At 58.8% G+C, this 53,660-nt stretch carries 54 protein-coding genes and 2 pseudogenes; 31 read left to right on the top strand and 25 right to left on the bottom strand.

Going from position 1 to position 53,660, the window contains the following annotated elements; translation table 11 throughout:
• Positions 1-260: 260 nt before the first annotated feature.
• The 4 genes and pseudogenes from JZX87_RS31565 to JZX87_RS27420 all read left to right on the top strand — a co-directional run.
• Positions 261-344: pseudogene (locus tag JZX87_RS31565) on the top strand (arsenical resistance protein ArsH); the annotation flags it as partial.
• Between the two features lie 709 nt (positions 345-1,053).
• Positions 1,054-1,530 carry a universal stress protein gene (locus tag JZX87_RS31905; protein WP_353654272.1) on the top strand — a complete coding sequence of 159 codons (477 nt, stop codon included), beginning with the start codon at positions 1,054-1,056 and terminating at the stop codon, positions 1,528-1,530.
• A 34-nt stretch (positions 1,531-1,564) separates the two neighbouring features.
• Positions 1,565-3,187 (top strand): MBL fold metallo-hydrolase, encoded by a 1,623-nt coding sequence (locus JZX87_RS27415; protein ID WP_206829014.1) that lies wholly within the window; start codon positions 1,565-1,567, stop codon positions 3,185-3,187.
• A 42-nt stretch (positions 3,188-3,229) separates the two neighbouring features.
• Positions 3,230-5,086: a heavy metal translocating P-type ATPase gene (locus JZX87_RS27420; RefSeq protein ID WP_206829015.1), complete on the top strand. Its 1,857-nt coding sequence runs from the start codon at positions 3,230-3,232 to the stop codon at positions 5,084-5,086.
• Between the two features lie 182 nt (positions 5,087-5,268).
• Here the strand turns inward: JZX87_RS27420 and cysG are convergent, their stop codons facing one another.
• From cysG to JZX87_RS27465, 9 genes are all read right to left on the bottom strand, one after another.
• Positions 5,269-6,753, bottom strand: coding sequence for a siroheme synthase CysG (gene cysG, locus JZX87_RS27425; protein WP_206829016.1), 1,485 nt, complete (start codon positions 6,751-6,753; stop codon positions 5,269-5,271).
• Positions 6,725-9,424: a nitrate reductase gene (locus JZX87_RS27430; protein WP_206829017.1), complete on the bottom strand. Its 2,700-nt coding sequence runs from the start codon at positions 9,422-9,424 to the stop codon at positions 6,725-6,727. Before JZX87_RS27430 ends, cysG begins: the two co-directional genes overlap by 29 nt.
• Before the next feature lie 6 nt (positions 9,425-9,430).
• Entirely contained in the window at positions 9,431-9,769 is a 339-nt protein-coding gene (gene nirD, locus JZX87_RS27435) for a nitrite reductase small subunit NirD (protein WP_206829018.1), read from the bottom strand.
• 5 nt (positions 9,770-9,774) lie between these two features.
• The gene (gene nirB / locus JZX87_RS27440; RefSeq protein WP_206829019.1) at positions 9,775-12,237 is read right to left on the bottom strand and encodes a nitrite reductase large subunit NirB; all 2,463 of its coding nucleotides are present in this window, start codon (positions 12,235-12,237) and stop codon (positions 9,775-9,777) included.
• Positions 12,238-12,241: 4 nt separating this feature from the next.
• The gene (locus tag JZX87_RS27445; protein WP_148144176.1) at positions 12,242-13,039 is read right to left on the bottom strand and encodes an ABC transporter ATP-binding protein; all 798 of its coding nucleotides are present in this window, start codon (positions 13,037-13,039) and stop codon (positions 12,242-12,244) included.
• Between the two features lie 10 nt (positions 13,040-13,049).
• Complete coding sequence (ntrB, locus tag JZX87_RS27450; protein ID WP_148144175.1) at positions 13,050-13,967, bottom strand: nitrate ABC transporter permease; 918 nt, start codon at positions 13,965-13,967, stop codon at positions 13,050-13,052.
• 76 nt (positions 13,968-14,043) lie between these two features.
• Positions 14,044-15,342 (bottom strand): CmpA/NrtA family ABC transporter substrate-binding protein, encoded by a 1,299-nt coding sequence (locus tag JZX87_RS27455; protein ID WP_206829020.1) that lies wholly within the window; start codon positions 15,340-15,342, stop codon positions 14,044-14,046.
• Positions 15,343-15,715: 373 nt separating this feature from the next.
• Positions 15,716-16,960, bottom strand: coding sequence for a CmpA/NrtA family ABC transporter substrate-binding protein (locus JZX87_RS27460; protein ID WP_206829021.1), 1,245 nt, complete (start codon positions 16,958-16,960; stop codon positions 15,716-15,718).
• 30 nt (positions 16,961-16,990) lie between these two features.
• On the bottom strand, positions 16,991-17,578 hold the full coding sequence (locus JZX87_RS27465) for an ANTAR domain-containing response regulator (RefSeq protein WP_148144172.1): 588 nt from the start codon (positions 17,576-17,578) through the stop codon (positions 16,991-16,993).
• Between the two features lie 15 nt (positions 17,579-17,593).
• On the opposite strand from JZX87_RS27465, the gene JZX87_RS27470 reads away from it, so the two are divergent.
• Entirely contained in the window at positions 17,594-17,815 is a 222-nt protein-coding gene (locus JZX87_RS27470; RefSeq protein WP_206829022.1) for a hypothetical protein, read from the top strand.
• Positions 17,816-17,916: 101 nt separating this feature from the next.
• On the opposite strand, the gene JZX87_RS27475 is transcribed toward JZX87_RS27470, so the two are convergent.
• The 3 genes from JZX87_RS27475 to JZX87_RS27485 form a co-directional block, all read right to left on the bottom strand.
• Positions 17,917-18,621, bottom strand: a complete 705-nt coding sequence (locus tag JZX87_RS27475; protein ID WP_206829023.1) for a GntR family transcriptional regulator — start codon at positions 18,619-18,621, stop codon at positions 17,917-17,919.
• 2 nt (positions 18,622-18,623) lie between these two features.
• Positions 18,624-19,298, bottom strand: a complete 675-nt coding sequence (locus tag JZX87_RS27480) for a GntR family transcriptional regulator (RefSeq protein WP_183829897.1) — start codon at positions 19,296-19,298, stop codon at positions 18,624-18,626.
• Between the two features lie 94 nt (positions 19,299-19,392).
• The gene (locus JZX87_RS27485) at positions 19,393-21,282 is read right to left on the bottom strand and encodes a bifunctional sugar phosphate isomerase/epimerase/4-hydroxyphenylpyruvate dioxygenase family protein (protein WP_206829024.1); all 1,890 of its coding nucleotides are present in this window, start codon (positions 21,280-21,282) and stop codon (positions 19,393-19,395) included.
• Positions 21,283-21,481: 199 nt separating this feature from the next.
• Here JZX87_RS27485 and JZX87_RS27490 point away from each other — a divergent pair, with 199 nt between their 5' ends.
• The 8 genes from JZX87_RS27490 (at position 21,482) to JZX87_RS27525 (ending at position 26,921) form a co-directional block, all read left to right on the top strand.
• Positions 21,482-22,312 (top strand): transporter substrate-binding domain-containing protein, encoded by an 831-nt coding sequence (locus JZX87_RS27490; protein WP_183686524.1) that lies wholly within the window; start codon positions 21,482-21,484, stop codon positions 22,310-22,312.
• A gap of 106 nt (positions 22,313-22,418) precedes the next feature.
• Positions 22,419-22,862 carry a type II 3-dehydroquinate dehydratase gene (locus tag JZX87_RS27495; protein ID WP_183686522.1) on the top strand — a complete coding sequence of 148 codons (444 nt, stop codon included), beginning with the start codon at positions 22,419-22,421 and terminating at the stop codon, positions 22,860-22,862.
• A 21-nt stretch (positions 22,863-22,883) separates the two neighbouring features.
• A complete protein-coding gene (locus JZX87_RS27500) occupies positions 22,884-23,552 on the top strand; it encodes an amino acid ABC transporter permease (protein WP_112502128.1) in 669 nt (222 codons plus the stop codon).
• Between the two features lie 12 nt (positions 23,553-23,564).
• The gene (locus JZX87_RS27505; RefSeq protein ID WP_206829025.1) at positions 23,565-24,206 is read left to right on the top strand and encodes an amino acid ABC transporter permease; all 642 of its coding nucleotides are present in this window, start codon (positions 23,565-23,567) and stop codon (positions 24,204-24,206) included.
• Between the two features lie 72 nt (positions 24,207-24,278).
• The gene (locus tag JZX87_RS27510) at positions 24,279-25,010 is read left to right on the top strand and encodes an amino acid ABC transporter ATP-binding protein (protein ID WP_148144279.1); all 732 of its coding nucleotides are present in this window, start codon (positions 24,279-24,281) and stop codon (positions 25,008-25,010) included.
• Between the two features lie 34 nt (positions 25,011-25,044).
• Positions 25,045-25,872, top strand: a complete 828-nt coding sequence (locus JZX87_RS27515; RefSeq protein WP_206829039.1) for a shikimate dehydrogenase family protein — start codon at positions 25,045-25,047, stop codon at positions 25,870-25,872.
• A 40-nt stretch (positions 25,873-25,912) separates the two neighbouring features.
• Positions 25,913-26,131 carry a Gfo/Idh/MocA family oxidoreductase gene (locus JZX87_RS31910; protein WP_353654274.1) on the top strand — a complete coding sequence of 73 codons (219 nt, stop codon included), beginning with the start codon at positions 25,913-25,915 and terminating at the stop codon, positions 26,129-26,131.
• Positions 26,082-26,921 (top strand): Gfo/Idh/MocA family protein, encoded by an 840-nt coding sequence (locus JZX87_RS27525; RefSeq protein WP_206829027.1) that lies wholly within the window; start codon positions 26,082-26,084, stop codon positions 26,919-26,921. The genes JZX87_RS31910 and JZX87_RS27525 overlap by 50 nt, the downstream gene beginning before the upstream one ends.
• 40 nt (positions 26,922-26,961) lie before the next feature.
• On the opposite strand, the gene JZX87_RS27530 is transcribed toward JZX87_RS27525, so the two are convergent.
• Genes JZX87_RS27530 through pcaD form a run of 5 tightly spaced genes read right to left on the bottom strand, consistent with a single transcriptional unit; the run spans position 26,962 to position 30,650 of the window.
• Positions 26,962-28,026: a 3-carboxy-cis,cis-muconate cycloisomerase gene (locus JZX87_RS27530; protein WP_148144162.1), complete on the bottom strand. Its 1,065-nt coding sequence runs from the start codon at positions 28,024-28,026 to the stop codon at positions 26,962-26,964.
• Positions 28,027-28,066: 40 nt separating this feature from the next.
• On the bottom strand, positions 28,067-28,678 hold the full coding sequence (gene pcaG, locus JZX87_RS27535; RefSeq protein WP_206829040.1) for a protocatechuate 3,4-dioxygenase subunit alpha: 612 nt from the start codon (positions 28,676-28,678) through the stop codon (positions 28,067-28,069).
• A gap of 2 nt (positions 28,679-28,680) precedes the next feature.
• Entirely contained in the window at positions 28,681-29,430 is a 750-nt protein-coding gene (gene pcaH, locus JZX87_RS27540; RefSeq protein ID WP_148144161.1) for a protocatechuate 3,4-dioxygenase subunit beta, read from the bottom strand.
• A gap of 24 nt (positions 29,431-29,454) precedes the next feature.
• Entirely contained in the window at positions 29,455-29,844 is a 390-nt protein-coding gene (pcaC, locus tag JZX87_RS27545; RefSeq protein WP_148144160.1) for a 4-carboxymuconolactone decarboxylase, read from the bottom strand.
• Complete coding sequence (pcaD, locus tag JZX87_RS27550) at positions 29,841-30,650, bottom strand: 3-oxoadipate enol-lactonase (protein ID WP_206829028.1); 810 nt, start codon at positions 30,648-30,650, stop codon at positions 29,841-29,843. The genes pcaC and pcaD overlap by 4 nt, the downstream gene beginning before the upstream one ends.
• 93 nt (positions 30,651-30,743) lie before the next feature.
• Here pcaD and pcaQ point away from each other — a divergent pair, with 93 nt between their 5' ends.
• Positions 30,744-31,658 (top strand): pca operon transcription factor PcaQ, encoded by a 915-nt coding sequence (pcaQ, locus tag JZX87_RS27555; protein ID WP_148144158.1) that lies wholly within the window; start codon positions 30,744-30,746, stop codon positions 31,656-31,658.
• A 30-nt stretch (positions 31,659-31,688) separates the two neighbouring features.
• Here the strand turns inward: pcaQ and JZX87_RS27560 are convergent, their stop codons facing one another.
• Entirely contained in the window at positions 31,689-32,450 is a 762-nt protein-coding gene (locus tag JZX87_RS27560; RefSeq protein ID WP_206829029.1) for an IclR family transcriptional regulator domain-containing protein, read from the bottom strand.
• 137 nt (positions 32,451-32,587) lie between these two features.
• On the opposite strand from JZX87_RS27560, the gene JZX87_RS27565 reads away from it, so the two are divergent.
• The 3 genes from JZX87_RS27565 to pcaF are packed head-to-tail and all read left to right on the top strand — an operon-like array spanning position 32,588 to position 35,197.
• The gene (locus JZX87_RS27565; protein ID WP_148144156.1) at positions 32,588-33,295 is read left to right on the top strand and encodes a 3-oxoacid CoA-transferase subunit A; all 708 of its coding nucleotides are present in this window, start codon (positions 32,588-32,590) and stop codon (positions 33,293-33,295) included.
• Positions 33,292-33,981, top strand: a complete 690-nt coding sequence (locus JZX87_RS27570; RefSeq protein WP_206829030.1) for a CoA transferase subunit B — start codon at positions 33,292-33,294, stop codon at positions 33,979-33,981. The genes JZX87_RS27565 and JZX87_RS27570 overlap by 4 nt, the downstream gene beginning before the upstream one ends.
• 10 nt (positions 33,982-33,991) lie before the next feature.
• Positions 33,992-35,197: a 3-oxoadipyl-CoA thiolase gene (gene pcaF / locus JZX87_RS27575; RefSeq protein WP_206829031.1), complete on the top strand. Its 1,206-nt coding sequence runs from the start codon at positions 33,992-33,994 to the stop codon at positions 35,195-35,197.
• Between the two features lie 39 nt (positions 35,198-35,236).
• Here the strand turns inward: pcaF and JZX87_RS27580 are convergent, their stop codons facing one another.
• The 6 genes from JZX87_RS27580 to pobA all read right to left on the bottom strand — a co-directional run bounded on the left by JZX87_RS27580 (position 35,237) and on the right by pobA (position 41,084).
• Positions 35,237-35,953, bottom strand: coding sequence for an ABC transporter ATP-binding protein (locus tag JZX87_RS27580; RefSeq protein ID WP_148144153.1), 717 nt, complete (start codon positions 35,951-35,953; stop codon positions 35,237-35,239).
• Positions 35,934-36,698 carry an ABC transporter ATP-binding protein gene (locus JZX87_RS27585; RefSeq protein ID WP_148144152.1) on the bottom strand — a complete coding sequence of 255 codons (765 nt, stop codon included), beginning with the start codon at positions 36,696-36,698 and terminating at the stop codon, positions 35,934-35,936. The genes JZX87_RS27580 and JZX87_RS27585 overlap by 20 nt, the downstream gene beginning before the upstream one ends.
• Positions 36,695-37,729, bottom strand: a complete 1,035-nt coding sequence (locus tag JZX87_RS27590; RefSeq protein ID WP_148144151.1) for a branched-chain amino acid ABC transporter permease — start codon at positions 37,727-37,729, stop codon at positions 36,695-36,697. The genes JZX87_RS27585 and JZX87_RS27590 overlap by 4 nt, the downstream gene beginning before the upstream one ends.
• Entirely contained in the window at positions 37,726-38,589 is an 864-nt protein-coding gene (locus tag JZX87_RS27595; RefSeq protein WP_148144150.1) for a branched-chain amino acid ABC transporter permease, read from the bottom strand. Before JZX87_RS27595 ends, JZX87_RS27590 begins: the two co-directional genes overlap by 4 nt.
• Before the next feature lie 64 nt (positions 38,590-38,653).
• On the bottom strand, positions 38,654-39,826 hold the full coding sequence (locus JZX87_RS27600) for an ABC transporter substrate-binding protein (protein WP_206829032.1): 1,173 nt from the start codon (positions 39,824-39,826) through the stop codon (positions 38,654-38,656).
• 85 nt (positions 39,827-39,911) lie between these two features.
• Positions 39,912-41,084 (bottom strand): 4-hydroxybenzoate 3-monooxygenase, encoded by a 1,173-nt coding sequence (pobA, locus tag JZX87_RS27605; RefSeq protein ID WP_206829033.1) that lies wholly within the window; start codon positions 41,082-41,084, stop codon positions 39,912-39,914.
• A 112-nt stretch (positions 41,085-41,196) separates the two neighbouring features.
• Between pobA and JZX87_RS27610 the strand changes: the two genes are divergently transcribed.
• The 8 genes from JZX87_RS27610 (at position 41,197) to JZX87_RS27645 (ending at position 48,389) form a co-directional block, all read left to right on the top strand.
• Positions 41,197-42,075: a helix-turn-helix domain-containing protein gene (locus JZX87_RS27610; protein WP_206829034.1), complete on the top strand. Its 879-nt coding sequence runs from the start codon at positions 41,197-41,199 to the stop codon at positions 42,073-42,075.
• A gap of 369 nt (positions 42,076-42,444) precedes the next feature.
• The gene (locus tag JZX87_RS27615; RefSeq protein WP_148144146.1) at positions 42,445-42,879 is read left to right on the top strand and encodes an acetyl-CoA carboxylase biotin carboxyl carrier protein; all 435 of its coding nucleotides are present in this window, start codon (positions 42,445-42,447) and stop codon (positions 42,877-42,879) included.
• Positions 42,879-44,246, top strand: a complete 1,368-nt coding sequence (gene accC / locus JZX87_RS27620) for an acetyl-CoA carboxylase biotin carboxylase subunit (RefSeq protein WP_206829035.1) — start codon at positions 42,879-42,881, stop codon at positions 44,244-44,246. Before JZX87_RS27615 ends, accC begins: the two co-directional genes overlap by 1 nt.
• A complete protein-coding gene (locus JZX87_RS27625; RefSeq protein ID WP_206829036.1) occupies positions 44,243-44,656 on the top strand; it encodes an acetyl-CoA carboxylase in 414 nt (137 codons plus the stop codon). The genes accC and JZX87_RS27625 overlap by 4 nt, the downstream gene beginning before the upstream one ends.
• Positions 44,653-45,360, top strand: a complete 708-nt coding sequence (pxpB, locus tag JZX87_RS27630) for a 5-oxoprolinase subunit PxpB (protein ID WP_148144143.1) — start codon at positions 44,653-44,655, stop codon at positions 45,358-45,360. Before JZX87_RS27625 ends, pxpB begins: the two co-directional genes overlap by 4 nt.
• A complete protein-coding gene (locus JZX87_RS27635) occupies positions 45,357-46,352 on the top strand; it encodes a 5-oxoprolinase subunit C family protein (RefSeq protein ID WP_206829037.1) in 996 nt (331 codons plus the stop codon). Before pxpB ends, JZX87_RS27635 begins: the two co-directional genes overlap by 4 nt.
• Before the next feature lie 11 nt (positions 46,353-46,363).
• A complete protein-coding gene (locus JZX87_RS27640) occupies positions 46,364-47,131 on the top strand; it encodes a LamB/YcsF family protein (RefSeq protein WP_148144141.1) in 768 nt (255 codons plus the stop codon).
• A gap of 55 nt (positions 47,132-47,186) precedes the next feature.
• Positions 47,187-48,389, top strand: coding sequence for a pyridoxal phosphate-dependent aminotransferase (locus JZX87_RS27645; protein WP_148144140.1), 1,203 nt, complete (start codon positions 47,187-47,189; stop codon positions 48,387-48,389).
• Positions 48,390-48,413: 24 nt separating this feature from the next.
• Here the strand turns inward: JZX87_RS27645 and nac are convergent, their stop codons facing one another.
• Positions 48,414-49,319, bottom strand: a complete 906-nt coding sequence (gene nac, locus JZX87_RS27650; RefSeq protein WP_148144139.1) for a nitrogen assimilation transcriptional regulator NAC — start codon at positions 49,317-49,319, stop codon at positions 48,414-48,416.
• Between the two features lie 230 nt (positions 49,320-49,549).
• On the opposite strand from nac, the gene JZX87_RS27655 reads away from it, so the two are divergent.
• The 6 genes and pseudogenes from JZX87_RS27655 to JZX87_RS27680 form a co-directional block, all read left to right on the top strand.
• Positions 49,550-50,323, top strand: coding sequence for an SDR family oxidoreductase (locus JZX87_RS27655; RefSeq protein ID WP_148144138.1), 774 nt, complete (start codon positions 49,550-49,552; stop codon positions 50,321-50,323).
• Positions 50,320-51,027 (top strand): amino acid ABC transporter permease, encoded by a 708-nt coding sequence (locus JZX87_RS27660; RefSeq protein WP_148144137.1) that lies wholly within the window; start codon positions 50,320-50,322, stop codon positions 51,025-51,027. Before JZX87_RS27655 ends, JZX87_RS27660 begins: the two co-directional genes overlap by 4 nt.
• The gene (locus JZX87_RS27665; RefSeq protein WP_148144136.1) at positions 51,024-51,782 is read left to right on the top strand and encodes an amino acid ABC transporter permease; all 759 of its coding nucleotides are present in this window, start codon (positions 51,024-51,026) and stop codon (positions 51,780-51,782) included. Before JZX87_RS27660 ends, JZX87_RS27665 begins: the two co-directional genes overlap by 4 nt.
• A complete protein-coding gene (locus JZX87_RS27670) occupies positions 51,779-52,546 on the top strand; it encodes an amino acid ABC transporter ATP-binding protein (RefSeq protein WP_206829038.1) in 768 nt (255 codons plus the stop codon). The genes JZX87_RS27665 and JZX87_RS27670 overlap by 4 nt, the downstream gene beginning before the upstream one ends.
• 36 nt (positions 52,547-52,582) lie before the next feature.
• Positions 52,583-53,419, top strand: a complete 837-nt coding sequence (locus JZX87_RS27675; protein WP_148144134.1) for an ABC transporter substrate-binding protein — start codon at positions 52,583-52,585, stop codon at positions 53,417-53,419.
• A gap of 107 nt (positions 53,420-53,526) precedes the next feature.
• A pseudogene (locus JZX87_RS27680) lies at positions 53,527-53,660 on the top strand (4-carboxy-4-hydroxy-2-oxoadipate aldolase/oxaloacetate decarboxylase); the annotation flags it as partial.

A 53,660-nucleotide genomic window follows, 5' to 3' on the forward strand; every position in this document is an offset into this window, starting at 1 on the left:
TTGAGACAATCGCTACGATGAGCGATGATCCACTCATCAGCCTGCCAGCAGCAAGCTGACACTCATCCGGCCCTCTGCGATGAGCCGTGGCCGTCTAAGCTACACCACTCCCTGGGACACGATCCATTAATTTGGATTTACTGAAGGTTCCGCCGCAATAACGGCGCTTGCCGCTTTGGCTCAAAACAACTCGCACCGCACGACGACCATCTTCAGCCAATCGAGCCAAAATCCCTGCGGCCTGTGTTCTCAACCCGTCGGACGAAGCACCTGTTAGTCACCCCAAGGTGCATCAACTCCGAGAGCTTTCCCAATGGTTGGAAGGTCAGGTCTGGATCAGACCTATGCAGGCGATCTTTCGAACATCAGCGGGTTTAGCAGTTTGAAACAAAGCACTCGATCTTGAGCGCTCTGCTGGTGAGGTGCAGTAAAGCGAGGATGTCAGAAAAATTGCCGTCAATGCTCTCATCTCTCAGCCCGTCAAAAACTCGAGGTTGACGCGCAACCAATAGGCCCCAACTAGCCGCTGCTGCTGCAAACGAAGCGGGTAACAGCGTCAAGTGCTCTGGATGTCTGCATTCAAAATTCGGATCAGAACCCATGCATAAATGGGGCTCCGACAACGTGATCTGCGTCATTTCGCAATTCTAATTTAGTCCTACAATGTTCGTGGCATGGACAAAAGAAAGCACGGGAGGGCTTGAGATGTCGAACACATGCATATTGAGCGTTGTTGGCGTGGATCACGGCGACAAAGATCTGGCCGCGGCAGTAAGGATGACGTGTGACGCCGGAGGGGAACTTCAGGCTATTCTCGTATCCTGTGTCCCGTATCCTCTGATCGGAGGCCCCGGATACGGAGGCGATAGCCCGTTTGCCTTGATCTGGGAGGAGCATCGACGCCTCGAAACGCAGGCGAATGAACTGACATCTGTGCTCACGGCTGGCGGGTTACGCGGCATGGTGACCCCCGTCTTTTGTTCTTCGGGGCAGGTATCCAGCCATGTCGCCCGTCATGCCAATTCCGCGGACATCACCGTGATCGGAGGAACCATGGCAAATGACCTCCATCTCGCCAGGCGGGTGGTCGACGGCGTTTTGTTCCACTCTTCATGTCCCCTATTGATCCTTCCAAAGCGGAGGGTCGCAACTCTTCGACCAAAACAGATCGTGGTCGCCTGGAACGGCCGGCGCGAAGCTTGGATTGCGGTGCGGTCATCTATAACTCTCCTTCAGAACGCCAATCGCGTTCACGTTGCTCTCGTCGACGTCGATAGTGAGGCTTCAGGAGAGGCGAATGGTGCCGATCTTGCGGGCTTTCTGTTGCGTCATGGAGTTGAGGTGGTGATTGATCACCTTCACGGAAGTGACGATCCGGCCATTGTCCTGCAGCGGCATGCCGAAAGCCTTGATGCTGATCTCATCGTCATGGGTGCCTACGGTCATTCGCGGCTTGGCGAGCGTATTCTGGGCGGTACGACCGAAACGATGCTTCAGCATCCTGCGATCCCGGTTTTGATGGCGCGCTAAATGCGTATCGCCTTATGGTGAGGGAGCTTTGTATATGACATCAGCAAAAGCTGGACGAAAGGATCTGCGCGATCCGGTTCTTCGCTTTTTCGGCGCAGCGAGAGGCGTTACGGGGTCGTGTTTTGCGATCGAGACCTCAGATACATTTGTGCTGATCGATTGCGGGCTTTTCCAGGGTTCCAAAACGGAAAAGCAACTTAATTATCGGGAATTTCCCTTCGATGTTGCTTCAGTTGATGCGGTCATTCTCACTCATGCTCACATCGATCATTCAGGCTTGCTGCCAAAACTTACAAAACGCGGCTTTGCCGGCCCTATCTATGCCACGCCAGCCACGGTAGATCTCTGTAGTGTCATGCTTCCCGATGCTGGCCACATCCAGGAAGTCGAAGTCGATCAGAGGAACAGGCGCTATCGTCAGCGAGGCGAGGAGGAGGTCGAACCGATCTACACTGCCGATGACGCCTATCAGATGTTACACCGCTTTCACGCGGTCGAATGTGAGCGCTGGCAGTCAGTTGTACCGGGCGTTCGGTTTCGCTTCTGGAATGCCGGTCATCTGCTCGGATCGGCTTCAATCGAAATGGAAGTCGGCCCGGATAATCCTATCCGCATCCTGTTTTCCGGAGACATCGGACCGGACAACAAGCTTTTTCAGGCTGGGCCAGTCGCGCCAAAACATTGGGACTATGTGGTCTGCGAAAGCACCTATGCGGACAAGGATCGCGTTGATGCCACGATTGAAGGTCGGCGTCAGCTCCTCGGTCGGGAGGTTCGCGCCGCCTCGCGCCATGAGAATGGCGCACTGATCATTCCTTCCTTCGCGGTGGAGCGGACTCAGGAGTTGATGACTGACCTGATCCTGTTGATGCAGCAATCGGAGATCAAGACTGTCCCGATTTACATCGATTCTCCACTTGCGACACGGGCGAGCGAGATTTTCCAAAAGCATAGGCATGACTTCAATCTGGGTGTCGCCCTTGATCGCGCCATGCATGCCAAGAACGTCCACTTTACCGAAAGCGTCGAACAGTCAAAGGCTCTCGATCGGGTCCGCGGTTTTCACATCGTGATCGCCGCAAGCGGTATGTGCGAAGCTGGCCGTATCCGGCATCGCTTGAAGAACTGGCTATGGAGAGAAGAGGCAACCGTGCTGTTTGTCGGCTATCAGGCGGCCGGCACACTTGGAAGACTACTCGCCGGTGGAACGACGCCCGTAAAGATCCAGGGCGAGGAGATCACGGTCAGAGCGCAAATCCGCCAGATCGATGCCTATAGTGGTCATGCCGACGGTCCCGAACTGGAGCGCTGGTTGCGAAGCCGCTTGCCAATCTCGCACGGGATCTTCCTCGTGCATGGGGAGGAAGCCGCCTTGACCGCGATGAGTCACCGCGCTGCCGACTGCACACCCGCGACCCCGGTATTCGTGCCGTTCATCGATAGCGCATTCACCCTTAACGATGGTGGCCCAACCGATATCTCCGTGTCCATGCCATCGCCGAGAATCGATCCCCTGACCATCGGGCACAGAGACTGGAATAATGACTATCAGGTGCTCTTGCAGGACATCAACGAGACGGTTCGCGCCGCGGCCGACGATCGCTCCAGAGCCATCCTTTTGCGCAAATTCCGGCGAGTCTTGCAGGACGAACGGTAAGCGTTGGCCACGGCTGTTTTTGCGCGACGGAGGTCGGATCAAATGAGTGCACTGTCCAATGTCAAACTAGAAAGATACCGCGTCGCTATCCTGGTGACGGTGGCGGCTGTGGGCCTGATCACCGGGCTGCTGGCTCAGCACTATCAGCTTTATTATGTTGCGCAAATCGCATGGTCGTCGGCGAGCTGCGTGGTCATCGCCGTGCTTGCGATTCAAGTGGTTCAGGCGCTGCGCGGCGGCGATTTCGGCCTTGATATCGTTGCTCTGATCTCCATGTCCGCTGCTCTTGTCTTTGGCGAGCATCTGGCGGCAAACGTTGTTGCCCTAATGTATGCTGGCGGGCAGTGGTTGGAAGACCTTGCTCGCCAAAGGGCCGGACGCGAAATGAGCGCGTTGTTGGGACGGGTAACGCGGACCGCCATGCGATATCGTGGTAATGCACTGGAAGAGGTGGCGCTCGGTACAGTCCGGCCGGCGGACAGACTGCTGATCCGAGAGGGTGAGGTGCTACCGGTCGACGGCCGTGTCGCAAGTGAATACGCCACTCTTGATCTGTCCACCCTTACGGGCGAATCCTTGCCCAGGACTTTTAGCAGGGGTGAGGAAGTGTTTAGTGGTTCGAGTTGTGTCGGGCCAGTCTTCGATCTGAGCGTAAGCCGGCCGGCATCCGAGAGTGCTTATGCCAATATTCTGCGCCTGGTAAAGGCGGCACAGGACAGCAAGGCTCCTCTGTCGCGCATGGCCGATAGATATGCGGCCGGCTTCCTATTGCTTACGCTCGCAATGGCCCTGGCGACGTGGGGGTATAGCGAGGATACCATGCGGGTCGTTGCCGTGCTTGTGGTTGCGACACCGTGTCCCCTTATCCTCGCAGTCCCGATCGCATTGATCGCAGGCATGTCGCGCGCTTCGCGCATCGGTGTGCTGATTAAAGGAAGCGAAGCGCTGGAGACGTTAGCAAACATTCGCACGGCAGTGCTGGACAAGACCGGCACCATAACGTCTGGACAGGCGAAACTCGTGGAGACAAGGGTGCTGGCACCCTACACAGACCAGGATCTGCTCACATATGCGGCGAGCCTAGATCAGGCTTCGGCCCATGTGACCGCGACAGCGCTGATCCGCGAAGCGGCCGAACGGAGCCTGACGCTCATTCCTCCAACGAATATCGACGAGACACCCGGCTCTGGGCTGGAGGGTGTGGTCGCCGGCCGGAAAGTTATCGTTGGTGGCATCGCGTTTGTCCGTGAACGCTGTACCGCCTCGGAGCGTGACAGTGTGACCGAGATCGGCGCATCCGACGGTCTTCCAAATGCTATGACCGTGGGCGTTGGCCTGGACGGCCGATTTGCCGGCATCCTTACATTCGCGGATCAGATGCGGCCAGATGCAACCACTGTCATAGAGAATTTGCGAGATTCAGGGATAGACAGGATCATATTGGCATCCGGCGACCGAGCTGCAATTGCGGAAAGCATGGGCAGGGCGGTGGGAGTTGACCTCGCACTCGGTGATCTGTCGCCCGAAGCCAAGGTGCGGATCATTCAGGACGAGCGGCATCGCGGCCCGGTCATGATGGTAGGCGATGGCGTCAATGATGCCCCGGCACTCGCTGCCGCAGATGTCGGTGTGGCCATGGGAGCCAGAGGCAGCGCGTCTTCCTCTCAGGTGGCAAGCATCGTCCTCATGGTCGACGAACTCAAGGCACTTGCAGCGGCAATGACAATTGCTCACGGTAGCAAAAAAATCGCAATGGAGAGCGCAATTGTAGGGCTTGGCCTCTCCGTTTCGGCCATGATCGCGGCGGCGTTCGGATATCTTTCTCCTGTTGAGGGCGCGGTAATACAGGAAGGCATCGACCTTGTGGTCATCCTGAATGCACTGCGAGCACTGCGCTAAAGATTATCGCGCGGCCCCTTGAAATCTGTTCAATAGGCATTGCCGAATCCCTTCCTGATTGATCCAGTTGATGGTCACGACGTGCTTAAACTATGGGGTGATTCATCCAAGTATGCCATTCCGGTCACCGTGCCTTTTTGTTCTAACGGGCTGGGTGCTATCGATACATGTCTGCGGTAGGCTCACGCGCGCGCTGTTATCAAACTTCCATGGCGACCCCTAACGTGCAAGGGATCCTGAAATACGGTGCCGATCCCGACAAGCACAGGCTGCTCGTATCCGAAATGTTCCATTGCTGCCGGGAGTGAACTCAAGCTGCCAGACCATCGCTTCTCGTTCCGCCGTGTGATGGATTGCATGATAGTTGCGGGTGTATCCTGGGAAAGCCCCGCAGCGATCAGCCTGCCCGAGAGTTCGCTGGCCGTGCGGCCCGCCATATAGTAGATCGTCGTGGTGTGCGGATCCGTGAGGCTCGTCCAGTCCAAGTTGTCAGGCAATGCACCCTTGCGGGAATGTCCGGTGACAAAACGAACGGATTGCGCGCAGTCGCGATGAGTCAGCGATATGCCGAGTTGCGAGGCCATGGCGCTGGCAGCCGTGATGCCCGGCACGACATCGACGGAAATGCCGGCCTGCTGCAGGCAGGCGATCTCCTCGCCGGCCCGCCCAAAGATCATTGGATCTCCGGATTTGAGGCGCACCACCCGTTTGCCGGCATTCGCAAGTGCCAGCATCATATCGTTGATGTCTTCCTGACGGCAGCTTTCCCGACCGCCGCGCTTGCCGACAAGCATGCGCTTTGCCTCGCGGCGTGACAGTTCGAGCACTTCGTCGGAAACCAGGTCGTCGAAGAGTATGACATCCGCCGCCTGCAGCGCTCGGACAGCTTTCAACGTCAGAAGCGCCGCATCGCCCGGACCGGCGCCGACGAGGGTGACATGGCCTTTGCCGGGCGGCAGATCGCCTGCCAGCCGGTCGGCATCGCGGATAAACTGACTTTCGGCTTGCGGCGAGGGCTCGTTCCTGAAGGCACGGTCGACGAAACGCTCCCAGAAGAGGCGACGTTGTGCACCGGGTTGAAGCCTCTCGTTCACCCGATCCCTCAGCCTCTGTGCCATCTCGGCCCAAGCTTTGAGTGACGCGGGAAGGAGCGTTTCTATCCGCCGGCGAATGGCCTGCGCGAGAATGGGCGCCGCACCATCTGTCGATATCGATACGACGACTGGCGAGCGGTTGACGATCGAACCGAACTGGAATTGGCAAAATGCCGGCTTGTCGATCACGTTGACCGGCACGCCGGCCTGCCGTGCTGCCTCGAAGAATGCGCGGGCTTCGTAATCTTCGTCACAATCGCCAATCGCAAGTGCTGCGTCCTCGAAGGCGGCTGCATGCCAGGCATGGTCATGGTGCGCGAAGCTGCCCAGCGGATGGTGGGAGCCTCTGGCAATCAGGGTCTCGAATGTGTCCGAGAGCCGTTCAGCATAGACATGCACGTCTGCGCCGCAGGCGGCGAGAAGCTCGGCCTTCCATGCCGCGGCCTCGCTTCCTCCTGCGACAATCACCCGTTTGCCCTCCAGGGCCCAGAAGACCGGCAACTTGGCAAGCAGCGTCATACGGGCGCCGCGTTCCGTCTCTTTCTCATTCCGCTGCTGTTGCAAGACAACCATCGATGATCCCCCTGATTTCGGCGCGGCATGAACCGCAATTTGTCCCGGCATTGGTCATGTGGCTCACTGCCTCAACGCTTGAGGCACCGCCGCGAATGGCAGCAATGATGTGGTTGATCCCGACCGAAAGGCAGGTGCAGACGGTGGCGCCCGGATCTGGCTGGTCTGCTCCGGGCCGACCGGCGATCACCGCGAATCTTCGCCGCACGTCCGCATGCGATGCCGTCAGCTGAGCGACGGCCCAATCTCGGGCAACGCCCACCGGCCCGCGGGAAAGGAAGAAGGCTGCAAGCAGCCTCTCGCCGTCAAAAAAGGCGAGGCGGACGTCCTCGTCCTGCCTGTCGATATAACCCAGAGGTTCGATACCGACCGGGATGTCGAAGGCGATGCGGCACCATTCTGCCAAATCCTCGACTGGTTCCGAGAACGCGATTTCGCTGCGCCAGCCGCCCGGTGCCCTGGCGCGTGCCCAATACAACGCGCCTCGGAAGTCGGGCATGGCGCTGGTCACAGCGAAACCGTAAAACGCTCCGTCGAGGCCACTGGCTGCGACAGGCACGTTTTTTGAGGCGGGCTGGCCCGAGACAGGGTCTGTCACGGGCGGCACAAGGGCATCGATCCGGGCTCGCGAGGCAAACTGGTCATTCCAGTGCATCGGCACGAAGATATTGCCGCGTGCCTGCCGCGGCGTAATCAGTGCGCGCAGAATGACCTTGCCGTGGGAGCTGGCAAGCTCGACCAGCGCGGCGTCCTGAATGCCGAGTGCGGCTGCGTCGCTCGGGTGAATTTCCGCAAAGGGTTCGGCGATGTGGGCCGACAGCCTGTCGCTCTTGCCCGTGCGGGTCATCGTATGCCAGTGGTCGCGAACGCGGCCGGTATTGAGTGTCAGGGGGTAGGCCGAGCAGGTGTGATCCGTGACGGCAGGAGCTTTTATCGCCACAAAACGGGCCTTGCGATCCGGATGATAAAAGTCGCCCTTGGCGAAAAACCTTTTGCTGTCCTCTCTGTAATCCTCTGTCAAACTGGCGGGCCACTGGAAGGGCAGAAGAGCCTGATAGGTCCGCTCGTCGATATTTTGGCACGCACCTATATCGAAGTCTCGCCGTCCCTCGTTCTCAAAGGCTGACAAGGCCGCATGCTCGGCAAAGATCTCGGATGGGTGACGATAGTCGAAGCCGGAAAAGCCCATCCGCCGGGCCACCTCCGCCATTTGCCACCAGTCTGCCTTTGCATCGCCGGGATGGTCGAGGAAATCGCGCTGGCGCGAGATGCGGCGTTCCGAATTGGTAACGGTGCCCGCCTTTTCTCCCCACCCCAGCGATGGCAGAAGCACATGCGCATGACGCGTCGTATCCGTGTCCCGCAGCACATCGGAGACGACGACGAACGGGCAGGCCCTGATCGCGGCCTCCACCGCATCGGCATCGGGCATGGAGACGACGGGGTTCGTTGCCATGATCCATAGCGCCTTGATCCTGCCGTCCGCCACGGCGCGGAACATGTCGACGGCCTTGAGGCCGGGCCTTGCTGCGATCATGGGGGATTGCCAGAAGCGCTGCACCCTGTCGCGATCCTCGGCGCTTTCGATCGCCATATGCGCTGCCAGCATGTTGGAAAGCCCGCCGACCTCACGTCCACCCATGGCATTGGGCTGGCCTGTCAACGAAAACGGTCCCATCCCCGGCCGGCCGATGCGGCCGGTCGCCAGATGGCAGTTGAGGATGGCATTCACCTTGTCTGTGCCCGAGGACGACTGGTTGACCCCTTGGCTATAGCAAGTGACGACCTTCCGCGTCGTCTCGAAGAGGCGGTAGAAAGCAACCAACTCCGACTCACTGAGGCCCGTGCGCGCCGCGATGTCGGGGAGGGGAAGCTGCGCAGCAGCCTGCAAGGCTTCCTCGTAACCCGCAGTATGAACCGACACATAGGCATGGTCGATCGAATTGCTTGCGGCAAGATGGGCCAGAAGCCCCATGAACAGCGCGACATCACCATCTGGGCGGATCGCCACATGAAGGTCGGCGATGTCGCATGTCATGGTACGGCGCGGATCGATGACCACCACCTTCATCTGCGGTCGGGCCGCCTTGGCGGCTGCTAGGCGCTGATAGATGACCGGGTGGCACCATGCGAGATTGGACCCCGTCAGAACGACAAGATCGGCAAGCTCGATATCTTCATAGCTGCCCGGCACCGTGTCAGAGCCGAAGGCGCGGCGGTGGCCGGCCACCGATGACGACATGCAGAGCCGGGAATTCGTGTCGATATTGGCGGAGCCGATAAAACCCTTCATCAGCTTGTTGGCGACATAGTAATCCTCGGTCAGCAATTGGCCGGATACGTAGAAAGCCACCGCATCCGGTCCATGCTCTGCAATCACCGCCGAGAATGTCTGCGCAACGAGATCGAGTGCCTCGTCCCATCCGGTTTTTTGCCCGGCGATCTGCGGAAAAAGCACCCGCCCGTCGAGATCGATCGTCTCGGCCAGCGCCGACCCTTTGGAACAGAGCCGGCCAAGATTGGCCGGATGTTCCGGGTCTCCCTTGATGGTCACCACGCCATTGTCGGATACGGTGGCGATCACGCCGCAACCGACACCGCAATAGGGACAGGTGGTTTTCGTTTCCTTCGGTCCTGTGGGCGACAGTGTCGTCGACACGATGGGTGCCATGGCGGTCTACTCCGCCGCGACCATCATCGCGCCCTCAAGCGCGATGAAGAGCCGGCCGTTCTCATTGCGGACAGGGATTGTCCGCACCTCGCCGTCATCGGCACCAAGCGCCTTGCCGCTCTCGAGCGAGATGACCCAGTTGTGCAGCGGGCAGGTGACGGACGTGCCATGCACGATGCCTTCGGAGAGCGGGCCTCCCTTGTGAGGGCAGCGGTTTTCGATCGCATGGACCTCGTGTTCGTCGGTGCGAAACACGGCAATGGTCATGGACGGAGTTTTAACGCAGCGCGCGCCAAGCAACGGGATTTCGGTGATGTCGCCGATCGGATGCCAGTTCATGTCCATTGTTCTCACTCCGCAGCCTGGCCGAAGCCGATCGATGCCATCGGCCGGAACTCGTGCTTGTCCTTGCCGGATACGCGCTCCGACCACGGGTCGACCTGGGCGAATGTCTGGGAAAAGACGAAACGGTCGTAGTAGCCGCGCCGTCTGTCGTGATCCTCGATGATCTGACGGCGGATCTCCTCAAGGCCGATGCGCTTGGCCCATTTGTAGATCCGTTCTAGATAGCGCGCCTGCTCTCGGTACATCTGGGTCAGGGCCACGATATGTTCGAGCGCCTCGTCCTCGCTCTTCACGAGGCCCAGAACTTCCGTGCCCTTGATGTCGAGACCCGCAGCACCGGCGAAATGGATCTCGAAGCCGCTGTCGACGCAGATGACCCCTATATCCTTGCAGGTTGCCTCGGCGCAATTTCGCGGACAGCCGGAAACCGCCATCTTCAGCTTGGCCGGCGTCCAGGAGCCCCACATGAATTTCTCGATGCGGATGCCAAGCCCGGTCGAATCCTGCGTGCCGAACCGGCACCAGTCGGAGCCGACGCAGGTTTTGACGGTACGAAGGCCCTTGGCATAGGCCTGGCCAGAGATGAAGCCGGCTTTGCCCAGATCGGCCCAGACGGCCGGCAGGTCATGTTTCTCTATGCCGAGAAGATCGATGCGCTGGCCGCCAGTCACCTTGACCATCGGTATCTCGAACTTGTCGACAACGTCGGCAATCGCCCGCAATTCCTGCGAATTGGTGACGCCGCCCCACATGCGCGGCACGACGGAATAGGTGCCATCCTTCTGGATGTTGGCGTGGATGCGCTCGTTGATGAAACGCGACTGATAATCGTCGGCATATTCATCCGGCCAGTCGCAGACGAGGTAGTAGTTGAGCGCCGGCCGGCACTTGGCGCAGCCGCAGGAGGTATTCCACTCCAGTTCCTGCATCACGGCGGGAATGGATTTCAGCCCCTTGGCCTTGATGAGACGGCGCACATCGTCATGGCCGAGATCGGTGCAGGCACAGATGGGCTGGACCGCTTTCGGATTGTAGGCGTCGCCGAGCGTCAGCGTCATCAGTTGCTCGACAAGGCCAGTGCAGGTGCCGCAGGAAGCCGACGCCTTGGTATGGGCGCGCACCTCGTCCAGCGTCGTCAGCCCCTTGGCCGTGATCGTCGATGTGATCTTGCCCTTGCATACGCCGTTGCAGCCGCAGATTTCTGCATCATCCGGCAAGGCTGCAACGGCCGCCATAGGGTCCAGCGGGGCTCCTCCCTGATAGGCCTGGCCAAAGATCAGGGTGTCGCGCATCTCGGAAATGTCGACGGCCTTCTTTTTCAGGTCGTTGAACCAGGCACCATCGGCGGTTTCGCCGTAAAGGACGGTGCCAATGATCCGGTTGTCCTTAAGGACGAGGCGCTTGTAGATGCCGGCCGTCGCATCGCGAAGGACGATCTCCTGGCGATCGTCGCCATCGGCGAAATCGCCGAGCGAATAGAGGTCGATACCGGTCACCTTGAGCTTGGTCGGCGTGTCAGTGTGAACGAAGGCAGGCGTCGGGTCGTCGGCAAGGTGGGAGGCTGCAACGCGCGCCATCTCGTATAGCGGCGCGACGAGGCCATAGACCATGCCGCCGACCTCGGCACATTCGCCGAGCGAATAGATGTCGCCATCGGATGTCCGCATGCCGGTATCGACGACGATGCCGCGATTGACGGCAAGGCCGGCATCCCTGGCGAGATTGATGTTCGGACGGATGCCGACCGCCATGACGACCAGATTGGCCGCAATGACGGTGCCGTTATCCAGCTCCACGCCCTCGACCTTTCCGTCGCCGATGATCGCCTTGGTATTGGCCTTGCAGATCACCTTGATGCCGCGCTCCTCGACGGCCTTCTGCAGCAGGTAGCCGGCAGCGGGATCGAGCTGGCGCTCCATCAGCGTCGGCATGACATGCAGCACGGTAACGTCCATGCCGCGCAGCGCGAGGCCAGCTGCCGCTTCGAGGCCGAGAAGCCCGCCACCGATGACGACGGCCTTGGCGCGCGACTGTGCGGCAAGCAGCATGGCATCGACATCGTCGAGATCGCGATACGAGACGACGCCCGGCAGATCCTTGCCAGGAACGGGAATAATGAAGGGCACCGAGCCGGTGGCAATCACCAGCTTGTCGTAGCTCTCCGTCACACCGTGATCGGAGGTCACGGTCTTGGCATCGCGATCGATGGCGACGATCTTATGGCCCTTGTAGAGCGTAATGCCATGGTCGATGTACCAGCCGTCGCCATGAATGACGATCTGCTCGTAGGTCTTTTCGCCTGATAGGACAGGCGAGAGCATGATGCGGTCGTAATTGACGCGCGGTTCGGCGTTGAAGATCGTTACCGAATAGCGGCCGGGGGCGTGTTCGAAGAGATGTTCCAGCATGCGGCCAGGCGCCATGCCGTTGCCGATGACGACGAGTTTCTCAATTGCGGTTTCGGACATGGGTTTACTCCGCAGCTTCAACGAAGCGGTGACGTTCGTAGAGGAATTTCAGCACGGCCTCGCGGCACTTGAGGTAGGTGCGGTCACCCGCAAGCTCGATGCGGTTGCGCGGCCTCGGTATGGCGACATCGAGCACCTCACCGATGTGGGCGGCCGGCCCGTTGGTCATCATCACAATGCGATCCGACAGGAGCACTGCCTCGTCGACGTCATGGGTTATCATCACCATCGTGTTGCCGAGGCGGGCGTGGATTTCCATGACCGCATCCTGAAGATGGGCGCGGGTGAGGGCGTCCAGCGCGCCGAAAGGTTCATCGAGCAACAGGATCTTCGGCTCCATGGCAAGCGCACGGGCAATGCCGACGCGCTGTTTCATGCCGCCCGAAATCTCTGACGGGCGCTTGTCCTTGGCATGCGCCATCTGCACGAGGTCGAGATTGGCCATGACCCAGTCGTGCTTTTCGCTCTTGGTCTTGGTGGCTCTGAAGACCTTGGAGACAGCTAGATTGACATTCTCGTAGACGGTCAGCCATGGCAGCAGGGAATGGTTCTGGAACACCACGGCACGTTCCGGTCCGGGCGCGTTGACCTCTCTGTTCTCCAGGAGCACGGCGCCATTCGAAACCGGTGTCAGACCGGCGATCAGGTTGAGCAGGGTGGATTTCCCGCAGCCCGAGTGACCGATTATCGAGACGAATTCGCCCTTGTCGATGGTGAGGTTGATGTCTTTCAGCACTTCTGCGCGCGAGGCACCGCGATCGAAATACTTGTCGATGTGGTCGAGCTTGAGATAAGCGTTCATGAAAATCCCCTCAATTGGCCGAGGTGCCGCGGGTGACGAGCTTGCCGATCGCGGCGACCAGCTTGTCGAGGATGAAGCCGACGACGCCGATATAGGCGAGGGCGACGATGATGTCGGGCAGGCGCGATGAGTTCCACGCATCCCAGATGAAGAAGCCGATTCCGACACCGCCGGTCAGCATTTCGGCCGCCACGATTGCAAGCCAGGACAGGCCGACACCGATGCGAAGCCCGGTGAAGATATAAGGGGCGGCCGATGGCAGCATGATCTTGAAGAAGAATTCCAGCTGGTTGAGGCGCAGTACCTTGGCGACGTTTCGATAATCCTGAGGAATATTGCGCACGCCGACAGCCGTGTTGATGATGATCGGCCATATGGAGGTGATGAAGATCACGAAAATGGCCGAGGGATTGGCGTTCTGGAAGGCGGCAAGCGAAAGCGGTAGCCATGCGAGCGGCGGCACTGTGCGCAGGACTTGGAAGATAGGGTCGAGGCCGCGCATAGCCCAAACCGACTGGCCGATGACGGCGCCGACGACAATGCCGACCACTGCTGCCATGCCGAACCCGTAAGCGACACGCTGGAGCGAGACGAGAACCCGCCAGCCGAGGCCGATATCCTGCGAGCCGTAGTTGAAGAACGGATAGGCGATCAGGTCATAGCTTTCGGCCCATACCCGGCTCGGCGAGGGCAGGGAGGCATTGGGTGACGAACAGAGCGCTTCCCATGCCAGAAGAATGAGTAGGATCACGACCAGCGGGGGGACGACATTGCGAAGCAAGGCGCCACCAAGTTTGGCCGCATCGAACTTAGGCATAGTTCTGCCGGTGAAGTGGACGACATTTGCCTGCGGCTTGGCGCCATCGATCGGGCCAGCGGTCGGCTCGATGCTTGCGGTTGGCGTTTCCTGTTTTGCCAGGGCTGACATTACGTGCTCCATGGAAAGGCTTGAGGGAGAAGGGGGCGGCACGCGTCTCTGCGCGCCGGAGCGGTCTGCCGGTCGTTCAGGAGACGGTCTTGATCGTCAGGCTGTCGAGATAGGCCGTCGGGTTGTCGGGATCGAAGATCTTGCCGTCGAAGAACGTCTCTTTGCCACGCGAGGCGGAGGCTGGAATGTCGCTTGCGGCAACGCCCAGTTCCTTGGCTGCATCGCGCCACAGGTCTTCGCGATTGACCTGATCGACCAGCTTCTTGACGTCGGTGCCGGGCGCAAACGTGCCCCAGCGGATGTTTTCCGTGACAAACCAGGCATCATGGCTCTTGAAGGGGAAGGACGCCTGATCGCGCCAGAACTTCATGTAGAGGTCGGTACCCTTGATATTCCGGCCGTTGCCGTAGTTGATGTCGCCCTTCAGGCGGCCTACCACATCCTTCGGTGGCACGTTAAACCATTGGCGGCGGCCCAGAATGTCTGCCATCTCTTCCTTATTTTCCATCTTGTCTGCCCATTGTTGGGCCTCCATGACGGCCATAAGCAGGGCCCTCGCCGCATTCGGATTCGTCTCGACCCAATCGGCGCGCAGGCCGAGCGCCTTTTCCGGATGATGCTTCCAGAGTTCGCCGGTGGTACAGGCCGTAAAGCCGATACCCTGATTGACCAACTGTTCGTTCCATGGCTCTCCCACACAGAACGCGTCCATGTTGCCAACCTTCATGTTGGCGACCATCTGCGGCGGCGGAACGACGATCGTGGATACGTCCTTGTTCGGGTCGATGCCGCCGGCTGCAAGCCAGTAACGGACCCAGAGATCGTGTGTGCCGCCTGGGAAGGTCATTGCCACCTTCACCTCATTACCGGCCGCCTTCTTCTTGGCGAATGCTTCTTTGAGCTTTGAGGCATCGAGTTCGACGCCGGTTCCCGCATAGTCCGCGGCAACCGAAATGCCCTGGCTGTCGAGATTGAGGCGGGCGAGGATCGCCATCGGCACTGGCTTGTTGTTCTGGGTCACCTTGCCGGTATGCATGAGATACGGGAGCGGCGAGAGGATATGCGCGCCGTCAATGCCGTTGGCTGCGCCGCCGAGCACGAGATTGTCGCGGGTCGCTCCCCAAGAGGCCTGTTTAGTAACCTCGGCGTCCGGCAGCCCGTGTTTGTCGAAAAGGCCCTTTTCCTTCGCCACGATCAGCGCTGCGGCGTCCGTGAGCGCTATGTAGCCGAGCTTGATGCCCTTAACCTCCGGCCCCGGCGCTGCGGCAAAGGCGCCGGACGGGAAGGCTGCCTTAACTGCGCTGACGAGAGCGGCGGTGGTTGTGGTCTTCAAAATGGTGCGGCGGGTGATGCCGGTCTTCACAAATCGGGTCATAGGCAGGTTCCCTCTGCTGGTTTTTTGGAAAAAGGGCATAAAAAAACGCCGCTCGGAGATCGCGCCTCAAGGATTGGAAATCCCGGGCAGCAAAAACCTTGCGACGTCGATGTCGTTTGAGAACGCTTTCGCGCGTTCATGAGCCCAGATCACCGTTGACCGGAGCAAATCCATAAAAGCAAGTAGTGTGCCAGATTGACGGCGTCAGACTACCGCGATGAAATTACTTGGATATTCTTCGGGCTCGATTTGCGCCGAACCGTGGGGCCACAGATGCTCTGCGAATATTTTGTGCTGATGCTGCCAAATATGCGCGCAAAGGATAAGCAGTACATGACACGCATTATCGCATTTATATGAGGTGTCTTCAGCCCTAAGAGGCGGCACCCGTTCCGAGCGTCGCGATATAGTCGGGTATGGCAGCAGGATCGAATACGTGCCCGTCCATGAACCGGTCGCCTTCCAGATTGCCTTCGACCGTTATATCCTGGCCCGTGGGTGCGGAACCGAGCGCGGCCTTATACAGGTCTGGTCGGTATGCGCTTGCGGCGGCAAGCAACCCTTCCTCGTTATAGGTCGTCTGACCCCAACGGATCATCTGACTGTAAATCCAGAGCGCATGCCCCGGTTTGGGATAGTTGGCAAAACGCCGGTTGAAGGTGAAATAGTCAGGGATCAGGCGCCCGTTACCCTTCGCGTCCAGACTGAACTCGCCGGCAAGGACCTGACGGATGATGCCGATGGGTGCGGCGATGTAACGGGAATCAGCTAGTGCCTCGGAAAGTCCGTCGTGGTTTTCCGGCGTGTCGCACCAGCGCGCTGCCGCGTCGAGCGCAACGATCAGACGCGAGACGGTGTCCGAATGGCTGACGGCCCATTCCGGCCGCATGGCAACCACCTTTTCAGGCGCGGAAGGCCAGATGTCTTGTTTGGCGGCAACGATTCGTCCAACGCCGCGCTCTGATGCAACCATGTTCCAAGGCGCTCCGACGCAGAAACCGTCAATGGCGCCGGCTGCGAGGGCATCGGATGTCATCGAAGGCGGCACGACGACGAGCTTCACATCCCGATCGGGATCAATGCCGCCTGCGGCAAGCCAGTAGCGGAACTCGTAATTATGCGACGAGAACGGGTAGGTGACCCCGAGGCGCGGCACGGCTTCACCCTGTTCGCGCATTACCTTCAGCAGACTAGCCAATGCGCGAGCGTTTTCCAGCGCGCTCGCCGTTTCGGCAAGGTGGCCGACCTCCAGCATCCGTTCGAATAGGCGGAGCGACAGTGTGATTGCGTTGCCGCCACGACCGAGCGAAAACGGGGTAATGGTTGGGGAGGGATTTGAGCCGAGGCCAAGCATGGAGGCAACCGGCATGGGTGAAAGCATATGGGCGATATCGAATTGACGAAAGGCAAGCCGATCTCGGATGTTGGCCCAGGAGACATCTTTCACCATCTCGAGTGCCAGCCCTTCTTTTCTTGCAAAGCCGAACTCTGCGGCCGCAATCAGGACGGATGCATCGACGAGCGGGATGAAGCCGGCACGCAGGATCTTTTGTTCCGGAGCGCCAATGGTGGCGGGCGCACCGAGATCATTTCCAGCCCGATCTGTTCTCTTCATCATCTTAACTCTGCATCCTCCTGCCCATATCCATCACATCAGAAGACCTGCGGCAGTCACTAGGCTTTGCGCAATTTCAGCCATTTTCTTTTTTTCGTTCATTGCTGTCTGACGCAACAATGCAAAGGCCTCCTCCTCCGAAAGCCCGCGCATTTTCATGAGTATGCCTTTAGCTCGCTCCACGACCTTACGCTCCTCAAGCGCGGATCGAGCTTCGGCTAGTTCTTGCTGCAGTCGACTAAAGGCGTTGAAGCGGCTGACGGCCATGTCGAGAATGGATTTGACGCGTTCCTTCTTAAGGCCGTCGACAACATAAGCGGAAACGCCTGCCTCCATGGCAGACTCGATCAAGGCGGTGTCGGATCGATCCACGAACATCGCAATCGGGCGACTGACGGTGCGAGTCAGCTGGAAAAGATGTTCCATCATATCCCGGTTGGGGTTTTCGATGTCGATGATGATGACGTCCGGCTGTTGCGTCTCGATGATGCGGGCAACGCCATTGACCTCATGAATGACCGTGACATTGCTGTGACCGGCCTCGTTCAGGCCTTCCTCGATGATCGAGGCGCGGATGGCGTTTTCATCTATAACCAAAATTGTCAGATCGGATTTTGCCATTGCCACCCTCAGTCAATGGCGCTGGGCGAACAGGCGGCGAAATTTCCGGTGGCGATCAATGTCGTCCACGGCAATGAAGTGGGCCGGCCTGGCGAAATGGTTGTGGTCATTCCGCAGGCAGCCGGGATAATGCGAATGAAAGGCGGATACGGCGCCAAGGATATCCCCTTTTTGACTTTGAGAGGGAGAAGCAATCCGCATGCCATGCCTTCCAGCGCGCAGGTCTCGACCGATTGAGTGCCTTGCGTTGGAAGGGATATGTGTCCTGCCTGTTTTATGAGCAATTCCTGTAAGTCGATTGACAAAACTTACGGCACGGCAGGAGACTCAAGGATCTGTCAAATGTTCAGAAGAAACCCCGGTTCTTTCAAAATATGCTCAACTCCCCTCTGTACGTGGCTGGTGATGATCTGCCTTGCGCCATCTGCGTCTCTCGCAAGCGCCCGTTCAAATAGCAGCTTGTGATCGTCGACGACCGCAGTGCCTCGAAAACTGCCAGCGAGCATATGATATCGAAGGAAACGATCGAAGACCGAGGACAGGTTTTGCAGAAGCGTTGTCGACTTGCTTGCCGCAACGATCGCCCGGTGAAACTCCCAGTCACATCTGACCCAGTCGATCGTGCGGGCAATATCTCCAGCGAGAAGCCTGCGCTCCACCGCAGCCAATCGATGATGCGCGGCCACGATCGAGCCTTCCCACTCAAGATCTCCGGTGGCGAATGAAAGGCCGATAGCATGGCATTCCAACACGATGCGAAGGTCGGCCAGCTCTGTCAGTTCTCGCCTGGATACTGGACTGACCTCAAATCCACGCTGCCCTTCTGCAAGCACAAGATTCTCTGCCGACAATCTGCAAAGGATCTCACGTAGTGACGAAATGCTGATCGAGTATCGCTCGCGAGCCTTTTCAAGCTTGATCTTGGAGCCTGGCGGCAAGGTCCCGAGTATGATGTCCTGTCGCAACCGGCGAAAGACCGCATCGCTGACGCTTTCGCTGAGGTCGTTCACCCGTTCGTGCTCAAATGATCGTTCTTCACGCATGATCAATCCTGAAGCGGCGACTTTCTCGCCAACGCATGTTCCACGCCTCCCTCAATGTGCAGGCCGAGGATCTTTTTCGCCGTCTTCTGGTCTCGCTCAAGGGCAGCGTCCAGAAGACGCTTGTGTTCGTCTGCAGCGATCTTGCCGCGATAGGAGAGGGCAACCATTTGGTAGCGGAGATATTTATCGAAAATGGCGGCATGGGTTTCCATCAGCAATCTCGACCCACAAGCGGAAATCAGAGCCTGGTGAAATTCCCAGTCATAGCGCTTCCAGTCTTCCGTCTGACTGGTATCGCCGCTGGCCATGACGCTTTCCATGCGGGCAAGTTTGTAATGCGCAGATACGAGCCGTGCTTCCCAGTCGACGTCACCTCTCTCGAAGGATTGCTCCAGCGCGTGTGTCTCCAATAGCAGGCGCAGTGCGGCGATCTCTTTCAAATCGGTCGATGACATCGGCGCCACATGAAAGCCGCGTTGGCCCTCCGCCACGACAAGTCCTTCGGAGGCAAGACGGTTGAGGATCTCCCTCAGCGTGCTGACGCTGGTGTCATAAGTCTCCTTGAGCTTCTCGAGCTTAAGCTTCTGACCGGGAGCGAGACGCCCGAATATGATATCGGCTCGAATTCGCTTGTAGCTGTTTTCGGCAACGGTCTCGGTGGCTAGATCGGAAAGCATGTGCGCATCTCGGAGATTTCCTCAATCCTCATACATATTTTGTCTGCTCGTTTAAACCCACCCGGTGACGCTCAACAGATTGGCCCACCATCGATCAAAGCCTCGGCAAGCCTTCCGGCCTGAGAGCCTTCTTCAATGCAGCAATGCGGAAGATGGCGTTGGCCGCGCCATATCCGCGATAGCCGCTACGTTGCACGATCTCGAAAAAGAAGCCTTCGCCGAACGTCGTGCTGTAAATCTGGAAATATTCGCCTTGGTCATCTCTGTCGTAGAGAATATTGTCGGCCTTCAATCGCTCCGTCAGGGCCGGATCCAGGCCGAATCGAGCTTCTATATCGCCGTAATAGTTCGGAGATATGGGCAGGGGTTCGAAGCCGTTTTTGCGCAACGCGGCAACTGTCGCGAAGATGTCCTCGGTGTGAAAAGCGAGGTGCTGTATGCCCGAGCCGAACCGTTCCGCTATGAAATGGCCAGCCAATGTGCGGCGGTTCTCTGCTCCATTCAGTGTCAAGCGCAGGCTGCCTGACGTATTTTCGACCACCTGGCTGCGCACCACCCCGGACGGGTCGATGATGTCGACCATCGGCGTCTTATCGGCTTCGAATATGGAGGTGTAGAACAACAGCCAGGTCAGCATCTCATCGTAAGCGACGGTCTGGGCAACGTGATCGATATGGGCAAGATGCGCTGCGGCGATGTCCGTGTCTTCGGAAGCCGGCGTGAAGTCGATCTCCGCGAAACGGCCGAGGTTGCCTTTCTCGTCGAGGAAATAGATCAGTCCGCCGCCGACACCGCGGATCGCCGAGATCTGCACTTCGCCTTGGCTGACCAACTGCTCGAATGGTTCGGCGCCGAGCGCGATTGCGCGCGCATAGGCCGCGCCCGCATCATCGACAATCAGTGCGATCGCATAGGCAGACGTGCCGTGTACTGCAAAGGAGGCGTTTGCAAAGCCCTTTTCGTCTGTGTTGAGCAAAAGGCGGATTTTGCCCTGCTCGAAAATCGCGACTTTCTTGGAGCGATGAACTGCAGTCTTTCTGAAGCCTAGCGTCTTGAGAATGGCGGCAAGGTTTTCGCCGTCTTTTTCATCGGCAGAGAACTCGACGAACCCTATGCCCTTCACGTCGGCGCGATCCGGCATTTCCGGGACGGTCAGTGTTGAGGCATCCGGATTTCGACGAACCTGATCGCCGAGATAGACCAGCGAACGGTGACCGTCGGCCGCAATCGTCTTTGGAGAGCCGCCGCGGAACTGGTCATTGAATATTTCCAACGACAGATAACCGTCATAGCCCGTTGCCGCGATAGCTTCGGTGAACTCCCTTACCGGCAGGTCGCCTTCGCCCGGCATGTTGCGGAAATGGCGTGACCAGTAGAGCAGATCCATCTCGATCAGCGGTGCGTCCGCCATCTGCACAATGAAAATTTTGTCCTTTGGTATGGAGCGGATCGATCCGACGTCGATCTTTCGTGACAGGGTGTGAAAACTGTCGAGTATGAGGCCGATATTGGGATGATCGGCGCGCCGCACGATTTCCCAGGCATCGCGGTGGTCATTGATATGCCGGCCCCATGCCAGAGCCTCGTAACCTACGCGAAGCCCGCGCTTCGCCGCCCGATCGCCCAATTCGTGAAAATCTGCTGCAGCCCGATCGATACCGCCAAGCGATGCAGGCGAAACATTGGAGCAGACGAGGACGAGGTCGGTGCCGAGTTGCTGCATGATGTCGAATTTGCGCTCGGCGCGATCGAAAGTCCGGCTGCGCAACGGTTCCGGCATGCCCTCAAAATCCCGGAACGGTTGGAAAAGCGTGATTTCCAGTCCGTGGTCGCGAACCATTCGTCCGACATCGGCTGGACTGCCGTCGAAGGCCAGGAAATCATTTTCGAAGATCTCCACCCCGTCGAACCCGGCTGCAGCAATGGCCGCCAGTTTCTCCGGAAACTCTCCGCTGATCGACACCGTGGCAATCGATGTTTTCATTGTTTCCTCCTCCTGAAACAATCCGTTTTTTGCACTGCAAAAATCGTAATGCAATTCCCCACACAAATGTCGAAATGCATTTTGTAGGAGATTATAGAAAAACTCTGTTGATTTGAAAATGGGCTTATGTCAATTTTGGCGTGTTACCAGCTGGAGGAGAGCTGGCAGGCCTTTTAGGTCATCAGAGGAGGAGCACCTAATGTTTGGATTCAAATTGAATCGGCGCCGCGCCTTGTTGGGCGCCGCGGCAATTGTCGCCGCAGCATCGCTTTCACAGCCGGCTGCGGCTATCACGCCGGCCGAGATCAAGGCCAAGGGCAAGCTGGTCGTGGGCATTCAGGGCGACAACCCGCCTTGGGGTTTTGTCACGAGCGCAGGCAAGCAGGACGGCTTTGATGCCGAAATGGGCGCCCTGTTCGCCAAGGAACTCGGTGTCGAAGTGGAATTCGTTCCGCTCGAAGTCAACAACCGCATTCCCGCACTCACATCAGGCCGCGTTGACATTCTGTTCGCGACGATGGCGATGTTGCCGGATCGCGCCAAGGCCGTGCAGTTCAGCCAACCTTACAATGCGAACGCCATCGTCCTGATCGGGCCGAAGGACAAGTCGATCAAGACGAATGATGACATGGCCGGCTTGACGATCAGCGTCGCTAAGGGTGCAGCCCAGGATACTCAGGTCACCAAGAATGCCCCGCCTACCGCGACCATTCGCCGGTATGACGGCGACGCAGCAAGCGTTCAGGCGTTGGCTTCCGGCCAGGTCGACGCGCTCGGCGGCAACATCTTCTATCTCGATCGCGTCGAGAAGGCAGTCCCGGGCAAATTCGAAAACAAGCTCGAATTCCAGAAGCTCTACAACGGCGCCTGCACGCGCCTAGGCGAGAAAGAGATCAATGTCGCGGTGAACGAGTTCATCGACAAGATCAAGGCCAATGGCGAACTGAAGAAGATCTACGACAAGTGGATGAAGGTTCCGGTGCCGGAATTCCCGAAGAGCCTTGAAGGTATTCCGTTCACCGCGAAGTGAGCTTCAGCTCTTCGTAAACTCTGAATTTCGCGTGGTGGCACCTAAATGAGGTGCCAGCGTCGGCGCATGGCAAATCCTTGCGCCGACGCTTCCCGGAGTTTTCTTCATGAACAAGACGATCTTTGTCCTTAACGGACCCAACCTCAATCTTCTGGGTGAGCGGGAGCCGTCCATATACGGCACGACAACCCTTGGCGACATTCGCGAGCGATGCGAGGCGAAAGCTGCGTCTCTGGGTTTCTCGGTCGATTTTCGCCAGACGAATTTCGAGGGCGAACTGGTGGAATCCGTCCATCAGGCGCGAAAGGATGCTTGTGGCATCATCATCAATCCGGCCGGATACACTTTCACGTCCATCGCCCTGCTGGACGCACTGAAGACTTTCGACGGCGCGAAGATAGAGCTGCACATATCCAACGTGCATGCCCGCGAGAGCATCTATCACAACTCCCTGATTTCACGCACCGCGACCGGCATCATGATCGGCTTCGGAGCCCGCGGTTACGAACTGGCGATCGAAGCCATGGCCGACATGGTCGAGCCGTCCTGAGAACGCGCCGCAGGAGATATCATGAACTATACCCTTGATTTCACTCCGGTCATCGACGGTCTGCCAAACCTTCTATGGGCCTGTCTCGGAACATTCACGCTGGCCATTTGCGGCATGCTTCTGGCGATCGTGATCGGCATCGGCGGCGTCATTTTGCGCCAGTCGCCATTCAAGCCTTTGCGCTGGCTCGTGATCGGCTTCGTCGAACTGATCCGCAACACGCCGTTTCTGGTGCAGATCTTCTTCATCTATTTCGCGCTGCCGCTGGCCGGCATCCGGCTCGATCCGACGCCGACCGCGATCATCGCGCTTGGCATCAATGGCGGCGCCTATGCCATCGAAATCATTCGTGGTGGCGTGCAGTCCATTTCGAAGGGGCAGATGGAGGCGGGACTGGCGCTCGGGCTGCACAAGGCTCAGGTCTTCCGCCTGATCATCCTCAAGCCGGCACTGAGGGCGATCTATCCCTCCCTGACGAGCCAGTTCATCCTGCTGACGCTGACGACCAGCATCGCATCCGCCATCTCGGCCTACGAACTGACCTCGGTATCGCAACGGATCGAGTCCGACAGCTTCCGCAGCTTCGAGGTCTATTTCACAGTGACGGCGTTCTACCTCGTCATCTCCTGGGTGATGATGCGCATCTTCGCGCTCTTCTCCTCCCGCTATTTCAGCTACCCGGTCAGATAAGGAGGAAATCGAATGGGACGCGAAGAATTCCTTTTCCTTCTGGCAGGCCTGAAATGGACAGTCGCGCTGTCCGTGGTCGCCTTCATATGTGGCAGTATTGCGGGGCTGATAGTCGCTTTGGCGCGCACCTCCGGCATCTTCATCGTCGAGCGCCTGACGGCCGGCTATATCGCGGTATTCCAGGGTACGCCGCTGTTGATGCAGCTTTTCGTGGTTTATTACGGACTGGCCCTGATCGGCATCCAGATGGATGCGTGGGCTGCGGTGTCGGTCGGCTTGACCCTCCATGCAAGTGCCTTTCTGGGGGAAATCTGGCGAGGATCGATTGAAGCGGTCGCGCGTGGGCAGACGGAGGCCGCCAAGGCGCTGAGCCTGGGTTACGTCTCGCGGATGAAGGATGTCGTCCTTCCCCAGGCGATACGGATCTCGCTTCCGGCCACGATTGGCTTCCTGGTGCAGCTCATCAAGGGAACATCGCTCGCTTCGATCGTCGGTTTCACCGAACTGACCCGCGCCGGCAACATCATCTCAAACCAGATCTTCCAGCCATTGACCGTCTTCGGCGTGGTTGGAGCCCTCTACTTCCTGATGTGCTGCCCGCTGACCATCTACGGCGCCCATCTCGAACGCAAATTCCTGACCGCCAGCCGCTAGGCCGTGCCGGTCGAGAAATCCGGAGTTTTATGGATGAACCAGACAATGAATAGCGCAACGACCACGGAGCCGATGATCTCCCTGTCGGGCGTGGAAAAATGGTACGGCGCCTTTAAGGCTCTCGACAATATCAACATGTCTGTCGCGAAGGGCGAGAAGATCGTGCTTTGCGGCCCCTCGGGAAGCGGCAAGTCCACGCTTATCCGCTGCATCAATCACCTGGAGGCCTATCAGAAGGGTGACATCCATGTCGGCGGCATCATGCTCGGACATGGATCGAAGACGATCGATGCGGTTCGCCGCGAGGTCGGCATGGTCTTCCAGCAGTTCAATCTCTTTCCGCATTTGACCGTGTTGCAGAACTGCATGCTGGCACCGATGAGATCGCTCGGTATCGACAAGGCGCAAGCCGAGGATCGTGCCCGCACCTTGCTGGAGCGGGTCAAGATCTCCGAGCAGGCCGAAAAATACCCCGCTCAGCTTTCCGGCGGTCAACAGCAGCGCGTCGCCATTGCGCGTGCCCTCTGCATGCGGCCCAAGGCGATGCTGTTCGACGAGCCGACATCCGCACTTGACCCGGAAATGGTCAAGGAAGTGCTCGATACGATGATCGCATTGGCCGAAGAGGGAATGACGATGATCTGCGTGACCCATGAAATGGGTTTCGCACGTCAGGTTGCCGATCGCGTCATCTTCATGGCAAGCGGCGCGATCGTCGAGGAGGCGCCTCCGGCCGAATTCTTCTCCAATCCGAAACATGAACGCACCCGGAAGTTCCTTGGCGAAATCCTCGGGCGGCATTGATGCGATACAGTTTCATAGCCGGAAGGTAAAGCCGATGATAAGCGGCAACACAAAACTCATCGCACATCTCGGTTTCCCGACGCATTCCTTCAAGGCGCCGTTGATCTACAATCCCTATTTCGAGAAAAACGGTATCGATGCGGTCGTGGTGCCGATGGGATGCCGGCCGGATGACTACAAGGCATTTCTGAAACTGGTCTTCCGCCTTTCCAATATCCATGGCGCGCTGATCACCATGCCGCACAAGATCACCACCATGGGATTGCTGGACGAAATTTCCACCAATGCGCAGGTTGCTGGAGCCTGCAACGCAGTGAAAATCGGATCGGACGGCGGCCTTGTCGGCGATATGTTCGACGGGGAAGGTTTCGTCCGCGGGATGCTGCGCAGAGGGCGGGAGATCGAGGGCAAGAGAGCGATCATGGCCGGTGCCGGAGGTGTCGGCTCGGCGATCGCCGCGTCGCTTGCCAAAGCGGGATTGGCAGAACTGGCGCTTTCCGATGCCTCCATCCCCATGATGCAGGGCCTCGTGGACCGGTTGCGTCGTCATTATCCGGGGTTGCGTGTGGAAGCCGGCAAGACCGATCCAAACGGCTACGATATCGTCATCAACGCCACGCCCCTCGGTATGAATGACAATGATCCGCTGCCTTTCGATGTATCCCGGATCGCGCCTTCAGCCTTCGTTGGAGAGGTGGTGCTGAGCCGTGAGATAACGCCGTTCCTGGCTGCGGCGCGCGCTCGCGGCTGCGAATATCAGGTCGGAACAGACATGCTGTTCGAGCAGATACCGGCCTATCTCGAATTCTTCGATCTTCCCATCACGACAGCGGAGGAACTTCGCGCCGTTGCCAGATTGTGAGGGAACTGGGATGCCAGATGATGCAATCAGATTTGCGATCATGGGAGGTGGCCTGATCGGGCGTGAACATGCCGCGCTAATTGCAGCAACGCCCGGTGCAGAGCTTGTCGCAATCTCAGACCCAGCGCCTGCCGCGGAACTGGTTACAAGTGAGTTCGGGGCCAGACACTATCTCGATTATCGGACCATGCTGGACGAGATGCGGCCAGATGGCTCTGCCAAATGCTCTTCATGCTCAAGCGGCAATCGCCTGTGTTGAACGCGACATCCCGTGTCTGGTGGAAAAGCCTGTGGCGGATACGCTCGAAGCTGCAAGGGATCTGGTGGCGGCGGCAGAACGAGCCGATGTGCCAGTTCTAGTGGGACACCAGCGCCGTCATAGCCCCGACATCGCCAAGGCCAAGCAATTGATCGAAGAGGGGCATCTCGGTCGCCTGGTCGGGGTCCACGCCATGTGGCTGGCCGACAAGCCGGAGGCTTATTTCGATGCCGCCTGGCGCCGGCAAGCCGGTGGTGGGCCATTGCTCATCAACCTTATTCACGACATCGATTGCCTGCGGTTTGTCTGTGGTGATATCGCAGAAGTCATGGCCTTCACCTCAAATTCGGTGCGAGGCTTCGAGGTGGAGGATAGCGCCAGCGTCAGCCTGCGCTTTTCATCTGGTGCGGTTGGCACGGTCCTCATGAGCGACACGGCCGTTTCGCCCTACAATTGGGATACGGCCGCCGGGCAGGCGCTGTATTTCCCGCATCAGCCGGAAAACGCCTATTTCTTCTCCGGCACCAGAGCTGCATTGGCATTGCCGTCAATGGATCTTTGGAAGCATGAGGCGGAAGAGGGGCATTGGCAGGATCCGCTGGTCAAGCGGCACGTCACGCTGGATGGCAGCCGGGCCTATGTCAATCAGCTTGCCCATTTCATGAAAGTGGTAACGGGTGACGCCAAACCCCTGGTCTCTGCCCATGATGGAATGATGACCCTGGCGACGATACTGGCGATTGCGCGGTCGGGCCGGGAGAGGCGACCGGTCAGTCCTGCCGATCTATGACACGCGTCGCTGGGGCTTCCTGGTCGATGGGGCCATAGGATCAATTGGACGAGTCGGAGTCCAACATTCCGATTCGTTCGATTTTGCTGAGCGTTTCTCTCGCCAGCCGCAGTGAGGCAGCAGTCGCCATGGCCATCTGTGGCATGATCAGCCATTCGAGTGTCCAGGCTGCTCCTGAACGCTCCTGCTCATGCACCATGGCCTGATGCAATCCTGAAAGCTGGACGGCGTTGAAGCGAGCAAGCGCCACCAGTGTTTCTGCCCCGACCGGATTCTGTTTATGCGCCATGGCGGAGGATTTTCCGCCACCGCTCATGGAAATTTCGCGGCCCGACTGGGCCATCAGCGCGAGATCCTGCCCAATCTTGCCGAGTGCGCCCGTAACCGATGACAGGTGATGGCCGATATCCGCAATTCCGTCTCGCTGGCTCTGCCATTGGCGTATGTCCGCCAACCCCAGTTCTTCAGCAAGCGCGGCACGCACCGCGGCCCCATCTAGTCCCAGCTTGTCGAGAGAACCGGCCGCACCGCCGAGCTGGACCGGAAACACTAGGTTGTTCAGCGCTGTGAGTTGTCGCGCGAGCGGGCCACGCCAGCTTTCCACTCGATCAGAAACGCGGATCGGAATGGCCGCCTGCATACGGGTAAAGCCCATCAGCGGGTTTGATCCGAAGCGTTCATCGAGACCATCCAGAAGCGCAACTATCTGCCTTATTCGCTCAGTGAAGATCGCATGGATCGCCTTCATCCGAAGCATCAGGCTCGTGTCGATGGCATCCTGGCTGGTTGCGCCGAAATGGACATGGTTGGCCGCATCGCCGCCGACCGCCTGCCTAAGCTGTTTGACGAGTTCGGGGATGACGACGGAATCCGTCCCGACGGCTGCCTTCAGCCGTGCGAGATCGGGTTCGAATGTACCGCATGCCGCCGCAATCTGTTCCGCAGCAGCTGCCGGGATAAGTCCCAGCCCCGCCTGTGCCCGCGCCAAAGCGGCTTCGAAACGAAGCATGGTGTTGATGTCCGCATCGGCTGAAAGGTGGCGAGCGATTTCCTCATCGCCGAGGAGACCCGACAGGAAGGGATGCTCGAAGGGAGAGAAGGCCATCATGTCTCCATGTCGGGTAGGCAGCTGGTTGGGCGCAGCGTCAGATATCGAGGAACACGGTTTCTTTCGGTCCCTGGAGATGGATATCGAGCGTATAGATGCTGCCGTCCTTCTGTGCGACCATTGTCTCGACCCGCTGGCGATGTTCGATGCGTAACAGCAGCGGATCGATGGCGTTCGCTTCCGCCTCGTCGGAAAAGTAGATGCGTGTATGCAGACCGATATTGATGCCGCGAGCAACGATCCAGAGCGTGATATGCGGCGCCATGGGGCGTCCGTCCTTGAACGGAACCTTGCCGGGTTTGATCGTCTCGAACTGGAAATAACCATTCTCGGCATTCGTCGGACAACGGCCCCAGCCGGTGAAGTTCGGATCAGCGGTGCCGCGCATTTCCGACGGGCTGTTGTAGAGACCGGCGCTGTCCGCCTGCCAAATTTCGGCAATAGCATCCCGCACAAGCGTATCGGCGCCGTCAAAGATGCGGCCACGCACGGTGATGCGTTCGCCCAGCGTCTGATCGTTGACCATCGTGGTTCCGAGATCGCCGTCATAGACGCCGCGAATGTCGCAGTAATTCGGCGTCAGTCCGATATGGACATAGGGGCCGGCGGTCTGCGACGGTGTTTCCTTCAACCTGTGAAGCTCCTGCACCATCAGTTGCCCTCCAGCCGGTTTTCAAAAAGGGTCGAGCGGCGTCCGCGCAGCACGATATCGAATTTGTAGGCGCGCGCATCCATCGGGATCGTCTGACCCCAGTCCAGCGGTGCGATCAGTTGTTCGATCGCTTTGCGATCCGGGATCGTGTTGACGATCGGACATTTCCAGATCATCGGGTCGCCCTCGAAATACATCTGGGTAATCAGGCGCTGGGCGAAGCCATGTCCGAAGACCGAGAAATGGATATGGGCAGGACGCCAGTCGTTGACGCCGTTAGGCCATGGATAGGGGCCGGGCTTGACGGTGCGAAACGCGTAACGCCCGTCGTCGTCGGTGATCGCACGGCCGCAACCGCCGAAATTGGGGTCGATCGCGGCAAGATAGGTTTCTTTCTTGTGGCGATAACGGCCGCCGGCATTGGCCTGCCAGAATTCCAGCAAGGCACCGCGAACAGGTTGGCCTCGCTCGTCCAGCACGCGGCCATGAACGATTATCCGCTCGCCGATGGCACTTTCTCCCGGCCGGGCGTAGTTGTGGATCAGGTCATTGTCCAACTCGCCGATCATTGAATGGCCGAAAACCGGGCCGGTGATTTCCGAGATCGTGCCGTCGAGAGACAGCAAGGCGCGCTGCGGCGAACGCAGGATCGAGGTCTTGTATTCCGGTGTCAGGGCGGGCGCGTGCCAGGCGCGGTCGCGCGCGAAAAATCCACCGGTCTCCGGCTGTTTGTTCGAATTAGCGGACATCCCTAAGGTCTCCTCCCCCGATGTCTATTCGGCGTCCATCTGTTCGTAGACGCGCTTGGCGATCTTTATGGCATGGTTTGCGGCAGGTACGCCTGCATAGATAGCGACATGCAGCAGGGCCTCGCGAACATCTTCCCGCGAAGCGCCAGTATTGGCGGTGGCCCGCACATGCATGGCAACTTCCTCGTCCTGGCCGAGTGCTGCCAGAAGCGCGATCGTGATGATCGATCGTTCCCGCTTGGTGAAGTTGGGACGTGACCAGACATGTCCCCAGGCGGCTTCCGTGATCAGCGCCTGAAACGGCTCGTCGAATTCAGTGGCGTTGGCGATCGCTCGATCGACATGGGCATCTCCCAACACGGAACGTCGTGTCTCCATGCCCAGGCGGTGTCGGTATGTCTCAACCTCAGTCATTGAGCCTCCCCTGCGGTATTGGTGGTGTTGATGAAGTCTTGGATCAGATCGGTCAAAGCTTCGGGCTGTTCGACGCAGGGAATGTGACCTGCATCCTTGACGATCTCGAAACGCGCGCCGGGGATAAGTTCTGCCGTATTCCTGACGAGGTCTGGCGGCGTTGAGCCATCCTGGTCGCCGACGATGCAGAGGGTCGGCACGACAATGCGTGCAGCGGCCTCGGTGTAATCGGCATCACGAATTGAAGCGCAGGTTGCCGCATAACCTTCGATCGGTTGGCGAGCCAGCATGTTGCGATAACCGTGAAAGGCGATGTTGTCCGGGCTGCGGAAAGCGGGGGTGAACCACTTTTCCATGACCGCATCGACGATGCTTGCGATGCCGTGCTCTTCGACGGCCGCAATACGCGCGTTCCACATATCGGCAGAGCCGATCTTGCTGGCAGTATCGCAGAGTATCAGCGCCTTCACCAACTCGGGCCGTGTCTGGTAGATCGCCTGCGCAATAAGCCCTCCAACGGAAAGGCCGCAGATCACGGCGTTGCGCACGTTGAGCAGATCCAGGAGGCCGGCAAGATCCGCTGCATGATCCTCGATCGAATAAGGGGGCTTGCCGATATCGGACAGGCCATGGCCACGCTTGTCGTAAAGGATGATCGGGAAGTCGCCGGCGAGGCGCACGATGACATCCCGCCAGATGCGAAAATCCGTGCCGAGCGAATTGGCGAATACGATGACCGGTTTATCCGCCGGTCCTCCAATAACCTGATAGTGGATCGTGACGTCATTGACGCGCGCAAACTGCATTGAAAATCTCTCCCTGAATTATCTTGGTATATTGGCTCGGTTAGGTAAAATGACTTTTTAGGTGTTTTTTATATCCGAATGGTTATGTATTCGATGAGCGAGCCAAACGTTAAGTTTCGTCATCTCCAAGCCTTTATCGAGGTTGCTCGTCACAAGAGCGTCGTCAAGGCGGCCGGTTTTCTGAATGTCAGCCAGCCGGCGGTTACCAAGACCATTCGGGAGCTCGAAGAGGCGCTCGGTGTCGCGCTTGTGGAGCGCGAGGGCAGGGGCATCCGGCTATCGCGTTATGGCGAGGTATTCCTGAAACATGCCGGTGCGGCGATCGCCGCTCTTCGACAGGGTGTCGATTCAGTTTCGCAGGAACGTGTTGGAGAAGCGCCGTTGATACGGATCGGTGCGCTACCGACAGTTTCCAGCCACATCATGCCGCGGGCCGTGGATCTTTTTCTGAAGGAAAAGACCGGGAGCCGCATCAAGATCGTCACCGGCGAAAACTCGGTGCTGCTGGAACAACTGCGCTTCGGCGACCTCGATCTTGTCATCGGCCGACTGGCGGGGGCTGACAGGATGGCGGGATTTATCTTCGAGCACCTCTATTCCGAACGGGTGGTGTTTACCGTCCGTGCCGGCCATCCGATCCTGACGTCGGGGCATTCATCGTTTTCCGAACTCGGCGACTATCCGATCCTGATGCCGACCACGTCGTCGATCATTCGGCCCTTTGTCGATCGGCTACTCATCGCCAACGGCATTTCAAGTCTGCCGAACCAGATCGAGACCGTTTCAGACTCTTTCGGTCGAGCATTCGTGCTGTCGAGCGACGCGGTGTGGATCATATCGTCCGGGGTTGTGTCCCGCGATATCGGGACGGGGCTAATGCAGGCATTGCCGATCGATACAAGCGATACCCAAGGGCCCGTGGGGCTGACAATGCGGACTGACGCAATCCCCTCCATCGCGATGTCGCTTTTGATACAGACCATACGAGAAGCTGCAGGCTCCCGTTAGCTCACTTGCCTGCCTCAATCTCCCGAGGCGCTACGAGAGCACTCCGCGAAGCTCGCGACTTACCTGCTGAAGTGACGGGAGGTAGGTTTCGATGACAGAAGCCATAGGGGCGCTCGAGACGGCCAGTCCCGTGTTTAATGCCGCGACCACGACGCCGCGCGCGTTTTTCACCGGCACTGCGACGGATCTCAATCCCTGCTCGACCTCCTGGTCGACCGCGGCATAACCGTGCGTTCGAACCAGCGCGAGTTCCTTCAAGACGTCATCGATAGTGTGGAGCGTATGGGCGGTTCTTGCCTGAAGCGGATGGGAGTTCAGAAGTTCAATCGCTTGAGTTTCGGGAAGTGCTGCAAGCATGACACGTCCGAGAGACGTGCAATAAGCGGGAAGACGCGACCCTGGCATGAGCGCAATCGACATCACCTTCCGCTGCGCAGCACGCGCGACGTAGACGATCTCTGCACCATCCAGGATGGCGACGGACGTGCTCTGGCCAATCTGTTCGGATAACTGATCGAGCCATGGCTGAACGATGCGCGGCAGCGGCATGGATGCCAGGCAGCCGGTACCGAGACGCAGGACGCGCGGAGTGACCGTAAAGAACTTGCCGTCATAAGCACAATATCCGTTTTCAGCGAGCGTCAGCAGACAACGGCGGGTGGTTGCTCGATCCAGGCCGGAGATCTCTGCCGCTTCCGAAATGCTCAATCGAGGCGTTTCGGCGGTAAAAGCTTCGATCACGCGAAGCCCCTTCGCCAATCCGCCCATCATGTCACTCTGCTTCACATTCAATATAATAACTCCGAGTTTGTGCGATAATGCAACAAATGCATCATATCGCACAAAAACGTTGAGGTCGAGAAAGTCGAGGGGTAGGTTTTCGAGAGGCTACGACAGAGGACGAGGCCCATCATCAAGGGAGGTGGCGGATGAACAAGACAAGCCAGAGCCTGGCGGCGGCTGTGTCCGAAATAGGCGACGGAGCGACAGTGATGATCGGCGGCTTCGGTGGCTCCGGCGCTCCGATCGAACTCATCCACGCGCTGATCGACAAGGGTCCAAAGGACCTGACGGTCATCAACAACAATGCCGGCAATGGCCGTATCGGGATTGCGGCGATGATCGACGCGGGCATGGTCCGAAAGATGATCTGCTCGTTCCCGAAATCGTCCGATCCGCGCGCCTTTACCGATAAGTACCTGGCCGGAGAAATCGAACTCGAACTTGTGCCGCAAGGCACGCTTGCGGAACGCATCCGTGCCGGAGGCGCCGGCATACCGGCATTCTACACCCCGACCGCTTACGGCACGGAGCTCGCGGAAGGCAAGCCGATCGGCGAATTCGACGGTCGGCGTTACGTCCAGGAACGGTGGCTGAAGGCTGACTTCGCCATCATCAAGGCTCATCTCGGCGACCGTCATGGCAATCTCACCTACAACAAGGCGGCTCGTAACTTCAATCCGCTGATGTGCATGGCGGCCGCCAGCACGATCGTTCAGGTTTCGAGGATCGTCGAGGCGGGCGAAATCGACCCCGAACATGTGGTCACGCCCGGAATTTTCGTCGATCGCGTCGTCGAGGTTTCGCAGCCTCGCCAGGAAGAGGAACTCATTCGCGCCGGAGTGACCTACGCATGACAAGCATCGCTCAAGAAGAGATCAAGCTGACCAACGCCCAGATCGCCTGGCGCGCGGCGCAGGACATTGTCGACGGCGCCTATGTCAATCTGGGTATCGGCTTTCCCGAAATGGTCGCCCGTTACCAGCCGCCCGGCCGGGAGGCGATCTTCCACACGGAAAACGGCATCCTCGATTTCGGCGAGGCGCCGAAGCCAGGCGAAGAGGACTGGGACCTCATCAATGCCGGCAAAAAGGCAGTGACGCTGAAGCAGGGCGCTTCGTTCTTCCATCATGCGGACAGCTTCGCGATGGTGCGCGGCGGCCATCTCGATGTTGCGATCCTTGGGGCATTGCAGGTTGCGCAAAGCGGGGATCTGGCAAACTGGCGTGTCGGCTCGAAGGGCGTTCCGGCAGTCGGTGGCGCCATGGATCTCGTGCATGGCGCCAAACAGGTCTTTGTCATCACCGAGCATGTGACAAAGAACGGCGAACCCAAGCTCGTGGAAAAATGCACGTTTCCGCTGACCGGCTTGGCCTGTGTCACCCGGGTTTACACCAGTCATGCCGTCATCGAGATCGTTGAAGGACGCTTCGTGCTGCGAGAAAAACTTGCCGCATTTAGCATAGAAGAACTGCAGTCGATGACGGACGCTCCGTTGCATATCGCGGGTTCGGTCGCCGATCTCATCGTGCCCGAAGTCTGAGGAGAATACAGTGGCCGAGGCTTTTATCTGCGACTACATCCGCACCCCGATTGGTCGTTTCGGCGGCACGCTTTCCTCAGTGAGGGCTGACGACCTCGGCGCCATACCGCTGAAGGCGCTCATCGAGCGAAATGCCGGCATCGACTGGGAGGCGGTTGGCGACGTGATCTTTGGATGCGCCAACCAGGCGGGCGAGGACAACCGCAATGTCGCGCGCATGTCTCTGCTTCTGGCCGGGCTTCCTGTGTCCGTCACGGGCACGACCATCAACCGTCTGTGCGGTTCGGGAATGGATGCCGTCATCACTGCGGCGCGCGCCATCAAGTCGGGTGAGGCGGAGTTGATGATTGCGGGCGGCGTCGAAAGCATGAGCCGGGCACCGTTCGTCATGCCGAAGGCCGACGCCGCGTTTTCGCGCAACGCGGAGATCTACGACACGACAATCGGCTGGCGCTTCGTAAATCCGCTGATGAAGAAGCTTTACGGCGTCGATTCCATGCCCGAAACCGGCGAAAATGTTGCGGAAGATTATCGGATCTCTCGCGAAGATCAGGATGCTTTTGCTCTGCGCAGTCAGAACAAGGCCGCTGCCGCCCAGGAAACCGGCCGGCTTGCCCGCGAAATCACGCCGGTCGCCATCCCCCAGCGCAAGGGTGAGGCACTGGTCATCTCGAAAGACGAGCATCCGCGCGCGACCACGATCGAAGCGCTCGCCAAACTTGGTACTCCCTTCAAGAAGGAAGGCGGAACAGTGACGGCCGGCAACGCCTCCGGCGTCAACGATGGTGCCGCGGCGCTGATTATCGCTTCGGAAACAGCTGTCAGAAAATACGGGCTGACGCCGATTGCGCGGGTTCTGGCCGGAGCGACAGCGGGCGTTCCTCCACGTGTCATGGGTATCGGCCCGGCGCCTGCTTCCAAAAAGCTGATGGCATTGCTCGGCCTGACGCAGGATCAGTTCGATGTCATCGAACTGAACGAGGCCTTTGCCTCCCAGGGCCTTGCAACCTTGCGCGAACTCGGCATTGCCGATGACGATCCGCGCGTCAACCCGAATGGCGGGGCCATCGCGCTTGGACATCCGCTGGGCATGACGGGTGCGAGAATTGCCGGCACGGCCGCTCTGGAACTTTCGTCCGGCAGGGGTAACCACGCGCTCGCAACCATGTGCATAGGTGTGGGGCAGGGTATCGCGCTCGCTCTCGGGCGCGCCTGACCGCTTTTTCGGCAGGAAAACAGCAAGGCAGGCGGCAGGCTAATGCAGGCCGCCCACGCCGAGCAAACGTTCCACCGCCTCGTGATCCTGCGACAGCGCGGAAGGGGTACCGTTCCAGGCGATACGGCCACGCTCTAGCACGATGACCTCGTCGGCAAAGTCGAGAGCGCTTTGAATCCGCTGCTCGACGAGCAGGATCGTCATGTCTCCGGAAGCCGCAAGTTCCGAAAACACCACCATGAGCTCCTCGCAGATCACGGGAGCCAGGCCTTCAAGCGGTTCATCGAGCAGCAGCACCGCGGGTCGGCCGAGGATCGTGCGCGCCGTGGTCAGCATCTGTTGTTCGCCACCGGACAGCTGGCTGCCGAGGTTCCTGCGACGCTCTTTCAGCCGGGGAAACAAAGCATAGCCTTCCTCGATCGCGTCCTTCTTCCGTTTCTTCAAGCCGACAGTCAGGTTTTCCTCGACGCTAAGGCTCGGGAATATGTCCCGCGTCTGCGGCACATATCCGAGGCCCGCGTGAGCCCGCGCGGCACTTGACATCGAGCTGAGATCGATGTCCCCTATCGTTATCCTCCCGCCATAACGGCGGGTCTGGCCCGCAAGCGTCGCGAAGAGCGTCGTCTTCCCCATCCCGTTGCGACCGAGAACGGCGAGCCGACGACCAGCAGCCACAGAAAACGAAATCGATTCCAGAATTCGGGTCGGGCCATAACCGGCGGAAAGGTTTTCGACTTTAAGCATTGAGGCCGGCATTGGCGTAGCTCCCGAGATAGGCCTCGCGGACGCGGGCATCCTTTGTCACGTCGGCGGGAAGGCCGTCGAATATAATGGTCCCTGCGGCAAGCACGACCACCCGTTTGGCAAATCGGAACACCAGGTCCATGTCGTGTTCGATCATCACCACGGCGAGATCGGCGGGCAGGTTTGCGAGCGCTTCCTCGATACGTCCCGTGTCACTTTGCGGAACGCCGGCAGCTGGTTCGTCGAGCAGGAGGACGCTGGGCTTTAAGGCAAGCGCGATGGCCAGTTCCAGAAGCCGCTGCTGCCCGTAGGCGATCTCCCGCACCTTTCTATGTGCGAGCGAATAAAGGCCCAGTCTTTCAAGCAGGTCATAGACTTCTTCCATCACCGCCGGACGGGTGAGAAAATTGCCATGTAGTTCAGCCGATTTTCCTGTCCGTTGGAGAACCGCGAGCCCCACATGTTCGGCCGGTGTCATGTCCTGGAAAAGCCGGGTCACCTGGAATGAGCGAACGAGGCCACGCTGAACCCGGCCGGTTGGTCCGATCCGGGTGACCGGCTCGTTTCGAAGTCGCACCTCACCGGAACTCGGTTTCAGGGCGCCGGTGACGAGATTGACGAAGGTCGTCTTGCCGGCTCCGTTTGGGCCAATGAGCGCCACCCGGTCGCCTGCCACCATGGAGAGCGAGACGTCGTTTGTGACAACGAGTCCGCCGAACGCCTTCTTCAGGTTGATGACTTCAAATACCGCGCTCATGGCCGCGTCTCCCCGGTCGTGTTCTTTCTTACAGAGAGGAGATCCTGCACCGTTCCGAAAATGCCCTTAGGGGCGAAAAGGACGACGACGATGAGAAGCGCGCCAACCATCGTCAGCCAGTGAAACGGGTTGGCGGCCGATACGAAGTCCTCAAACAGCATGAAGATCACGGTCCCGACCAGAGCGCCGAACAGGGAACCTGTTCCGCCAAGGACAAGCATGACGAGCGCTTCTGCCGATTGTGTGAACGACAGGGCGTCGAGTGCGACAACCTGGGTTGAGATGGCACTGAGCGCACCCCCGGTTCCGGCCACCGCGCCTGAAATGATGTACATCTTTATCACAGCTTTATGGGGAGAGGCGCCGAGTGCCCTTATCCGCACGGGATCCTCCTTGATGCCACGGCAGAGCATGCCGAAGGGCGAGCGAACGACGATGCGCAGCAACGTGAATACGATGAGAAGCAGGACCACACCGAAGAAATAGGCCGTATGGCCGAAGAGATCGAACTCGTAGAGGCCAAAGAGCGGGTCGAGTACGATGCCCGACAATCCGTCGCTTCCGCCGGTCCAGGAAGACGCCTTGTTGGCGAATTCATGAAACAGGTAGACAAGAGCGATCGATAGCACGAGCTGCGGGAGACCGTGTGCCCGCAGCATCACGATGCCACAGATAAGTCCTGCGACCGCACCCGCAAATATCCCGCCCAGTGTCATCAGCAGCGGATCATTTATCCCATAATGCGCGGAGAGTATGCCTGCCGCATAGGCGCCCGATCCGAACAACGCCGCCTGGCCAAGGGTCGCAACACCGCAATAGCCGGTCACGAGATCAAGCGACAATACGAGAAGGGCAATCGCGATGATACGCGTGAGCAACGCGAGGTTGTCGGGAAAGAGGACATAGCCAGCCGCGGCGACAATGACGATGGCAGCAAAGCCGTAAAGGTCTCGCTTGATGAAGCCGGCCCGCAGGCGGCTTCTGGTCGTTGCAGCGCCGGCGGCTAGCGTGGAGTTGGTCTTCTCTGTCATTTTGCGCGTCCCGCCAGGCCACTCGGAAAGACACAGATGATTGCGATGACGGCAAGATAGAAGAAGAATTCGCCGAATTCCGGCATGAGATACCTGCCGGTCGTATCGATCGCCCCAAGTAGAAGACAAGCTGCCAGTGCGCCAGGGATGGAGCCGGCTCCGCCGACCGATACCACGACCAGAAACGTCACCATGTAGCGGAGTGCATAATAGGGTTCCACCGGCAGGAATTCCGATCCGACCACTCCGCCGAAAGCCGCAAGACCCACAGCCGCCGCGAAGCTAACCGCGTAGACGATTTCCGTTCTCACGCCCAGCGCCGCAGCCATTGCGGCATTGTCGACAGACGCACGAAGCTTGATGCCGAAATTTGTCTTCTCGATCGCGTACCAGAGGCCGAGCGCCACGGCCAGGCCGCAGGCGATCGCAAAAAGGCGATGGATGGGTATGGTGCGGAAGCCGAGGTCGGCAGACCCTTGTAGTGAAGGTGCAAGCGGAATGGTCTTCAGCGTTGGCCCCATGACGAAATTGGCAATTCCGATGATGCAGAAGGTTATCCCGATCGTCATCAGCACCTGTGTCAGTTCCGGCTGACCGTAGATCCGCCGATAAAGAAGACGTTCGATCGGAATGGCGATCAGGATCGTGAAGACGACCGCCGCGATCAATGCAAGTCCGTATCCGAGGGCCAAGTCCCGCGCGACATAGGAGGCTATGTAACCGCCGATCATGGCAAAGCCGCCATGGGCGAGGTTCACGACACGCATCAGGCCCATGGTCACCGAAAGGCCGATGGATATGACGAACAGCACCATGCCATAGGCAAGTGCGTCGACAGCAATGCTGAAGACTGTCTGCATGAGAAATCCTGTTCATGAGTGGCAGGCCAACTCTGGCCTGCCGATCTGTGAAACCGTCGGCCGCTTACTTCGCGGCGGCCAGACCCGGATCGCCCTGCTTCTCGAAGGTCTGATCCTCCTTGTTGAAGTATTTGCCATCCGAACCCCTTGCCACTTCCCGAAGATAGATGTTCTGGGTGATGTGACGGCTTTCCGGATCGATGGAGACAGGGCCGCGAGGGCTTGTCCAGGCCAGTCCCTTGACGGCATCGACGGCTTTCTGGGCATCCTGCTTGCCGCCCGTCGCCTCGATCATCTTGTAGATGACATGCATGCCATCGAACGCGCCGACGGAAGGAAAGGACAGTTCCGCTTCGTTGCCGATCGCCTTGGTCGCTGCCTCGACGAAGGTCTTGTTTTCGGGGGAATCGTGAGAAACGGCATAATGGAACGTCGTCTGTATTCCCAATGCAGCGTCGCCCAGTGCCGGCAGATCCGACTCCTGGGTCAGGTCACCCGGCGCATAGAACTTGGTGCCGGCCGCTTTCAGACCATTGTCGTTGAACGCCTTGACGAAGCCGAGCGTGGTCGGGCCGGAAGGCAGGAAGGCGAACACACCTTCTGCGCCCGAATCCTTGATACGCTGCATGATCGGGCTGAAATCGTTTGTGGAAAGCGGCATTCGTATTGCCTCCACGATCTTCCCGCCGGCTTCTTCGAAGGCCTTTCTGAACGCATTTTCGGCATCGACACCCGGTCCATAGTCACTGACGACCGAAATGATCTTCTTGACGCCTGCATCGGAAGCAACCTTTGCGATGGGCGTGGAGGTCTGCCAGGTGGTGAACGAGGTTCTGACGACCAGAGGGCTGGTCTTCATGATGGCCGATGTTGCAGCGTTCATGATGACCATGGGCACGTTGCCCTGCTTGAGGATCGGCGTGACCGCCATTGCATCCGGAGTAAAGTAGAAGCCTGCAAGATATTGAACTTTTTCCTTGACGATCAGTTCCTGGCCGAGAGCCTTGGACTGGGCAGGGTCCGCTGTCGGAATATCGCGGTAGACAATTTCGACCGTATCGTCGCCAATTTTGTTACCGTGAAGTGCGATATAGGCGTCTATTCCCGCCTTGAAGTTCTTGCCCTGCAGGGCGAAGGGCCCAGAGAAGGGACCAACCACGCCGACCTTGATGACGTCGGCGGAAGCGGTTCCGCACAAAGTCATGACCGCGAAAGCGGTAATTGCAGCCTTTTTCATGTTCATTCCTCCCGGTTAAACAGGGCCCGCCTCCAACATCGTGCCCTTTGAATTGCAACAATGCTACCCGTTGCTGTCGTCCACGCTAAAACGGTAATCCCACGTAGTTTTCTGCCAGAGCGGTGGACGCGGCCCGGGAATGGGTTAGATAATCGAGCTCCGCTTCCTGAATTTTCTGATCAAATTCACTCGTCTCCGGAAAGCGATGCAGCATGGTCGTCATCCACCACGAAAAGCGTACAGCTTTCCATACCCGTGCAAGAGCTTTTTTCGAATAGGAATTCAGTCCTGCCTCGGACCCTTCCAGATAATATTCGCGCAAAGAATTGAAGAGATAATGCACGTCGCTTGCGGCAAGGTTCAAGCCCTTGGCACCGGTGGGCGGAACGATGTGAGCGGAATCGCCAACAAGGAACAGACGGCCAAAGCGCATGGGCTCTGCCACAAAGGAACGCAGCGGAGCAATCGACTTCTCGAATGACGGAGCGGTTACAAGAGCTTCGGCATGGGACGGCGGTAGCCTGCGCCGCAGTTCGTCCCAAAACCGGTCGTCGCTCCAGTCTTCCGCTTTCTGATCGAGAGGACATTGTATGTAATAACGGCTGCGGCTTGCTGAGCGCATCGAACACAGTGCGAAGCCGCGCGGATGATTTGCATATATCAGTTCGTGGCTGACCGGAGCGACATCCGCGAGGATGCCGAGCCATCCGAACGGATAAACTTTCTCGAAGAGGTTTAATGCGGCCTCGGGAACCGACCTGCGGCTCGTTCCATGGAATCCGTCGCAGCCCGCGATGAAATCGCAATCGATACGATGTGTTATGCCGTCTTTTCGATAAGTTACATAGGGGTCTGTTCCGGAAAAATCATGCGGCTGCACGTCGTCAGCCTCATAGACGGCATGCGCACCGCTTCGTTCACGTGCATCCATCAGGTCGCGCGTGACTTCTGTCTGACCGTAAACCATCACCCGCTTGCCGCCGGTCAATTCGTTGAGATCGATCCGATGATCGCGACCGTCGAAAGCAAGATCGAAACCATCATGCGGCAGCCCTTCGGCGGCCATCCGTGCACCGGCGCCCGCCTGGTTCAGAAGCTTGACGGTCCCTTCCTCAAGTACCCCGGCTCGAACGCGGCCGAGGATATACTCCTTGCTCACCCGATCGAGGATGAGATTGTCGATCCCCGCTTCGGTCAGAAGCTGGCCAAGCAGCAGGCCCGACGGTCCTGCGCCTATGATGACGACTTGATGCCTCAATCACGCCTCCCAACGAAACTGATAATTGCAAATTCCATGATTGGGAGTTGCGGCGAAAGAGACGCTCTGTTCTTTTAATTGTACTTTTCGAACATCGGGAGGAGCGGTCGCAATGCCACGGGTTCCCACCTATGCCCTATATGGTGAAACGGATACCGGTGATCCGGGCTTCTGGCTGCATCATGAAACGATCCATGCCAGAAGCAGCCAGCACGACTGGGAAATCCAGCCTCACCGGCACACTGCTTACTTTCAGATCCTGCATATTGCCGCCGGAGGCGGTGACGTCCTCTTCAACGAAGAGACCCTTAGTTTGAAGCCCGGAACGGTAATAACCATTCCTCCGGGAACAAGTCATGGGTTCCGATTCTCAAAAACCGTTGTCGGCTCGGTTATCACGATCCTTTCGTCACATCTCGACCATGCACCCGGTGAGAGAAGCTTGTTTGGCCAGTGGCTGGCTCACCCCCAAAAGATTGCTCCCGAACCTCAGGTGCCGGATGCGGAAGAGGCCGCGCGCATCTTGGGGCGGATAACTGCCGAGTTTGAAAGTCGAAATCGCGGACGCAATGAAATCCTGAGAGCCTATGTCTCCGTGCTGTTGCACCTGTTGTTCCGAATTGGCTGCGATCAACGCACTTGGGACGGCTCGTCCGAAGACACCCGGGTGGATGCCCTGATGAACCTGATCGACCAGCATTTCCGAACCCATCGAGCGTTGTCGTTCTATGCTGGGAGAATCGGGGTTTCGCCGACACATCTCAATCGCCTCGTTCATGCCTGGCATGGATGTTCGGCACATGAACTGATCGAGCGCAAGATTATCGAGGAAGCGAAGAGACAGCTCATCTTCTCTATGACCTCTATACAGCAAATATCGTATCGGCTGGGTTTCCAAGATGCCGCTTATTTTTCCCGCTTTTTCGCTCGATGCACGGGCAAGGCACCGAAAGATTGGCGTTCATTGGAACGTGCCCGTATTGACTATTGATAGCCTCGGCGAGCAAGGCAAGAATGAACTGGACGCGTGATGGCGGAGTAGGAGCCAAGCACAAGCCAGCTTTTTCATGGCGAGATTCAAATCTTCCGGTCGACGACCTAAGCGGTGCGCATGATGGCGATCGCTCTGTTAACTGGGATATTTTCTTCGTGGTCATTGGAGATGAGAAACTGTTCGTTGAAACTAGGCGGCAACGGTTCGGTACACATCAAGAGCAGGAGCCATGTCCTGTATCATCGTTGCTCCATTGAAAGTTCGTCTGACCCCATTAGACCTTTGCCTATGTTACGACATTGGCTGTGATCCGCTGTGTCTCGATCTTTGCGGCGGCATCGATGCAGCCCAATTGTGGACCGGGGAATGGACCTTTCAAAGATAGAAAAACTCATCGCGTTTGTGGGGCGGTCCAACGTCACCGAACTGGAGGTCACGGAAAAAGGCACGACAGTCCGGATATTCCGAGATGGAGGCCGAGATACACCCGTAACGAACCCCGAGAGTTCGAGCGTGACCGCCGATATAGGACAGGTCGAAGGCGCTGCGGTTGAAGTCAACGAAAAGGCCGGCATGGTCACCGCACCTGTCTTTGGCGTGCTGCATGCCTCCCCGGCACCAGGAGATCCTCCGTTCGTGGCCGTCGGAGATGATGTTATCGAGGGGCAGACACTTTTCATCATCGAAGCGATGAAAGTGTTCAACAAGATAGCTGCACCGCATGCCGGCAAGATCACGCGCCTGACGGATGTGAATGGCTCGGAGGTCGAGGTTGGCGACATGCTGGCGGAGATCGCGTGATGCCGTCACACCAGCGTTTCGACAAGGTTCTTATTGCCAATCGCGGTGAAGTTGCCTTGCGCGTAGTTCGCGCCTGCTGCGAAATGGGCCTGAAGACCGTCGTGGTCTGCTCGGAAGCGGATCGGGACTCCGCCTATGTGAAAAGCGCGGATCAATCGATCTGCATCGGCCCGTCGAGCGCGTCCAAAAGCTACCTGAACCAGAATGCCATCCTGCTGGCGGCGCGCCTCAGCGGTGCCGGCGCCGTTCATCCAGGTTATGGATTTCTTTCGGAAAACACCAGCTTCTCGGCGGCAGTAGAGAAAGCGGGGCTGACCTTCATCGGCCCGGATGCCAGCGCCATTGCCACGATGGGAGACAAGATTGCCGCCAAGAGCGCCATGATGGCGGCTGGCGTGCCTTGTGTGCCGGGTCCAGATACAGAGCTTCCATCGGAACCCGAAGCGATCCGGGCAATTGCAGCCGAGATCGGGTATCCTGTGATCGTCAAGGCTGCCGGCGGTGGCGGCGGACGCGGCATGCGCGTTGTGTCAGGCGAGGCAGAGCTGCTGGAAGCCGTGGCCCTGACCCGTGAAGAAGCACGCAAGGCCTTTGGAACGCCGGCGCTCTACATGGAGAAATTCCTTCAGCATCCGCGCCATATCGAAATTCAGGTCCTGTGTGATACGCATGGAAATGCCGTCTGGCTTGGCCATCGTGATTGCTCCATGCAGCGCCGTCACCAGAAAGTGGTCGAGGAAGCGCCGGCTCCCGGTATTTCTGAAACACTGATTGGCCCTGTCGGCGAAGCCTGTGTCAAGGCGTGTCAGCAAATCGGCTATCGCGGTGTCGGAACGTTCGAATTCCTCTACGAAGACGGCGCTTTCTATTTCATCGAGATGAATACCCGCCTGCAGGTCGAACATCCGGTGACCGAGGAAACCAGCGGCGTCGATATCGTCCAGCAGCAATTGCGTGTGGCGCAGGGTGAGGCATTGTCGATGGCGCAGGTGGACGTGATCTGCGCCGGTCACGCTATCGAATGCCGCATCAATGCCGAAGACCCGATGACTTTCATGCCCTCAGCAGGTGTGATCACGGCTCTTGAACTGCCAAAGGGCGAGGGCATTCGTGTCGATACCCATGTCGAGGCCGGCTACAAGGTCTCGCCTTATTACGACTCGCTGATCGCCAAGCTGATCGTGCATGGCCAAGACCGGGCCGATGCCATGCAGCGCACGCGGTCCGCCCTGGCATCCTTCAAGCTGGACGGCATCGCCACCAATCTGCCGCTGTTGCGCGAACTGTTTGACGATGCAGCCTTCGCCGAGGGTGAAACGGATATCCATTATCTTGAAAAATGGTTGAAGACGCGGGGGGCAGCATGACCAAGCCGGATTTCAGCGACCCCGCAATCATCGAACGGTTGGCCGCAGCCCTTGAAACCGCTGGCGTCGATGGGATTGAAATCACCCGACCCGACCAGAGCCTGCTGATCCGCCTTTCGAGTTCTGCCAAGGGGCCTGCGCGTCAAGTGCGTTCCGGCAAGACTGATTCAGTAGGTGCTGTGGCGATCGTGAAGGCGCCTATGGCCGGTGAGTTCTGGTCGTTAGACCTGTCACGTACCGCCACGCCGGCTGCATCGACCGCGCGCGACGCGATCGGCTTCCTGCGGGTTGGCCCTACCCTGCTGCCGGTCTCCGCTGGACCGTCAAAACGCTTGGGCCGTCACTTAGTTGAACCCGGAACGATCGTCGGTTTTGGCGATCCGATTGCTGAAGTCGAGACAGAAGCATGAGCGCCTCAGTCGCCAAAATCACCCAGCCTGTCGAAGCGCTTGCGCTCGGTCGCAATGGCGCCCGTGTTTCCCCGATCGGTTCGCGCGCATTTCTTCTCGAAGCGACCGGTGAATTCGACCTTGCCTCGCAGCGACGGATCTGGGCCCTGTCCCGCGCCGTCGAACTGTGGAGCGAAACGCTCGAGATCGTACCCGGCATGACCAATCTTCTCGTCGTTCTGAAGATGACGCCCGAAGATCCGGAACTTCTGGCGTTGCGCCTGTTGGACGCCTGGGAACAGGCCGAAAGCATCGATCTGGCAGGAAGGACAATCGAGATCACCGTAACATACGGAGGCGAGCACGCGACCGATCTTGCCGCTCTCTGCGACAGGTCGGGCCTTTCCGACCGCGAGGTTGTTCGCATTCACTACGAAGGCACCTATAGGGTGTTTGCACTCGGTAGTGCGCCCGGTTTTGGTTACCTTCACGGGCTTGATCCGCGCATCTACATGCCGCGCAAGACCGTGCCGTCGCTCAACATGGCGCGCGGCTGCGTCACCATTGGCGGCATGCAGACGGGTGTCGCCGTCCTTACCGGCCCTAATGGCTGGAATTCGATCGGTTTTGCCGAATTGCAGATGTTCGACCCGATGTCGGCCACACCTGCCGTGATGGCGCCGGGTGATACGGTGCGTTTCGTGCCAGCGAGCATAGAGCTATGATAGAGATCATCCAGACAGGACCGTTCAACACGGTACAAGACCTTGGCCGTACCGGCTTCCGCAATATTGGCGTGACCACCAGCGGCGCCATGGATCCGCTGGCACTCAAGGCTGGCAACAGCCTGCTCGGCAACGAAACCGGCGCGGCAGTTCTCGAAGTTCAGACCTATCCGTTCAAACTGCGTTTTGCGAAGCAGACGGCTTTTGCCGTAACGGGTGCCGATTGTGGCGCATCGCTTGACGGTCGTATGGTACAGCCGTGGTGCGCTCTGCCGATTGAAGCCGGGCAGGTGCTGGAGCTAGGGCAGCCGCGGGTTGGAACACGCGCCTATATCTGCATTGCCGGTGGGATCGATGTCGCGTCGGTCATGGGGTCGCGCAGCACGTCGCTGCGTGGCGCTTTCGGCGGCAGTGAGGGACGTTTTCTGAGCACGGGCGATGTTCTTAAACTGGGTGAGGTTTCCACCGCGCTGAACTTTCCGGCAACTGGCCTTGCGGTTATCGATCCAGCCTTTGCGCTTACCGATTTTTATCCTGCCAATGAGGATGGGGCCCTTGTTGTTCGCGCCATTCCGGCCGGAGAGCATGCCCTGTTTGGCGCGGATGCCGAGCGTTTCTGGATGCAGACTTGGAAGATTTCCACACAAAGCGACCGTACCGGATATCGCTTGATGGGTGAACCGATCAAGCCGACGACGCCGGTTGAAATGCGCTCGCACGGTGTCGTGTCCGGTGTCGTTCAGGTTCCACCAAGCGGTGAGCCGATCATCCAAATGGCCGATGCCAATACGGCTGGCGGTTATCCCAAGATTGCCGGCGTAATCGAGGCCGATCTCTGGCGGCTCGGGCAGGCGCGTATCGGCAGCCGTCTGCGTTTTGTCCGTGCAACGCATGCTCAGGCGGCGGCCGTCGAAAAGGCAGTGGCGACTTTCATCGATGATGTTCGCAGCACGTCTCGAATGGTTTGCGATGCATTGCAGGCCATGAAGTGAGGGAAGAAGAGATGAAGATCGATCTTAATTCCGACATGGGCGAAGGCTTTGGTCCCTACAGCCTGTGCGACGACGAGGCGATGATGAAGGTGGTCTCCTCGGCCAACATCGCTTGTGGTTTCCATGGCGGCGATCCCGATACGATGGCGCGCATGGTGCGCCTTGCCAAGGAAAACGGCGTCGGCATCGGTGCCCATCCTGGTCTGCCGGATCGCGCCGGTTTCGGCCGCCGCGAAATTCCCTATTCCGCCGATGAACTGCGCCAGCAGATGCTTTACCAGCTGGGTGCGTTGAAGGCGATTGCGGCGTGCGAAGGTCAGCGCGTTGCACATTTCAGTTTTCACGCGGCCATGGGCAACATGGTCAATCGTGATCCGAAGCTGGCCGACCTGATGATGGATGCGATCCGCGCCGTCGATCCCGAACTGATCATTTTTGCCATGCCCGGCAGCGAGATCGAAGCGGCTGCCAAGCGCGCCTCGCTGAAGACGCTGCTGCTGTTCCTCGCCGACCGCGCCTATGACGCGCAGGGGCGTCTTGTTGCCCGCGGATTGCCGGGTGCTCTGGTCAAGGATGAGGGGGCCGTGCGCGCCCGCGTGCGCCAGTTCCTAGTCGACCGCACGGTCACCACAATCGACGGCGCGACCATCGACATGCCGGCGAAATCGGTTCTCGTTCACAGCGACACGCCGGGTTCGCTCGAGCTGGCGCGGATCGTGCGCAGCGAAATCGAGGCCGCCGGCGGCACGCTTGCACCTGCATCAGAGGTTGTCGGCTGAAGCCACGGCCTTTCCCTTTTTCCATCCAGAATTAGACAAACCGGAAGACCAAATCATGCCCGCCACAGCCGACCGTTTGAAAAATGTCTCCATCTCCGCCTCCGCAGCCATGACGCAACGCGCCCGTGAACTGGCCGCCCAGGGGATCAAGGTTGTCAGCCTCTCCTCCGGCGAGCCGGATTTCCCGACACCGCCGCATGCGATCGAGGCCGCTTACGCCGCAGCACTCGCGGGCGACACCAAATACCCGACAATGGACGGCACGCCGGCCATGAAGGCGGCGATCATCCGCAAGTTCAAGCGCGAGAACAACTTGACCTATGAGCCGAACCAGATCGTCGTTTCGGGCGGTGGCAAGCAGGTCATCTTCAATGCGGTGTTGGCCACCTGCAATCCGGGTGATGAAGTTGTCATCCCGGCGCCGTCATGGGTCAGCTATGCGGATATCGTCAAATTCGCCGGTGGCGTTCCGGTCTCGGTGCCGTGCCCGGAAAATGCAGGTTTCAAGCTGCGCGCAGAAGACCTCGAAGCAGCGATCACGCCACGTACCAAGTGGCTGTTCCTGAACTTTCCGAACAACCCGACGGGCGCTGCCTGCTCGCGCGCGGAAATGGCGGCAATCGCTGAGGTCATGCTGCGCCACCCGCATGTCTGGATTCTGACCGACGATATCTACGAGCATCTCGTCTACGACGATTTCGAGTTCTGCACGATCGCCGAAGTCGAGCCGCGTCTTTATGATCGGGTTCTGACCATGAACGGCGTGTCCAAGGCCTATGCAATGACCGGCTGGCGTCTGGGCTATTGCGGCGGCCCGAAGGATCTCATTGCCGCGATCAGCAATGTCAACGGCCAGAACAGCGGCGGCACCTCGACCCTGACACAGGCGGCAGCCGTTGCGGCACTCGATGGTCCGCAGGATCTGCTGAAGGAACGCTCTTCCATCTACAAGACCCGTCGAGATTATGTGCTCGGCCGTCTGGCCGAAATCGAGGGTCTGCGTGCCCATAAGCCCGAAGGTGCGTTCTATATTTTCCCGAACATGTCCGAGCTGATCGGCAAGACCACCAAGGGTGGCCGCAAGATCGAGACCGATGTCGATTTTGTCATGGGTCTTGTCGAGGAGCACCATGTCGCGACCGTGCAGGGTGCGGCCTACGGCATGAGCCCGTATTTCCGCATTTCCTACGCCACAAGCATGGAAATGTTGGAAGAGGGCTGCAACCGGATCGCACAGTACTGCAAGGACATGAAGTAAATCGGTTTCAGCTGGTTATGACGGTCAGGCCTTCAGCCTGGCCGTCAGTTCGACAAGAATATTCTTGACCGCGACCGCCGGTTGCGAAAGCGGCGTTTGATCGGATACACACAGAGACAAAGTCTCCTCGATGCGCGGCGACACAAGGCGACAAATCAGTTTTTCGCTGGATTCGGCAATCAGCCGGTCGGCGATCGCCTTGGGCATGATCGTGGCGCCAAGCCCCCGATCGACAGAACGGCTGAGCGTTCTCACGATTTCCACTTCCGCCACCACTTTCAGCTCGACCTTGCTGCGCGAGAACGCGGTATCGACCGCACGGCGCACGAAGTTATAGGCGGGCGGCATTAGGAACGGCAGGCCGTCGAGTGCCGTGACCGGAACGGGCGCGTCGCTGGCCTCGATTTCGAAATCCGGATGCGCGACGACAAAAAACTCTTCTTTCAGCAGCGGTTCGAAACGAACGCCCTTGATCGGGCCGACACCATGAATAAGCGCCATTTCCAGACGGCCGTTCATGATCATCTGGCTATAGGTCTGGCCGACGCTTTCCGTCAGGTGCAGGAGGATGCCGGGATGGCGTTTTCGCGTTTCCGACAGAAGCTCGACCGAAAGCGTCGCCGCGCTGCTGAACGGGACAAGCCCGACAGAGACACGACCGGCCAGTGACTTGCCGGCTGTGGTGACGTCGGATTGCGCCTGTTCCATCTGCCGCAGGATGATTTGCGCGTGGCGATAAACTGCCTGACCGGCGGCGGTCATCGTGACGCCCTGCTGGCTGCGGATCAGCAGCTTCTGCCCGAAATGATCCTCGAGCGCTGCAAGCTGTTGGCTGAGCGCCGGCTGGGCAAGATGCAGGATATCGGCGGCGCGTGTGATGCTGCCGCTATCGACGATGACGATGAAGGATTTGAGGCGCCGGATATCCATTATGGTCGATGCTGCCTGTGTTGTTATCACCGCAAATGAGGTCGTGAGCGGTTTGCGACCTGCTGCTTCGCGGTTGAAGAGAAAACCTAGCCGCTTGATTTATAAAGCGCAAATGCAGCCTTCCGCAACACGTGCGGACATCCATAACGCTTCCTTATTAGCCCAAAACTAATCGGTCTTAGGCAAGTGAAAAAAGCTTCGCTAGTCTCATCTTAACAAAGGGGATCGACATGCCATTTTCCGACTACAAGACTGCTCTGGTAACCGGCGCTTCGTCGGGAATCGGTGCCGCCGTCGTTGAACGACTGTGCCGCGAGGGGCTTGAAGTCCACGCCGTTGCGCGTAGCGCCGAGCCGCTGCACGAACTGTCCGAGCGTACCGGCTGCATCGCCCACGCGGTTGACGTAACCAACCGGGAAGCTCTCGCAGAGCTGACTGGCCGCGTGGCATTCGACGTCCTCATCAACAATGCCGGCGTCGACCGGCCGAAGAAGTTTCTTGAAGCGGAAGATGGCGATATCGACCTCTTGATCGACGTCAACCTGCGCGCCGTCCTGCATCTCTGCCGCATGGTGGTGCCCGGCATGGCAAAGCGGGATCGCGGCCATGTCATCAACATTTCCTCGATTGCCGGCAATTACAATTTCGGCGGCAACTCGACCTATCATGCCGTAAAAGCAGGTGTCGCCATGCTGTCGAACCAGCTGCGCATCGACACGTTTGGCAAGCGGGTGAGGGTGACGGAAATCTGCCCGGGCCGAGTTGCGACCGACATCTTCAACCACGTCCACGGCAATGACCCATCGATCCGCGAGCGCTTCATCGACGGTTTCGAACTACCACAGGCTTCCGATATCGCAGATGCGATCGCCTTCGCGATTGCTGCACCTGTTGCGGTCAATATCGGCCATATGGAAATCACCCCGACGCTTCAGGTGATGGGCGGCCTGCAGACGGCCAAGCCGCAGACCCCTGCCGCCCGTTCCGAAGGGACCACGCGGTGAACGGGTTCGATCTTTCGGCAATCCTCAACAACCCGGAATACATCTCGATGCTGCTGCACGGCATCGAGATGACCTTCATCATTTATATCGGTTCGTGGACGCTGGCGATGACGCTGGCCATCCTTCTGCTTGCGCTGCGCGTGTCGCCACTGCGCATCGGTGAACCGATCGTTGCTGCCTATGTGTCCTACCATCGTAATGTGCCGACACTTGTGCAGTTGATGCTCTGGTATTTTGGCATTTTCACACTGATGCCGCAGGGCCTGTCGGACTGGCTGGCGAACAACAATGCCGAAGCCATCTTTGCGGTGATCGGCCTCGGCTTGTGTCAGGCTGCCTATTTCAGCGAAGACCTTCGCTCCGGCCTGCGCTCGGTCAGTCCCGGCCAGATGGAGGCCGCCCAGGCACTCGGTCACGGGTACGCCTCTGCCATGCGCTTCGTGATCATGCCACAGGGCGTGCGCAACGCGCTGCCGCCGCTGATCAATCACAGTGTTTCGCTTTTCAAGAACAGCAGCCTTGCCATCGTCATCGGTGCTCCTGAACTGACCCATGCAGTCAAGGAAATCGAAAACATCAGTTTCCGCACCTTCGAAGTCTACATGATCGGTACGGTGACCTACCTGTTCTTCTCGCTCATCATCATGGGGATCGGCGCCTATATCGCGATGCGAGCCGATCCGGCGCGGAGGGCACGCGCATGATCCAGGATTTCATCACCATCATCCAGGATTATTGGCTGCTTCTCCTGATCGGCCAGTATCCCAACGGCCCGCTCGGCGGTCTCGCCAACACGCTGATCCTGTCGGCCCTGGCCATCGCATTCGCCTTCCCGGTCAGCATTCTCATGGCGCTCGCGCGCCTGTCGAAATGGTGGTTCCTGCGCTGGCCGATGACCGCGCTGGTCTATGTCACCCGCGGCGTGCCGCTTTTGATGCTCATCCTGTGGTGCTATTTTGTCATCCCGCTCTGGACGGGTGCCGATGTGCCGAGCTTCCTGATCATGCTGGTGACGCTAGTCATCTATCAGGGTGCGTTCCTCAGCGAAGTCGTTCGCGCCGGCATTGTTTCGCTGGGGCAGGGGCAGATGGATGCGGCGCGGGCTCTCGGCCATGGCTATATGGGTGCCATGCGCTTCGTCATCTTGCCGCAGGCGCTCTACAACATGATCCCGAGCATGATCTCCACCTTCGTCTCGACGATCAAGGATACGACGCTCGGTTACGTCATCAATGTGCCGGATCTGACATTCGCCGCGAGCCAGGTGAACAACCAGCTTCTGACCCAGCCCTTCCAAGTCTTCCTCATTCTCGCAGTGGTCTATTACATCCTCTGCTGGAGCCTGACCTATGTCGCCAACAGCGTCGAGCGGCGTATCGCCCGCCGTCGTGCCGGGCCGCGCAATGCCCGCCTTCCGGCCGAGGCCGCGCCCCTCAAAACCATTACGGAGCAGCTATGAGCACCTCAGTGTCCGAACCGCAGGCCGCCCAGGCGATCCGTATCGCCGATGTCTGCAAGAACTACGGCGACTATCAGGTCCTGAAGAACATCAATGCCGAAGTGGCGCGGGGCGAAGTGGTGGTGATCTGCGGCCCGTCCGGCTCCGGAAAGTCGACGCTTATCCGCACCGTCAACCGGCTGGAAGAAATCAACAGCGGCGGCATCAGCTTTGAGGGGCAGGATATCCACGCGCCGATGCGGGCAAGTGAACTCAACAAGCTGCGCAGCCGTATCGGCTTCGTCTTCCAGAGTTTTAACCTCTTTCCGCACCTTTCGGTCGTCGAGAATGTCTCGATGTCGCCGATCCGGGTGAAAGGTGTGCCGCCTGCCGCTGCCCATGACAAGGCTCTCAGACTGCTTGACCGCGTTGGTCTCGCCGACAAGGCGAATTCCTATCCAGGTCAGCTTTCCGGTGGTCAGCAGCAGCGCGTGGCGATTGCCCGTGCACTTGCCATGGAACCGCCCGTCATGCTGTTCGACGAACCGACCAGCGCGCTCGACCCGGAAATGGTCGGCGAAGTGCTGAGCGTCATGAAGAGCCTGGCCGCCGAAGGCATGACCATGCTCTGCGTCACTCACGAAATGGGTTTTGCCCGCGATGTCGCTGACCGCATATGGTTCATCGACGCAGGCGAAATCCTCGAAACCGCTCCTCCCGAAGACTTTTTCAAGAATCCACGACATCCGCGTGCCCAGCGCTTCCTCGCTGATCTGCGGCACTGACTGCCTTCCACATAAAATAACAATGGAGAACAGCAAATGAACTGGAAATTCGCAACTCTCGCAGCACTCGTCGCCAGCACCGCTGCCGTCGCGCCTGCAAAAGCAGACCAGCTTGCCGACATCCTGTCGGCCAAGAAGCTGCGCTGCGCAACCTTTGCCGACGTGCCGCCATTCTCGGCGCCGGATCCGAAGACCCGTGAAATGGCCGGCTTCGACGTCGATCTCTGCAATGCCATCGCCAAAGAACTGGGCGTGACGGCGGAAGTGAAGCCGGTTTCGGTCGAAGCCCGCGTGCCGGAAGTCAAGCTCGGCCGCGTCGACATCACCGTAGCGAACCTCGCCTATACCCAGAGCCGCGCCGAGCAGATTCAGTTCAGCGATCCCTATTATCTCGCCAAGGAAATGCTCATCGTTCCGGCGACGGACGAAGGCAAGGCCAAGGCCGACTATGTCGGCCAGCGTATCGCCTCGGCCAAGGGTTCGACCTCGGAAATGTCGATCAAGCTCAACAAGTCCGAACCGTTGACCTTCCAGGACACGGCTTCCGCCTATCTCGCCGTGCAACAGGGCAAGGCGCGCGGCATGGTCGCCAACACGATGACGACGACCAAATTCGTCAACGAGTCGAAGACCCGCGGCAAGGAAATGCGCATGATCGAAGAGCCGATGCTGTACCAGCCGATCGGTATCGGCATGCAGAAGGATCAGCCGGCGCTGACCGCCAAGGTCAACGAAATCCTGCGCAAGCTGGATGCCGATGGCGAGATCAACAAGATCTGGGACAAGTGGCTCGGTCAGGGCACCGAATACAAGATGACCCGTACCGACAAGGTTGTTCCACTCTCCGAACTGAAGTTCGATCCGATCCCCTAATCTGAGGGCGCATAGCGCCTTCTGATCCCAAACCAAAATCCGACAATTGCCAACGGCGGCAGCCTTGCCGCCGTGCGGTTTATCTATGGCCACGAGGAGGGCCTGCAATGGTACATATCAAAGACATTCCCGAGCGTCCCTCCAAGGAGGATCTGGCTGCGATCGCAAAATTTTCGCCCGCCACCATTCACGAAGCACAGGGCCGTCGGGGCGCCTTGTCGTCGCGGCTGAAGCCGGTCGA

The sequence above is a fragment of the Agrobacterium sp. Ap1 genome, from assembly GCF_017313375.1.
Taxonomy (GTDB): Bacteria; Pseudomonadota; Alphaproteobacteria; order Rhizobiales; family Rhizobiaceae; genus Neorhizobium; species Neorhizobium cellulosilyticum.

Coding starts and splice junctions, on each gene's coding strand:
- pxpB (WP_148144143.1), top strand. CDS start 44,653: ATGAGCGCCTCAGTCGCCAAAATCACCCAGCCTGTCGAAGCGCTTGCG.
- pcaD (WP_206829028.1), bottom strand. CDS start 30,650: ATGCAGTTTGCGCGCGTCAATGACGTCACGATCCACTATCAGGTTATT.
- JZX87_RS27480 (WP_183829897.1), bottom strand. CDS start 19,298: ATGCTTTCCGATCTAGCCACCGAGACCGTTGCCGAAAACAGCTACAAG.
- nirB (WP_206829019.1), bottom strand. CDS start 12,237: ATGTCCGAAACCGCAATTGAGAAACTCGTCGTCATCGGCAACGGCATG.
- JZX87_RS31905 (WP_353654272.1), top strand. CDS start 1,054: ATGGCAAATGACCTCCATCTCGCCAGGCGGGTGGTCGACGGCGTTTTG.
- JZX87_RS27515 (WP_206829039.1), top strand. CDS start 25,045: ATGATAAGCGGCAACACAAAACTCATCGCACATCTCGGTTTCCCGACG.
- JZX87_RS27595 (WP_148144150.1), bottom strand. CDS start 38,589: ATGCAGACAGTCTTCAGCATTGCTGTCGACGCACTTGCCTATGGCATG.
- JZX87_RS27525 (WP_206829027.1), top strand. CDS start 26,082: ATGGCTCTGCCAAATGCTCTTCATGCTCAAGCGGCAATCGCCTGTGTT.
- cysG (WP_206829016.1), bottom strand. CDS start 6,753: ATGGTTGTCTTGCAACAGCAGCGGAATGAGAAAGAGACGGAACGCGGC.
- JZX87_RS27510 (WP_148144279.1), top strand. CDS start 24,279: ATGATCTCCCTGTCGGGCGTGGAAAAATGGTACGGCGCCTTTAAGGCT.
- JZX87_RS27420 (WP_206829015.1), top strand. CDS start 3,230: ATGAGTGCACTGTCCAATGTCAAACTAGAAAGATACCGCGTCGCTATC.
- JZX87_RS27635 (WP_206829037.1), top strand. CDS start 45,357: ATGATAGAGATCATCCAGACAGGACCGTTCAACACGGTACAAGACCTT.
- JZX87_RS27670 (WP_206829038.1), top strand. CDS start 51,779: ATGAGCACCTCAGTGTCCGAACCGCAGGCCGCCCAGGCGATCCGTATC.
- JZX87_RS27455 (WP_206829020.1), bottom strand. CDS start 15,342: ATGACCCGATTTGTGAAGACCGGCATCACCCGCCGCACCATTTTGAAG.
- JZX87_RS27565 (WP_148144156.1), top strand. CDS start 32,588: ATGAACAAGACAAGCCAGAGCCTGGCGGCGGCTGTGTCCGAAATAGGC.
- JZX87_RS27585 (WP_148144152.1), bottom strand. CDS start 36,698: ATGAGCGCGGTATTTGAAGTCATCAACCTGAAGAAGGCGTTCGGCGGA.
- JZX87_RS27445 (WP_148144176.1), bottom strand. CDS start 13,039: ATGAACGCTTATCTCAAGCTCGACCACATCGACAAGTATTTCGATCGC.
- JZX87_RS27465 (WP_148144172.1), bottom strand. CDS start 17,578: ATGGCAAAATCCGATCTGACAATTTTGGTTATAGATGAAAACGCCATC.
- JZX87_RS27505 (WP_206829025.1), top strand. CDS start 23,565: ATGGGACGCGAAGAATTCCTTTTCCTTCTGGCAGGCCTGAAATGGACA.
- JZX87_RS27600 (WP_206829032.1), bottom strand. CDS start 39,826: ATGAAAAAGGCTGCAATTACCGCTTTCGCGGTCATGACTTTGTGCGGA.
- JZX87_RS27665 (WP_148144136.1), top strand. CDS start 51,024: ATGATCCAGGATTTCATCACCATCATCCAGGATTATTGGCTGCTTCTC.
- JZX87_RS27460 (WP_206829021.1), bottom strand. CDS start 16,960: ATGATGAAGAGAACAGATCGGGCTGGAAATGATCTCGGTGCGCCCGCC.
- JZX87_RS27490 (WP_183686524.1), top strand. CDS start 21,482: ATGTTTGGATTCAAATTGAATCGGCGCCGCGCCTTGTTGGGCGCCGCG.
- JZX87_RS27485 (WP_206829024.1), bottom strand. CDS start 21,282: ATGAAAACATCGATTGCCACGGTGTCGATCAGCGGAGAGTTTCCGGAG.
- JZX87_RS27570 (WP_206829030.1), top strand. CDS start 33,292: ATGACAAGCATCGCTCAAGAAGAGATCAAGCTGACCAACGCCCAGATC.
- pcaQ (WP_148144158.1), top strand. CDS start 30,744: ATGAGCGAGCCAAACGTTAAGTTTCGTCATCTCCAAGCCTTTATCGAG.
- ntrB (WP_148144175.1), bottom strand. CDS start 13,967: ATGTCAGCCCTGGCAAAACAGGAAACGCCAACCGCAAGCATCGAGCCG.
- JZX87_RS27530 (WP_148144162.1), bottom strand. CDS start 28,026: ATGGCCTTCTCTCCCTTCGAGCATCCCTTCCTGTCGGGTCTCCTCGGC.
- JZX87_RS27500 (WP_112502128.1), top strand. CDS start 22,884: ATGAACTATACCCTTGATTTCACTCCGGTCATCGACGGTCTGCCAAAC.
- JZX87_RS27625 (WP_206829036.1), top strand. CDS start 44,243: ATGACCAAGCCGGATTTCAGCGACCCCGCAATCATCGAACGGTTGGCC.
- JZX87_RS27590 (WP_148144151.1), bottom strand. CDS start 37,729: ATGACAGAGAAGACCAACTCCACGCTAGCCGCCGGCGCTGCAACGACC.
- pcaC (WP_148144160.1), bottom strand. CDS start 29,844: ATGACTGAGGTTGAGACATACCGACACCGCCTGGGCATGGAGACACGA.
- JZX87_RS27475 (WP_206829023.1), bottom strand. CDS start 18,621: ATGCGTGAAGAACGATCATTTGAGCACGAACGGGTGAACGACCTCAGC.
- JZX87_RS27645 (WP_148144140.1), top strand. CDS start 47,187: ATGCCCGCCACAGCCGACCGTTTGAAAAATGTCTCCATCTCCGCCTCC.
- pcaH (WP_148144161.1), bottom strand. CDS start 29,430: ATGTCCGCTAATTCGAACAAACAGCCGGAGACCGGTGGATTTTTCGCG.
- JZX87_RS27610 (WP_206829034.1), top strand. CDS start 41,197: ATGCCACGGGTTCCCACCTATGCCCTATATGGTGAAACGGATACCGGT.
- JZX87_RS27615 (WP_148144146.1), top strand. CDS start 42,445: ATGGACCTTTCAAAGATAGAAAAACTCATCGCGTTTGTGGGGCGGTCC.
- JZX87_RS27470 (WP_206829022.1), top strand. CDS start 17,594: ATGGCGCTGGGCGAACAGGCGGCGAAATTTCCGGTGGCGATCAATGTC.
- JZX87_RS27495 (WP_183686522.1), top strand. CDS start 22,419: ATGAACAAGACGATCTTTGTCCTTAACGGACCCAACCTCAATCTTCTG.
- JZX87_RS27675 (WP_148144134.1), top strand. CDS start 52,583: ATGAACTGGAAATTCGCAACTCTCGCAGCACTCGTCGCCAGCACCGCT.
- accC (WP_206829035.1), top strand. CDS start 42,879: ATGCCGTCACACCAGCGTTTCGACAAGGTTCTTATTGCCAATCGCGGT.
- JZX87_RS27580 (WP_148144153.1), bottom strand. CDS start 35,953: ATGCCGGCCTCAATGCTTAAAGTCGAAAACCTTTCCGCCGGTTATGGC.
- JZX87_RS27415 (WP_206829014.1), top strand. CDS start 1,565: ATGACATCAGCAAAAGCTGGACGAAAGGATCTGCGCGATCCGGTTCTT.
- nirD (WP_206829018.1), bottom strand. CDS start 9,769: ATGGACATGAACTGGCATCCGATCGGCGACATCACCGAAATCCCGTTG.
- JZX87_RS27655 (WP_148144138.1), top strand. CDS start 49,550: ATGCCATTTTCCGACTACAAGACTGCTCTGGTAACCGGCGCTTCGTCG.
- JZX87_RS27430 (WP_206829017.1), bottom strand. CDS start 9,424: ATGGCACCCATCGTGTCGACGACACTGTCGCCCACAGGACCGAAGGAA.
- JZX87_RS27640 (WP_148144141.1), top strand. CDS start 46,364: ATGAAGATCGATCTTAATTCCGACATGGGCGAAGGCTTTGGTCCCTAC.
- JZX87_RS31910 (WP_353654274.1), top strand. CDS start 25,913: ATGGGAGGTGGCCTGATCGGGCGTGAACATGCCGCGCTAATTGCAGCA.
- nac (WP_148144139.1), bottom strand. CDS start 49,319: ATGGATATCCGGCGCCTCAAATCCTTCATCGTCATCGTCGATAGCGGC.